The sequence below is a fragment of the Aeromonas australiensis genome (genome assembly GCF_000819725.1).
In the GTDB taxonomy this organism is placed as follows: domain Bacteria; phylum Pseudomonadota; class Gammaproteobacteria; order Enterobacterales; family Aeromonadaceae; genus Aeromonas; species Aeromonas australiensis.
In genome coordinates this window covers 1-57,671 of sequence record NZ_CDDH01000027.1, presented here as the reverse complement: position 1 = coordinate 57,671, position 57,671 = coordinate 1, and the positions used below count along the sequence as shown (strand labels likewise).

Annotated in this window: 50 protein-coding genes and 1 pseudogene (1 of these 51 running past the window's edge); 16 read left to right on the top strand and 35 right to left on the bottom strand. The window is 60.0% G+C overall.

The genetic code is table 11. The features are described 5' to 3' along the window. The 6 genes from BN1117_RS04325 to aptA form a co-directional block, all read right to left on the bottom strand. Window positions 1–419, bottom strand: the 5' portion of a protein-coding gene (locus BN1117_RS04325; RefSeq protein ID WP_040095107.1) for an Rrf2 family transcriptional regulator. 34 nt of this gene lie to the left of the window's left edge; 419 of the gene's 453 nt are visible here — the first part of the coding sequence; its start codon is at window positions 417–419; the stop codon falls past the left edge of the window. Between the two features lie 345 nt (window positions 420–764). After that, a complete protein-coding gene (locus BN1117_RS04320) occupies window positions 765–1,604 on the bottom strand; it encodes a PfkB family carbohydrate kinase (RefSeq protein WP_040095105.1) in 840 nt (279 codons plus the stop codon). A 106-nt stretch (window positions 1,605–1,710) separates the two neighbouring features. Then, window positions 1,711–2,682, bottom strand: a complete 972-nt coding sequence (locus BN1117_RS04315; RefSeq protein WP_005356189.1) for a LysR substrate-binding domain-containing protein — start codon at window positions 2,680–2,682, stop codon at window positions 1,711–1,713. Between the two features lie 183 nt (window positions 2,683–2,865). Beyond that, complete coding sequence (locus tag BN1117_RS04310; RefSeq protein WP_040095103.1) at window positions 2,866–3,594, bottom strand: glutamine amidotransferase-related protein; 729 nt, start codon at window positions 3,592–3,594, stop codon at window positions 2,866–2,868. An 86-nt stretch (window positions 3,595–3,680) separates the two neighbouring features. Beyond that, window positions 3,681–5,177, bottom strand: a complete 1,497-nt coding sequence (locus BN1117_RS04305) for a CoA-acylating methylmalonate-semialdehyde dehydrogenase (RefSeq protein WP_040095101.1) — start codon at window positions 5,175–5,177, stop codon at window positions 3,681–3,683. Window positions 5,178–5,258: 81 nt separating this feature from the next. Beyond that, on the bottom strand, window positions 5,259–6,590 hold the full coding sequence (gene aptA / locus BN1117_RS04300) for an omega-aminotransferase AptA (protein ID WP_040095100.1): 1,332 nt from the start codon (window positions 6,588–6,590) through the stop codon (window positions 5,259–5,261). Between the two features lie 185 nt (window positions 6,591–6,775). Here aptA and BN1117_RS04295 point away from each other — a divergent pair, with 185 nt between their 5' ends. From BN1117_RS04295 to BN1117_RS04280, 5 genes are all read left to right on the top strand, one after another. Continuing rightward, window positions 6,776–7,318: a cupin domain-containing protein gene (locus BN1117_RS04295; RefSeq protein WP_040095098.1), complete on the top strand. Its 543-nt coding sequence runs from the start codon at window positions 6,776–6,778 to the stop codon at window positions 7,316–7,318. Between the two features lie 125 nt (window positions 7,319–7,443). Continuing rightward, the gene (locus BN1117_RS04290; protein ID WP_040095097.1) at window positions 7,444–8,940 is read left to right on the top strand and encodes an aldehyde dehydrogenase; all 1,497 of its coding nucleotides are present in this window, start codon (window positions 7,444–7,446) and stop codon (window positions 8,938–8,940) included. A 126-nt stretch (window positions 8,941–9,066) separates the two neighbouring features. Next, window positions 9,067–9,237: a hypothetical protein gene (locus BN1117_RS19340; protein WP_167334811.1), complete on the top strand. Its 171-nt coding sequence runs from the start codon at window positions 9,067–9,069 to the stop codon at window positions 9,235–9,237. Between the two features lie 125 nt (window positions 9,238–9,362). Next, window positions 9,363–10,286, top strand: coding sequence for an EamA family transporter RarD (gene rarD, locus BN1117_RS04285; protein ID WP_040095095.1), 924 nt, complete (start codon window positions 9,363–9,365; stop codon window positions 10,284–10,286). A gap of 129 nt (window positions 10,287–10,415) precedes the next feature. After that, window positions 10,416–11,525 carry a YeeE/YedE family protein gene (locus BN1117_RS04280; protein ID WP_209435224.1) on the top strand — a complete coding sequence of 370 codons (1,110 nt, stop codon included), beginning with the start codon at window positions 10,416–10,418 and terminating at the stop codon, window positions 11,523–11,525. Between the two features lie 79 nt (window positions 11,526–11,604). Here the strand turns inward: BN1117_RS04280 and ompA are convergent, their stop codons facing one another. Further along, window positions 11,605–12,711, bottom strand: a complete 1,107-nt coding sequence (ompA, locus tag BN1117_RS04275) for a porin OmpA (protein WP_040095093.1) — start codon at window positions 12,709–12,711, stop codon at window positions 11,605–11,607. Between the two features lie 126 nt (window positions 12,712–12,837). Then, window positions 12,838–13,404, bottom strand: coding sequence for a TetR/AcrR family transcriptional regulator (locus BN1117_RS04270; protein ID WP_040095091.1), 567 nt, complete (start codon window positions 13,402–13,404; stop codon window positions 12,838–12,840). A gap of 76 nt (window positions 13,405–13,480) precedes the next feature. Between BN1117_RS04270 and BN1117_RS04265 the strand changes: the two genes are divergently transcribed. Further along, entirely contained in the window at window positions 13,481–13,933 is a 453-nt protein-coding gene (locus tag BN1117_RS04265; RefSeq protein WP_040095184.1) for an HPP family protein, read from the top strand. 44 nt (window positions 13,934–13,977) lie between these two features. Here the strand turns inward: BN1117_RS04265 and ilvA are convergent, their stop codons facing one another. The 5 genes from ilvA to ilvG all read right to left on the bottom strand — a co-directional run bounded on the left by ilvA (window position 13,978) and on the right by ilvG (window position 20,481). Beyond that, complete coding sequence (gene ilvA, locus BN1117_RS04260) at window positions 13,978–15,498, bottom strand: threonine ammonia-lyase, biosynthetic (protein WP_040095090.1); 1,521 nt, start codon at window positions 15,496–15,498, stop codon at window positions 13,978–13,980. A 104-nt stretch (window positions 15,499–15,602) separates the two neighbouring features. Then, the gene (ilvD, locus tag BN1117_RS04255) at window positions 15,603–17,444 is read right to left on the bottom strand and encodes a dihydroxy-acid dehydratase (protein WP_040095088.1); all 1,842 of its coding nucleotides are present in this window, start codon (window positions 17,442–17,444) and stop codon (window positions 15,603–15,605) included. Between the two features lie 146 nt (window positions 17,445–17,590). Further along, a complete protein-coding gene (locus BN1117_RS04250) occupies window positions 17,591–18,535 on the bottom strand; it encodes a branched-chain amino acid transaminase (protein ID WP_040095086.1) in 945 nt (314 codons plus the stop codon). Between the two features lie 12 nt (window positions 18,536–18,547). Next, window positions 18,548–18,838 (bottom strand): acetolactate synthase 2 small subunit, encoded by a 291-nt coding sequence (gene ilvM, locus BN1117_RS04245; RefSeq protein WP_040095084.1) that lies wholly within the window; start codon window positions 18,836–18,838, stop codon window positions 18,548–18,550. After that, complete coding sequence (gene ilvG / locus BN1117_RS04240; protein ID WP_040095083.1) at window positions 18,835–20,481, bottom strand: acetolactate synthase 2 catalytic subunit; 1,647 nt, start codon at window positions 20,479–20,481, stop codon at window positions 18,835–18,837. Before ilvG ends, ilvM begins: the two co-directional genes overlap by 4 nt. Window positions 20,482–20,865: 384 nt before the next feature. Between ilvG and BN1117_RS04235 the strand changes: the two genes are divergently transcribed. From BN1117_RS04235 to BN1117_RS04225, 3 genes are all read left to right on the top strand, one after another. Beyond that, entirely contained in the window at window positions 20,866–22,380 is a 1,515-nt protein-coding gene (locus BN1117_RS04235) for a YifB family Mg chelatase-like AAA ATPase (protein WP_040095081.1), read from the top strand. Between the two features lie 111 nt (window positions 22,381–22,491). After that, complete coding sequence (locus BN1117_RS04230) at window positions 22,492–23,391, top strand: acyltransferase (RefSeq protein WP_040095080.1); 900 nt, start codon at window positions 22,492–22,494, stop codon at window positions 23,389–23,391. 6 nt (window positions 23,392–23,397) lie between these two features. Then, entirely contained in the window at window positions 23,398–24,351 is a 954-nt protein-coding gene (locus BN1117_RS04225; RefSeq protein ID WP_040095079.1) for an acyltransferase, read from the top strand. On the opposite strand, the gene BN1117_RS04220 is transcribed toward BN1117_RS04225, so the two are convergent. Together BN1117_RS04220 and BN1117_RS04215 are read right to left on the bottom strand one after the other, a co-directional pair. Beyond that, a complete protein-coding gene (locus BN1117_RS04220; RefSeq protein ID WP_040095077.1) occupies window positions 24,288–24,782 on the bottom strand; it encodes a 2-thiouracil desulfurase family protein in 495 nt (164 codons plus the stop codon). The genes BN1117_RS04225 and BN1117_RS04220 overlap by 64 nt on opposite strands. A gap of 97 nt (window positions 24,783–24,879) precedes the next feature. Beyond that, on the bottom strand, window positions 24,880–25,530 hold the full coding sequence (locus BN1117_RS04215) for an NUDIX hydrolase (protein WP_040095075.1): 651 nt from the start codon (window positions 25,528–25,530) through the stop codon (window positions 24,880–24,882). Window positions 25,531–25,604: 74 nt separating this feature from the next. Here BN1117_RS04215 and BN1117_RS04210 point away from each other — a divergent pair, with 74 nt between their 5' ends. Next, on the top strand, window positions 25,605–26,240 hold the full coding sequence (locus tag BN1117_RS04210) for a nicotinamidase (RefSeq protein ID WP_040095073.1): 636 nt from the start codon (window positions 25,605–25,607) through the stop codon (window positions 26,238–26,240). Between the two features lies 1 nt (window position 26,241). After that, window positions 26,242–27,420, top strand: a complete 1,179-nt coding sequence (gene pncB, locus BN1117_RS04205) for a nicotinate phosphoribosyltransferase (RefSeq protein WP_040095071.1) — start codon at window positions 26,242–26,244, stop codon at window positions 27,418–27,420. Between the two features lie 73 nt (window positions 27,421–27,493). Here the strand turns inward: pncB and BN1117_RS04200 are convergent, their stop codons facing one another. The 9 genes from BN1117_RS04200 to rph all read right to left on the bottom strand — a co-directional run bounded on the left by BN1117_RS04200 (window position 27,494) and on the right by rph (window position 37,030). Then, a complete protein-coding gene (locus BN1117_RS04200; protein ID WP_040095070.1) occupies window positions 27,494–28,099 on the bottom strand; it encodes a thiol:disulfide interchange protein DsbA/DsbL in 606 nt (201 codons plus the stop codon). Window positions 28,100–28,236: 137 nt separating this feature from the next. Then, window positions 28,237–29,226: a serine/threonine protein kinase gene (locus BN1117_RS04195; protein ID WP_040095068.1), complete on the bottom strand. Its 990-nt coding sequence runs from the start codon at window positions 29,224–29,226 to the stop codon at window positions 28,237–28,239. Window positions 29,227–29,329: 103 nt separating this feature from the next. After that, entirely contained in the window at window positions 29,330–30,781 is a 1,452-nt protein-coding gene (gene ccoG / locus BN1117_RS04190) for a cytochrome c oxidase accessory protein CcoG (RefSeq protein ID WP_040095066.1), read from the bottom strand. A 190-nt stretch (window positions 30,782–30,971) separates the two neighbouring features. Next, window positions 30,972–31,235 carry a YihD family protein gene (locus BN1117_RS04185; RefSeq protein WP_005339598.1) on the bottom strand — a complete coding sequence of 88 codons (264 nt, stop codon included), beginning with the start codon at window positions 31,233–31,235 and terminating at the stop codon, window positions 30,972–30,974. 30 nt (window positions 31,236–31,265) lie between these two features. Beyond that, window positions 31,266–32,420 carry a GGDEF domain-containing protein gene (locus BN1117_RS04180; protein ID WP_040095065.1) on the bottom strand — a complete coding sequence of 385 codons (1,155 nt, stop codon included), beginning with the start codon at window positions 32,418–32,420 and terminating at the stop codon, window positions 31,266–31,268. 127 nt (window positions 32,421–32,547) lie between these two features. Continuing rightward, entirely contained in the window at window positions 32,548–32,937 is a 390-nt protein-coding gene (gene cueR / locus BN1117_RS04175) for a Cu(I)-responsive transcriptional regulator (RefSeq protein ID WP_040095063.1), read from the bottom strand. Continuing rightward, complete coding sequence (locus tag BN1117_RS04170; protein ID WP_040095061.1) at window positions 32,938–35,367, bottom strand: heavy metal translocating P-type ATPase; 2,430 nt, start codon at window positions 35,365–35,367, stop codon at window positions 32,938–32,940. It lies immediately after the preceding gene. 210 nt (window positions 35,368–35,577) lie between these two features. Beyond that, complete coding sequence (pyrE, locus tag BN1117_RS04165; protein WP_005356114.1) at window positions 35,578–36,231, bottom strand: orotate phosphoribosyltransferase; 654 nt, start codon at window positions 36,229–36,231, stop codon at window positions 35,578–35,580. A gap of 82 nt (window positions 36,232–36,313) precedes the next feature. Further along, on the bottom strand, window positions 36,314–37,030 hold the full coding sequence (gene rph / locus BN1117_RS04160; protein WP_040095060.1) for a ribonuclease PH: 717 nt from the start codon (window positions 37,028–37,030) through the stop codon (window positions 36,314–36,316). 147 nt (window positions 37,031–37,177) lie between these two features. On the opposite strand from rph, the gene BN1117_RS04155 reads away from it, so the two are divergent. Continuing rightward, window positions 37,178–38,041 carry a YicC/YloC family endoribonuclease gene (locus BN1117_RS04155; RefSeq protein WP_040095058.1) on the top strand — a complete coding sequence of 288 codons (864 nt, stop codon included), beginning with the start codon at window positions 37,178–37,180 and terminating at the stop codon, window positions 38,039–38,041. A gap of 254 nt (window positions 38,042–38,295) precedes the next feature. Here the strand turns inward: BN1117_RS04155 and BN1117_RS04150 are convergent, their stop codons facing one another. The 6 genes from BN1117_RS04150 to hsdR form a co-directional block, all read right to left on the bottom strand. Then, a complete protein-coding gene (locus BN1117_RS04150; protein WP_040095056.1) occupies window positions 38,296–39,414 on the bottom strand; it encodes a hypothetical protein in 1,119 nt (372 codons plus the stop codon). Window positions 39,415–39,424: 10 nt separating this feature from the next. After that, window positions 39,425–40,432 (bottom strand): YecA family protein, encoded by a 1,008-nt coding sequence (locus BN1117_RS04145; RefSeq protein WP_209435223.1) that lies wholly within the window; start codon window positions 40,430–40,432, stop codon window positions 39,425–39,427. Between the two features lie 41 nt (window positions 40,433–40,473). Further along, on the bottom strand, window positions 40,474–42,255 hold the full coding sequence (locus tag BN1117_RS04140) for a restriction endonuclease subunit S (protein ID WP_040095054.1): 1,782 nt from the start codon (window positions 42,253–42,255) through the stop codon (window positions 40,474–40,476). Beyond that, the gene (locus BN1117_RS04135; RefSeq protein WP_040095052.1) at window positions 42,252–43,262 is read right to left on the bottom strand and encodes a virulence RhuM family protein/type II toxin-antitoxin system death-on-curing family toxin; all 1,011 of its coding nucleotides are present in this window, start codon (window positions 43,260–43,262) and stop codon (window positions 42,252–42,254) included. The genes BN1117_RS04140 and BN1117_RS04135 overlap by 4 nt, the downstream gene beginning before the upstream one ends. Beyond that, complete coding sequence (locus BN1117_RS04130) at window positions 43,255–44,754, bottom strand: N-6 DNA methylase (protein ID WP_040095050.1); 1,500 nt, start codon at window positions 44,752–44,754, stop codon at window positions 43,255–43,257. The genes BN1117_RS04135 and BN1117_RS04130 overlap by 8 nt, the downstream gene beginning before the upstream one ends. A gap of 120 nt (window positions 44,755–44,874) precedes the next feature. Further along, window positions 44,875–47,367, bottom strand: coding sequence for an EcoAI/FtnUII family type I restriction enzme subunit R (gene hsdR / locus BN1117_RS04125; protein ID WP_052441409.1), 2,493 nt, complete (start codon window positions 47,365–47,367; stop codon window positions 44,875–44,877). 293 nt (window positions 47,368–47,660) lie between these two features. Here hsdR and BN1117_RS19810 point away from each other — a divergent pair. Further along, window positions 47,661–47,948: pseudogene (locus BN1117_RS19810) on the top strand (HipA N-terminal domain-containing protein); the annotation flags it as partial. A gap of 179 nt (window positions 47,949–48,127) precedes the next feature. On the opposite strand, the gene BN1117_RS04120 reads toward BN1117_RS19810, so the two are convergent. From BN1117_RS04120 to BN1117_RS04105, 4 genes are all read right to left on the bottom strand, one after another. Next, window positions 48,128–49,159: a DUF2955 domain-containing protein gene (locus BN1117_RS04120; protein ID WP_040095047.1), complete on the bottom strand. Its 1,032-nt coding sequence runs from the start codon at window positions 49,157–49,159 to the stop codon at window positions 48,128–48,130. Beyond that, a complete protein-coding gene (locus BN1117_RS04115) occupies window positions 49,149–50,273 on the bottom strand; it encodes an HlyD family secretion protein (RefSeq protein WP_052441405.1) in 1,125 nt (374 codons plus the stop codon). Before BN1117_RS04115 ends, BN1117_RS04120 begins: the two co-directional genes overlap by 11 nt. 39 nt (window positions 50,274–50,312) lie before the next feature. Further along, window positions 50,313–50,807 (bottom strand): hypothetical protein, encoded by a 495-nt coding sequence (locus BN1117_RS04110; protein WP_040095045.1) that lies wholly within the window; start codon window positions 50,805–50,807, stop codon window positions 50,313–50,315. 163 nt (window positions 50,808–50,970) lie between these two features. Next, window positions 50,971–51,876 (bottom strand): LysR substrate-binding domain-containing protein, encoded by a 906-nt coding sequence (locus tag BN1117_RS04105; protein WP_040095043.1) that lies wholly within the window; start codon window positions 51,874–51,876, stop codon window positions 50,971–50,973. 120 nt (window positions 51,877–51,996) lie between these two features. On the opposite strand from BN1117_RS04105, the gene BN1117_RS04100 reads away from it, so the two are divergent. The 3 genes from BN1117_RS04100 to ovoA all read left to right on the top strand — a co-directional run bounded on the left by BN1117_RS04100 (window position 51,997) and on the right by ovoA (window position 56,377). Next, entirely contained in the window at window positions 51,997–53,124 is a 1,128-nt protein-coding gene (locus BN1117_RS04100) for an S-(hydroxymethyl)glutathione dehydrogenase/class III alcohol dehydrogenase (protein ID WP_040095041.1), read from the top strand. A 48-nt stretch (window positions 53,125–53,172) separates the two neighbouring features. Then, window positions 53,173–54,009 carry an S-formylglutathione hydrolase gene (fghA, locus tag BN1117_RS04095; protein ID WP_040095039.1) on the top strand — a complete coding sequence of 279 codons (837 nt, stop codon included), beginning with the start codon at window positions 53,173–53,175 and terminating at the stop codon, window positions 54,007–54,009. 217 nt (window positions 54,010–54,226) lie between these two features. Then, complete coding sequence (gene ovoA / locus BN1117_RS04090; protein ID WP_040095038.1) at window positions 54,227–56,377, top strand: 5-histidylcysteine sulfoxide synthase; 2,151 nt, start codon at window positions 54,227–54,229, stop codon at window positions 56,375–56,377. Window positions 56,378–56,455: 78 nt separating this feature from the next. Here ovoA and BN1117_RS04085 read toward each other — a convergent pair whose 3' ends face one another. After that, window positions 56,456–57,406: a bile acid:sodium symporter family protein gene (locus BN1117_RS04085; RefSeq protein ID WP_040095036.1), complete on the bottom strand. Its 951-nt coding sequence runs from the start codon at window positions 57,404–57,406 to the stop codon at window positions 56,456–56,458. Between the last annotated feature and the right edge of the window lie 265 nt (window positions 57,407–57,671).

The following is a 57,671-nucleotide window of genomic DNA, read 5'->3' as shown; positions in this document are numbered from 1 at the left end:
CCCAGCAGGTGGCAGAGACGGTTGGGATCACGCACCGCATCTGCCAAGGTGTACTCGCCCAGCACTTCGAGGAAAGCATTCATGGCGCGACGCAGAATGCCCTGAATGCGGCAGCCACCGGAGAGGCGGCAATTTTCGCGTTTGCAGTCGACCGGACAGAGCACATGCTCCATGTCCATCACCACATCCCGCAAATTGATGGAGACCGCCGAGCGACCGAGGCGGATGCCACCGTGCTTGCCGCGTACCGTCTCGATATACCCCTTGATACCAAGCTGATGCACAATTTTGACCACGTGGTTGCGAGAGATAGCGAAGGTATCAGCCACTTCGGTAATGGTCGACAGACGATCCCCCGGCTGAACCGCCAGGAAGGTCAGGGTACGCAGGGCGTAGTCGGTAAATCGTGTCAGTTGCATGGTCGCACTTGCCTCTTACTACAAGCCAGGAATCAGGACGACAACATTGAGCTAAGAGGCAGGAGACAACCGGTTTGCCTCTGTTTGCCATTGGTTCGCCAGAGGGGGGGCCTGTCTCTTAATCTGAGTTGCGGAGTGACAGGTTAAGAGCAGCACAACCGGGTGTCGATGAAGATGCACATAAATCGACACTTTCTTTGATTGATCGCAAACTTGCCGGGTTAGCCCGGCGTTTACCCGCTTTATGGCGGGTAAATCTCCCGAAATGCGCCCGTCACCCAGCCCTTTCGACAAGCAGCCCCATGGCCCGCAATCCCATCGTCAATCGACCATCAGAGAGACGGCTTAGTGGGGCTGTTTCAGCCAGTTTTTTAGCGCGACCGAGGGGATGGAGCTCTCGGAGGCGACGGCAAACGCGCCCCAGTCCACCGCACACTGCAGCGCATCCTTGATGGCCATGCCCCGCGCCAATCCGTGTATCAATCCGCCGGCGAAGGCATCCCCTGCCCCCGTGGTATCGACCACAGATACAGGGCGGGCGGCAACCCGGATCTGCTCCTCACCGTGGATGGCCACGGCACCTGCCTTGCCTTCGGTCAGCACCAACCATTCGAGCTGATCCCCCGCCAGCTGGCGGGCATGCTGCCAGGGGTCGCTCACCTCGCCGAGATCGGAGCGTGAGGCCACCAGCACATGGCAGGGGCGGCGCGCTTGGCCGCCCTTGGGATACTGGGCCACCACAAAGCTCTTGCCGAGCATCTGGCGCATGTAGCTGATGATGGCGGTGCCGGGATAGTTGACATAGAGGCAATCCACCCCCTCCAGCGGCAGATCGCCGGGCAGATCGGGACGCCGCGGGCGGCGCAGTATGGTGCGCTCGCCGGTGGCGTCCACCAGGATCAGCAGCTCGCCGGTCTCGCCGCCAAAGCGCTCCACATGGCTGCAATCCAGCCCGTAACCGGCCGCCTGCTCCAGCAGCCAGTCGCCGGTCTCGTCCAGCCCGATGCGGGAGGCAATGGTCACCTCGTGACCCGCCCACACCAGTCCGATGCCGGTGTTGGCGGCACCACCTCCCAGCCTGCGCCCCTGATCCACGTATTGCAGCCGAGCCCCCGCCACCAGCGGCTCGGAGAGGGAGAGCACATGATCACAATTGAGATTGGCAAGCAGCAGAATGCGGGACATAGAGACCTCGGACGATGGCGATAGCCCAAAAGAGACAGGCTGAACTCCGAGTAGAGCTCAGCCTGATAGCAGAGACAACTGGCAACAGTCGGGAATCCGATCGGGATCAATAGATGGGCAGCTCTACCCCTGCCAGCAGCTCATCGATGCGGGCCTGACTCGGCTGCTGCATCACGCTCTGGATCACCTCCTTGGTGAGGTGGGGCGAGAAAGAGCTGATAAAGTCGTACATGTAGTTCTGCAGCAAGATGCTCTTGCTGAAACAGATCTGCGCCGGACAGGGCTTGAACAGGTGCTCCAGATTGATGGAGACCAGCCCGGGGCTGTCGGTGTCGTTGGCTACCAGCGAGGAGATGATGCCGATGCCAAAGCCCAGCTCTACGTAGCGCTTGATCACCCCGGCGTCCATCACCGTCATGTAGTAGCTCGGGGTGAGACCGGCGGCATGAAATACCTCGTCCTGCACCTGACGACCGGTGGCGCCACTCTCGTAGCTGAGGATCGGGTAGTGGCAGAGCTGCTCCAGGGTCGGCTTCTTCACCTTGGCCAGCGGGTGATCCTGCGGCACCACCAGCGAGAGGGTCCAGAGGTAGGCTGGCAGCGCAATCAGCTCCTTGTCGAAGCCAATTTCGTGGGCAACGATGGAGAAATCGGAGTAACCCTTGCTGATCTGCTCCTTGCTCGCCGACATCACCGGATGGAGGTGGAACGAAATTTTGGGATACTTCTTGGTGAAGTAGGTGACCGACTTGGGCAGCAGGTAGCGGGCGATGGTGTGGGTGGTGTGGATGTTGAGAGTACCCACGGTCGGATCCAGATACTCGCGGGAGATCGCCTTGATCTTGCTCTCGATGTTGAGCATTGCCTCGGCACACTTGATGATCTCTTCCCCTACCGGGGTGATGCGGTGCAGGTGTTTGCCACGGCGCTCGAAGATCCGCACCCCCAGCTCGCTCTCCAGCAGGCCAATCTGTTTGCTGACCCCCGGCTGACTGGTGAAGAGCGCATCGGAAGCCACGGACACATTGAGGTTGTGGTCCCGGATCGCGATCAAATACTTCAATTGCTGTAGTTTCAAGGCGTCACACTCTCACACTGGTTTGGCTCAGACAGGTTTGGCTCAGGCCGGGACGGCAATCAAGCCAGAAAAACAGGCCGCCACATAGGCGGCCAGTGTACCATCCGATCCCGACATCTCAGCGCTTGATCCTTCATTTTGCTACAAAATCTAGCATCCGAAGGGGTGGCTGACAAACCGGGTTCAGGCCGCGCCAGCCCGCAGCGGCAGGATCCCCAGAAACTGCAGCAGCCACTGCATCATGGTCGCCGAATCCACCTCCCCCTCCAGCGAGGAGAGGCTGCTCTGGTAGCGCTCGTCGGGCAACAGGCCACGACGCCGTTCGATCAGCGCCCGGTTGTACTCCACCGAGAACTCCGGATGCCCCTGAATGGCGACGATGTGATCACCCTGCAAAAACATGAAGTTGGGACAAAAATCGTTGCCCGCCAGCCGGGTTGCTCCCGGTGGCAGCAGGGCCACCTGATCCTGATGACTGGCCAGAATGCGGATCTGATCCCGCGCCGGCGCCATCCAGGGCTCATCTGCCAACATGGGGTGCACCGCCACCCCCAGCCCCCACCCCTTGGTGGACTTCACCACTTCGCCCCCCAGCGCCTGGGCGATCACCTGATGACCGAAGCAGATCCCGGCCAGCTTGACGTCGGCATCGTGGGCCTGACGGATCCACGCCCTCAGGGCCTGGATCCAGGGGATATCGCTGTAAGCATCGTGGCGCGAGCCGGTGATAAGCCAGGCATCACACTCGTGCAGATCTTCCGGCAATTCGCCATCGATGGCTGACCAGACCCGAAATTCCAGCTCGGGTGCCAGCGGCTGAAACCCCCTGATAAACATCTCGGAGTAGACGGGGCCAAAACGATCCGCCAGATCAGGATCGAGCCGGTCACAATCGAGAATTCCCAATCGCATCTGTTGCTCCTTTACAGAAGTGCCCCCGCAGATCAGCAATCTGCGGGGGCAGGATAATCAAGTCATAGTGGTGAGCCTCGGGCTCATCACTTCATGGTTGGCATGGAGAACTCGGCACCGCTGCGCAGGCTCTGGGGCCAGCGCGCTGTCACCGTCTTCATCCGGGTATAGAAGCGAACTCCGTCCGGCCCGTGCATATTGAGCGGCCCGAAGATGGAGCGCTTCCAGCCGCCAAAGCTGTGAAACGCCATCGGCACCGGAATGGGGACGTTCACCCCCACCATACCGACCTGCACCCGCGCCGTGAAGTCCCGCGCGGTGTCGCCGTCACAGGTAAAGATGGCGGTGCCGTTGCCGTACTCGTGCTCGTTGATGAGGCGCAGCGCCGTCTCGTAGTCCGGCACCCGCACAATGGAGAGCACAGGGCCGAAGATCTCCTCACGGTAGATGCGCATCTCTGGCGTCACCTCGTCAAACAGGCAACCCCCGATAAAGTAACCCTCGTCGTGGTTCAGGGTGCGGCCATCGACCCGCAGCGCGGCCCCTTCGGCCACCCCCTGATCCACGTAGCCGCGCACCTTGGCCAGATGCTCTTGGCTGATGAGCGGCCCCATCTCGCTTTCCGGGCTCTGGCCCAGCCCAGGGCCCACCCGCAGTTTTTCCACCAGCGGCGTCAGCTTGGCCACCAGCGCATCGGCGGTCTCGTCACCCACCACCACCGCCACCGAGATGGCCATGCAGCGCTCGCCCGCCGCCCCATAAGCGGCCCCCATCAGGGCAGAGACAGCCTGATCGAGATCCGCATCCGGCATCACCACCATGTGGTTCTTGGCGCCGCCCAGCGCCTGAACTCGCTTGCCGTGGGCGGAGGCAGTTGAATAGATGTACTGGGCGATGGGGGTGGAGCCGACAAACGACACGGCACCGACCCGTGGATCGGTCAGCAGCACATCCACCACCTCCTTGTCACCGTTCACCACGTTGAGCACGCCGTCCGGCAGACCGGCCTCCTTGAGCAGCTCGGCCATCCGCAGCGAGAGGGAGGGATCCTTCTCGGAGGGTTTGAGGATAAAGGTGTTGCCGCAGGCGATGGCGACCGGGAACATCCAGAGCGGCACCATGGCCGGGAAGTTGAACGGGGTGATACCGGCGCAGACCCCCACCGGTTGCATCATGGAGTAGCTGTCTACCCCGCGACCGACGTTGAGGGAGTGCTCCCCCTTGAGCAGATGGGGAATGCCGCAGGCAAACTCCACCACCTCCAGCCCGCGGGTCAACTCACCCTGGGCATCGGAGAAGACCTTGCCATGCTCGCGGCTGATGAGCTGGGCCAGCTCGTCCCTGTGTTGCTCCATCAACTCCTTGAAGCGGAAAAAGACCCGGGCCCGCACCAGCGGCGGGGTTTGTGACCAGTCTGCAAAGGCGCGCTCGGCGATGGCGATCGCCTCCTGACACTCGGCGGCGCTGGAAAGCCCGACGCTCCCCTGCTGCTTGCCGCAGGCGGGATTGAAGATGGCACCCTGGCGCTCGCTGCGACTCTCCTGCGGCTGGCCGTTAATGAAGTTGCTGACCCTGTATGTCATGTATCCTCCGTGATAACTGATGTGGTAAATGCGCTAAGCAAACCAACGCAAGGCCCCGCCAGTGCGGGGCCATCAAATGGGTTAGGGTTGTGCCTGCAGGGCATCCTGCAGCAGGGTAAAGAGATCGTCGATCTGGCTGCGCTCTATGATGAGGGGTGGCGACAGGGCGATGATGTCGCCAGTCACCCGGATAAGCGCCCCCTGCTCGAAGCAGCGAACAAACACCTCATAGGCGCGCTTGCCCGGTGCATCCGGCATGGATTCCAGCTCGATACCCGCCACCAGCCCGTAGTTGCGAATGTCTTTGACATGCTTGCACCCCTTGAGAGAGTGAACCGCCTCCTCCCAGTAGCCCGCCAGATCGGCGGCGCGGCTGAGCAGGTTCTCGTTGCGATAGATCTCGAGGGTCGCCAGACCCGCAGCAGCAGCCACCGGATGGCCGGAGTAGGTGTAGCCGTGGAACAGCTCGATAGCCCCCTTTCCTGCCGCCATCATGTCGTCATAAATGTGCTTCTGCACCAGCACAGCCCCCATCGGGATAGCGCCGTTGGTGAGCCCCTTGGCGCAAGTGATCATGTCGGGGATGACATCGAACTCCTGTGCGGCGAAGGGGGAGCCGAGGCGACCGAAACCGGTGATCACCTCGTCAAAAATCAGCAGGATGCCGTGTTTGGTACAGATCTCCCGCAGCCGCTTGAGGTAGCCTTTGGGGGGCATCAGCACGCCGGTACTGCCAGCGATGGGCTCGACAATCACCGCCGCGATATTGCTGGCATCGTGCAGGAAGACGATCTTCTCCAACTCGTCGGCCAGCGCCACATCCTCCTCGGGCAGTCCTTTGGTGAAGGCATTCTTGGCGATGTTGAGGGTATGGGGCAGATGATCCACCCCGGTCAGCAGGGAGCCGAACCACTTGCGGTTGCCAGGGATCCCCCCCACCGAGATGCCGCCAAAGCCGACCCCGTGATAGCCACGCTCGCGGCCAATCAGCCGGGTACGGGTGCCCTGACCGCGAGCCCGCTGCCAGGCCAGCGCGATTTTGAGCGCGGTATCGACTGACTCTGAGCCGGAGTTGGTGTAGAAGACGTGGCCAAAGCCCTTGGGAGCGATCTCCACCAGCTTGTTGGCCAGCTCGAACGGCAGCGGGTGGCCCATCTGGAAAGTGGGGGCAAAATCGAGGTGGGAAATCTGCTGGGAGACCGCCTCGGCAATCTCGCGCCGACCATGGCCCGCGTTGCAACACCAGAGTCCGGCTGTGCCATCCAGTATCTTGCGGCCATCCTCTGAGTGATAATACATCCCCTCTGCCGACTTCAGGATACGCGGCGCCGCCTTGAACTGCTGGTTGGCGGTGAACGGCATCCAGAAGGCGGACATGTCGGAGGGCGTATTGATGTCGCTGATCGGTTTCATGGTCACCTCATCCTTAAGGTGTTTAGCAACTTCCGGCTAATGCCTATTAAATTAAACACCCGAATCCATAAAAAGGGGCTCATTATAGCCCTGCCTGATGCCACCCAGGCTAGACACATCAGCAGGGTGGTATAAGATATTTAACACAATTTTAATAATAGTAAACAGTCAAGGAGTGTCTATAGATGGATATCGGTCACCGCCTCAAGGCGGTTCGCACCCAGGCAGCCCTCTCCCAGCGCGAGCTGGCCAAACGCTCCGGTGTGACCAACGGATTTATCTCCCAGATCGAGAAAAATCAGGTGAGCCCCTCTGTTGCCTCCCTGCGCAAGGTGCTGGAAGGTATCCCCATGTCGCTGGCCAGTTTTTTTACCGACGAGACCGAAATGGACTCAGAAGTGATCTTCCGCGCCGCCGACATGCCGGACCTCGGCACCCACCCCATCAGCTACCGACTGGTGGGTCACAGCCGCGCCAACCGTGCCATCGGCATGTTACAGGAGGTATTGCCACCGGGCGCCGACACCGGCGACGACATGCTGAGCCACGAGGGTGAAGAGTGCGGCATCGTCATCAAGGGCGAAGTAGAAGTGACCGTGGGCGAGCAGGTCTACCTGCTGGGCGCCGGAGATGGCTACTACTTCGACAGTCGCACCCCCCACCGCTTTCGCAATGTGGGCGAACAGGAGTGCGTACTGATCTCGGCCAACACCCCCGCCAGTTTCTAACAGGGTGATAAGGGGTCAACCAGCGGCCAATGTTTAATGAATTGTTACAATGTGGATTTACAAGCGGCAGGATGTTTAGCATATTGATACGCGGAAACTGACTTTTGCCGGTTCAAGGAGTGAACATGAGTGACCTGACCCTGGCCCAGTGGCAACACAAGGCCGCCCATCTGACCCTGCCCTCGCAAGCCTTTATCAATGGCAGCTATCGGGATGCCGTCAATGGCGCCACCTTCGATTGCATCAACCCGGCCAACGGCAAGCTGCTGACCAAGGTGGCGGCCTGCGATGCCGCCGATGCCGAACTGGCGGTGCAGGCCGCGCGTGCCGCTTTTGAGGACAAACGCTGGAGCGGCCTGCCGCCGAAACAGCGCAAGCAGATCATGCAGCGTTTCGCCGAGCTGATGCGCCTCAACAAGGTGGAGCTGGCGCTGCTGGAGTCGCTGGATATGGGCAAACCCATCGGCGATGCCATGGGCTATGACGCCCCCGCCGCCGCCAACTGTATCGCCTGGAACGCCGAAGCGATCGACAAGATCTACGATCAGGTCGCCCCGGTGGAGGAATCCGCCCTGGCGCTGGTGACCCGCGAAGCGCTCGGGGTAGTTGCCGCCATAGTGCCCTGGAACTTCCCGCTGGTGATGGCCTGCTGGAAGCTGGGCCCGGCGCTCGCCACCGGCAACTCGGTCATTCTCAAGCCTTCCGAGAAATCTCCGCTGACGGCCCTGCGTATCGCCGGTCTGGCCAAGGAGGCGGGTATTCCGGACGGCGTGTTCAACGTGCTGCCGGGCTTTGGCCATACAGTGGGTGAGGTGCTGGCCATGCATATGGATGTGGACTGCATCACCTTCACCGGCTCCACCAAGATCGGCAAACATCTGGTGGAGTGCTCCGGCAAGTCCAACCTCAAGCGCGCCTTTATGGAGTGCGGCGGCAAGAGCCCCAACATCATACTGGCGGATGCGCCGGATCTGGACGCCGCGGCCAAGAGCGCCGCTGGCGCCATCTTCTACAACCAGGGCGAGGTGTGTACCGCCGCCTCTCGGCTGCTGGTGCAAAACAGCATCAAACCGCAATTTATGGAGCGACTGCTGGCTCATGCCCGCGAGTGGATCTCGGCCAACCCGCTCGATCCCGCTACCCGGATCGGCGCCATGGTGGATCACATCCAGATGGAGCAGGTGCTGCGCTATATCGAGATTGGCAAGCAGGAGGGGGCCAAGCTACTGCTGGGCGGCAACCGCACCAATATGGAGAGTGGCGGCTTCTATATCGAACCCACCATCTTCGACGACGTGACCCCCGAGATGCGCATCTTCCGCGAGGAGATCTTCGGCCCGGTGCTGGCAGTGACCGGCTTCGATACGCTGGAAGAGGCCATTGCGCTGGGCAACGACTCCGACTATGGGCTGGCGGCAGCGATCTGGACGGCGGATCTCAACAAGGCGGTGAAAGGCTCCCGCGCCCTGCGCGCCGGTACCGTGTTCGTCAACAACTGGGATGGTGGCGACATGACCATGCCGTTTGGCGGCTTCAAGCAGTCCGGCAACGGTCGCGACAAGTCACTTCATGCGCTGGAGAAGTACACCGAGCTGAAAAGCACCTGGATTCAGCTGGAATAACACGACAAAGCAGCGCTATCGGATCAAAAAGGGGGAGAAATCCCCCTTTTGCATTTTTGGCCTTCCATCACCGGGCTCAATCCTTATAATGATAAAAAAGCCAACGTGTTAAATATAAAGACAAAAATGCTATTTTTTCTGGGAAGCGTACTTTTTCTGGTGATCGGTTTGCCCCTGCTGTTCTTCGTGCTGGGGCACGGCGAGGCCTACGTGACCTGGGGCCCCTGGATCTCCGCCATCGCCCTGATGCTCTGGCTGTTGATGGAGGTCGACAAGATCCGCCGCGGTAAAGGCTGACCGGCCAGCCACACTCCTCCTTTCCCTCAAACTTCGTTTATTCGCTTCTTTCCCCGCAAAAGGATCGCTACACTGATTTTTTGCGATGTTTTCCCGCATCCAACGCTTCAGTAAAGGTCATCCGCATGCCGCAACAGATCCAGCGTCAGGGCGTCATCTACGCCCTGTGCGCCTATACCCTTTGGGGGCTGGCCCCCATCTATTTCAAAACCCTCTCTGCTGTACCCGCCCCGGAAATCCTTACCCACCGGATGATCTGGTCCTGCGTGCTGCTGATGGTGCTGACCCTGCTAGGTCGCCAGTGGCACAAGGTACAAGCTGTGCTGCGCCAGCCAAAAGTGCTGCTCATCCTGGCCTTTACCTCGGTCACCGTCGGCGGCAACTGGCTGCTGTTTATCTGGGCCATCAACAATGGCCATATGCTGGATGCCAGCCTCGGCTACTACATCAACCCGCTGTTCAACGTGCTGCTGGGCATGGTGTTTCTGAGCGAGAAGCTGCGCCGCCTGCAGTGGTGGGCGGTAGCCCTGGCCTTTGCCGGGGTCGCAATCCAGCTTATCGCCTTTGGCTCCTTGCCCTGGATTGCGCTGGTGCTGGCATCGAGCTTTGCCATCTATGGGCTGGTGCGCAAAAAACTGGCTCTCGATGCCCTCACCGGTCTGCTGATCGAAACCATGATCATGCTGCCGCCAGCCGCCATCTATCTGTGGGGCTTTGCCGACAGTCCCACCAGCCATCTCACCCAGAACGACTGGCACCTCAACCTGCTGCTGATCGCCGCTGGCGCCGTCACCACAGTCCCCCTGCTCTGTTTCACCGCCGCAGCTACCCGGCTCAAGCTCTCGACCCTGGGCTTCTTCCAGTACATTGGCCCCAGCATGATGTTCATCCTTGCGGTCACTCTCTATGGGGAAGCGCTGGCGATGGACAAACTGCTCACCTTCGCCTGCATCTGGAGTGCGCTGGTGCTGTTCAGTCTGGATGGGCTACGCAACGGTAGAAGATCAACCAGAGCGGACAGCATCACGCTATCAAAATCAAATCCGTAAATAACAAAACAGCTATAAGCGAGATGCCATTTTCTCGCTTCTTACTCTGCTAAACCGATAGCCTTGGACTCAATGAGGGAATAGGATCCGCACTCCCAACTCTTCATCCAGCTATAAGGATTAACGGTTATGACTCGAAAATGGTCGCTCCCCATCGTGGTACTCGCGGGGGGAGCGTTACTCTGGCTCGGCAACACCTTTGGTATGAAATGGGCCCTGATGGCCCTGTTAGGAGGAGGCTTCGGCTTCACCCTCTCCTTCAGTCGCTTCGGCATCGTGTTCGGTTGGCGCGAAATGCTGACCAAGCGCAACAGCTACTTTGTGCGGGTTCACCTGCTCACCATCGCCATCGAAATTCTGCTGTTCACCACCTTCCTCTCCTTTAGTCACGCCCTGTTTGGCGATGCCATGGTGGGTAACGTGATGGCTATCGGCATTCCCTTCATCGTCGGCGCCTTCCTGTTCGGCATCGGCATGCAGCTGGCAGGCGTCTGTGCCACCGGCACTCTTTATTGCTGCGGCGAGGGGCAACCCCGCTTCTGGCTGGTGCTGATCTGCTACGGCATCGGCACCCTCATCAGCAACCAGTTCCGCCCCGAACTGGAGGCCACCTTCTCCAGCCATGTTGTGCTGGCCCGGGATCTGACCGGCAATATCTGGAGCGGCATGCTGCTCAATCTGACGCTGGTTGCCGTGCTGTTCCTGCTGTTTCGCAACAGCGAGCTCAAACGCACCGGCGAACTCAAGCCCCTCTTCAGCGGCGGCAACCTGTTCTGGCGCGATGGCCGCTTCACCGTGCTGACCGGCGGCATCATCATCGCCCTGCTCAACTCCTCCGTGGTCGCCCTGCACGGCTCGGCCTGGACCATCACCGGTGCCATCTATGACATGGCGCTGCGCGGCGCCTCCCTGTTCGGTCTGTTCGAGGGGCACCCCAAACTGGCTCAGCCGCTCTTTCTCAACCCCATGGTCGGCATGTTCTGGCTCGGCATTCTGGGGGCCATGCTGGCACGCAGCATCAGCGGTGGCAGCAACTTTGCCCCGATGCGGCTCGGCAACAGCCTGGCATCCATCATCGGCGGTCTGCTGATGGGGATGGGGGCCATGTACGCCGCCTGCAACCTCGGCGGTTTCTTTGATGGCACAGCATCTGGCAGTCTGCACGGTTGGGTCTGGATGCTGATGGCCCTCGCAGGCAGCCTGATCGGCATTCGCCTGCGTCCGCTGTTCGGGCTCTGATGCTCGACATAGTAAACACCCCATAAGAAACGGGAGGCCAAGCCTCCCGTTTTTACATTGATCGCCCCCATCGCTCTACTTATTGGGCAGGCTGGGAAACCCCTTCCAGATGAATTTCCACCCGGCGATCCGGTGCCAGACAGGCGATCAGCTCCTGTTTGGAGCGGCTGGCACAGCTGTTGCCAGTGACCGGATTAGCCTTGCCACGTCCCTCGACCCGCACCTTGTCGGCATACAAGCCTTTGGATACCAGATAGCTGGCCACGCTCTGGGCCCGCTGCTCGGAGAGGGACTGGTTGTAGTTGTCGGAGCCGATGCGGTCGGTATAACCGATAACAGTTGCGACGCCATCTTTCGGATTGGCTGCCACAATCTGGCTAAACAGGTTATCAAGCGCCTGATTAGCCGCAGGTTTCAGAGTTGCCTTGTTGAACTCGAACAGCACATCGGAGCTCAGGCTGAAGGTCTTGGGTTCCACCACCACTACCGGGGCCGGTTCGACAGCCGGCGCAGGTGCCGGTGCAGCAACCTCGCCACCTTGCTGGCCGAAGCGATAGAGCATACCGAACGAGATCAGGCCGTTGTCCATTTCGATGCCGGAGCGATCGAGAGACGCATCCCCCAGCGGGGTGGTGTACTGGTACTCCAGACGGGCAGCCCAATCACGATCGATGGCGTATTCGGCACCCAACGCCCCGACGAAGGCGGCACCATGCTTGTTACCACTTTCCTTGATGAAATCGGTAGCGGTGCGGGCTGATAGCTCACTATTGGTCCAGGCATAGCCACCACCAATCCGGCCATACAGATCGAACACATCGTTAACCGGGAAGCTGATCTTCATGGTGGCCTGAATCATCTGACTCTTGGCTTCACCTTCGATCTTGATCCCACTCATCTCGCCGGATGAGGTGTACTTGCCAAACCAGTCATAACCCAGCTCAAACGCCAGATTAGGGTTAACCTGGTACCCGGCAAACGCACCCAATCCAAGAGCATCTTGGCTAGTACCTGTATTGCCGAGCGCTCCCAAGGTGCTGGAAACCACCTGCTTCTGATCGACGTCAAAATACTTTGACCAACCGGCCTTGCCACCGGCGTACCAGGTATTATCCTGCGCGGCGGCGTGAACAGCACCGGCCGCCAGCAAACCGCTGACCAATACGGCAAGCATGGATTTATTCATATTTTTTGCCTCTGCAATAAGTCGTTATCGGCGCCTGAGTGCGCACTCTCCCTGTGTGAAGCCGTCAGGCGGCCTCTCCATCGATCAGGGTATCCCATCCGAACGCAGCCTCAAATGACCAGCAGCTCAGGAGTGTGAAGCGGCCTGCATTATCGCGGTATCGTCGGTCAAAATGGTCTTTGCCAGCATTCTGGCCTGCTCCAGCGCCAGTGGCTGTTGATAGCTGTGGGCCATCACGATCGCTCCCTCCAGCAGCAGGCAAAGCCCGGTGGCCTGTGCCAGAGAGCAATCGAGCTGGTTTATCACCCAGCCCAGTAACGCCTGCTTATGGGCCATCACCAGCTTGCGCACCGGATGGCGCGGGTCGGCAAACTCGGCGCTGGCGTTGATAAAGTTGCAGCCATAGAAATCAGAGCGGCCAAACCACTCTGCAAAGCCGTCAAACAGCGCCTGCAGGCGAGCTTCGCGTCCGGTCACGTCGGCCAGCCGTTGGTCAAGCAGGGCGAAGAACTCCCGGTCACGAGCGAGCAGCACCTCCTCAATCAAGGCATCCTTGGTCGGGAAGTGGCGATAGAGGGTGCGCTTGGTACTCCCCGCCTCGGCCCAGATGCGATCTATGCCGGTGGCATGAAAGCCATGACGGTTGAACAGACGGTAAGCCGTCGCCACCAGTTGTTGACGCTTCTCGCTCATGATTTGCCTCTTGAAGTACACCGATCTGTCTACCTAATGTGCCTAAGCAGTTCTGACAAACCAAGAGGAAAACATGATGACGAAATGGTATGGCCCGCTATGGGCAGGTGTAGGCACCGCACTCACCATCGGCATATTGGGAGGGCTCAATCTGAGCTGGCACGTGGCGCTGGTCATGGCACCTTTCGGGGCCAGCTGTGTGTTGCTGTTTTCCCTGCCCGATAGTCCGCTGGCGCGCCCCAAAAACGTGCTGGGTGGACACCTGCTGACGGCCTGCGTCGGACTGGTGATCGGCATGCTTCCCCTCCCTGCTGAAGTACAGATGGCGCTGGCAACAGGGCTGGCCATCGCCCTGATGCAGGGATTGAATCTGATCCACCCCCCTGCTGGCGCCAACCCCTTGCTGATCCTGATGACGGGACAGGAACCAGCCTTCCTGTGGCAGACCGTATTGCCGGGCACCCTGCTGCTAATGACGCTGGCTTATGGTTTTCAAATGCTGCGACGCAAGCGACCGGCCACAGCCTGAAACAGAGAGGGAGGCAACCGCCTCCCTCTCTCCTCATCGCAGCATCAACTAGCCAGAAACAGCCGGTAGGCGGGGTCGTCGCTCACCTCTTTCCAGCCGTAGCCAATCTCGCGCAGGTAGTCGTGGAAGGCGGCCACGTCCTCGTCCGGCAGCTCGAACGCGCACAGCACCCGCCCGTAGTCGGCACCGTGGTTGCGGTAGTGGAACAGGCTGATGTTCCAGCGACAGCCCAGGGTCTCGAGGAAGCGCATCAGGGCACCCGGCTGCTCCGGGAACTTGAAGCTGTAAAGACGCTCACCGAGGGGCCGGGCCGGGCGGCCGCCAATCATGTAGCGCACGTGGTTCTTGGCCAGCTCACTCTCGGTCATGTTGACCACCGGATAGCCGTTGCCACCGAGCTGCTCGATGATCTGACCGAGCTCCTCATCACCGCCGGTGAGACGTACCGAGACAAACAGCGACGCCTGCTCGGCATCGGCGTAGCGGTAGTTGAACTCGGTCACCATGCGGGGTCCCAGCTGACGGCAGAAGTCGAGGAAGGCCCCCTTGCGCTCGGGGATGGTCACCGCCAGCATGCCCTCGCGCTTCTCGCCGATCTCGCAGCGCTCCGACACGTAGCGCAGGCTGTGGAAGTTGACGTTGGCGCCGGACAAAATGGCCGCCATCCGGCCCCCCTTGACCTGCTCACGCTCGCTATAGGCCTTGAGGCCGGCCAGCGACAGGGCCCCCGACGGCTCGGCAATGGCGCGGCAGTCGTCGAAGATGTCTTTCAGCGCGGCGCAAATCTGGTCGTTGGAGACGGTCACCACCTCGTCCAGATACTGGTTGCACAGGCGGAAGGTCTCTTCGCCGATGCGCTTGACCGCCACCCCGTCCGCAAACAGGGAGACCCGCTCCAGATTGACCGGCTCGCCGGCCGCCAGCGCAGCCTTGAGGCAGGCGGAGCCTTCCGCCTCCACCCCGATCACCTTCACATCCGGCAGCAGCTGCTTGATATAGACCGCCACCCCGGCGGCCAGGCCGCCGCCCCCCACCGGCACGAAGACGTGAGTGAGGTGGGTATCCTGCTCCAGCAGCTCCTTGCCGATGGTGCCCTGCCCGGCAATCACCTCGACGTCGTCGAACGGCGGGATCAGGGTGTAGCCCTCCAACTCGGCGAGGCGGCGGCTCTCGCCGTAGGCCTCATCGAAACTGTTGCCAAACAGCATGACGTTGCCGCCCTGACGGCGCACCGCGTCGATCTTGATGTCCGGCGTGGTCTTGGGCATCACTATGATCGCCTTGATGCCGAGTTTGGCGGCCGACAGAGCGACCCCTTGGGCATGGTTGCCGGCAGAGGCGGCGATAACGCCGCGCGCCTTCTGCTCCTGGGTCAGGGTGGCGATCTTGTGGTAGGCACCGCGCAGCTTGAAGGAGTGGACCGGTTGCAGATCCTCCCGCTTCAGGCTGACGTGATTGCCGAGTCGCTCGGAGAGTTTCTTCAGGGTTTGCAAAGGGGTCACCCGCGCCGCCTCGTAGACGGGGGAGAGCAGCACCTTGCGTAGATAATCAGCCGCAGAGACCATGATTTATTCCCCCAGCATTGAGCGATCGCGCCACACCAACCCTTTGTCGGCGCAAAGACCGACCAATCGGGTCGATTGTTCATATTTCATATTGGCATTCATCTTTATTCCCCCAACATTGCGCGGTCTCGTACCGCACCCTTGTCGGCGCTGGTGGCGAACATGGCGTAGGCGCGCAGGGCAAAGGAGACCTGACGCTGACGATCGAGCGGCTTCCAGCCCCGAGCCTCGACGGCGACACGGCGGGCGGCCAGCACGCTGTCGGCCACCTCCAGCACCATGCTGCGGGCCGGGATGTTGATGCTGATGATGTCGCCATCCTCCACCAGACCTATGGTGCCGCCGGAAGCGGCCTCCGGCGATACGTGACCGATGGAGAGGCCCGAGGTGCCGCCGGAGAAGCGGCCGTCGGTGATCAGGGCACACGCCTTGCCGAGGCCCATGGATTTCAGATAGGTAGTGGGGTAGAGCATCTCCTGCATGCCCGGGCCCCCTTTCGGCCCTTCGTAGCGGATCACCACCACCTCACCCGCTTTCACTGTGCCGTCGAGGATGCCGCTCACCGCGCTCTCCTGACTCTCGAACACCCGGGCCGGGCCACGGAAGGTGAGGTTCTCCTCATCCACCCCGGCGGTCTTGACGATGGCACCGTTGACCGCGAGGTTACCGGAGAGCACCGCAAGGCCGCCCTCCTGGCTGTAGGCGTTGTCGAGCGAGCGGATGCACCCTTCGGCGCGGTCCAGATCCAGCTCCGGCCAGCGGCAATCCTGACTGAACGCCTTGGTGGTGCGGATGCCGGCCGGGCCAGCGCGGTAGAAGTCCACCACCTCCTGACTCGGCTGGCGGCTGACGTCATATTCATTGAGCTGTTCGACAAGGGAGCAACCCAGCACGGTACGGGTATCGCCATGTACCAGACCCGCTTTTTCCAGCTGGCCCAGAATGGCGACCACGCCGCCGGCGCGGTGTACATCTTCCATATGGTACTTCTGGGTGGAGGGTGCCACCTTGCACAGTTGCGGTACCTTGCGCGACATGCGGTCGATATCGGCCATGGTGAAGTCGACCCCCGCCTCCTGCGCCGCCGCCAGCAGGTGCAGCACGGTATTGGTAGAGCCGCCCATGGCGATATCGAGCGCCATGGCATTCTCGAACGCCGCCTTGGTGGCGATATTGCGCGGCAGAGCCGAGGCATCGTCCTGCTCATACCAGCGCTTGGCCAGAGTCACGATGCGCTGGCCCGCCAGCTTGAACAGCTGCTCGCGATCGGCGTGGGTCGCCAGCATGGAGCCGTTGCCCGGCTGGGAGAGGCCGAGCGCCTCGGTCAGGCAGTTCATGGAGTTCGCGGTAAACATACCAGAGCAGGAGCCGCAGGTGGGGCAGGCGCTGCGCTCCACCTGTTCGCTCTGGGCGTCCGATACCTTGGGGTCGGCGCCCTGGATCATGGCATCCACCAGATCCAGCTTGATGATCTGGTCGGAGAGCTTGGTCTTGCCTGCTTCCATCGGGCCGCCGGAGACAAAAATGACCGGGATATTGATGCGCAGAGCGGCCATCAGCATCCCCGGGGTGATCTTGTCGCAGTTGGAGATGCAGACCATGGCGTCGGCGCAGTGGGCGTTGACCATGTACTCCACCGAGTCGGCAATCAGTTCGCGGGACGGCAGGGAGTAGAGCATGCCGCCGTGGCCCATGGCGATGCCGTCATCCACGGCAATGGTGTTGAACTCCTTGGCAACGCCGCCAGCGGCTTCGATCTCGCGCGCCACCAGCTGACCCAGATCCTTGAGGTGAACGTGGCCCGGTACGAACTGGGTGAAGGAGTTGACCACGGCGATGATGGGTTTGCCGAAATCCTGATCGGTCATTCCGGTGGCACGCCACAGGGCGCGGGCCCCGGCCATGTTACGTCCGTGGGTGGTGGTGGCGGATCTCAACTTCGGCATTGTCTCTACTCCCTGAATGCCCAGCGGGCTCATTATCTTTGAAAATGAAAAAGTGACTCTCGGATCGGGAATCGATCCTGGTGAGGACACAGCGCAGTGCCCTGACCGGAAGCGACTCGGGGAGGCATGACGCCTCCCCTCTCTTATCAGTCGTTGACGGGGGTCAGCCAACCCCACTTGTCCTCGGTCTGGCCATTGAACAGGCCGAAGAAGGCGTTTTGCAGCTGCTCGGTCACCGGGCCACGACTGCCAGCCCCCACCTTCATCCGATCCACCGAGCGTACCGGGGTCACCTCGGCGGCGGTGCCGGTCATAAAGATCTCGTCCGCCACATAGAGCGCCTCACGAGGCAGCGCCTGCTCGCGCACCTCGTAACCCAGATCACGGGCCAGCGTCATGATGGTGTCGCGGGTGATGCCGGGCAGGATGGCGGCGGTGGCTGGCGGGGTAAACAGCACGCCGTTCTTCACCAGGAACAGGTTCTCCCCCGCCCCTTCGCTCAGGTAGCCGTTCACATCCAGCGCCAGCCCCTCGGCGAAGCCGTTGCGCTTGGCCTCGCGGCTGATGAGCTGGGAGGAGAGGTAGTTGCCGCCCGCCTTGGCGCCGGTGGGAATGGTGTTGGGGGCGAGCCGGTTCCAGGAGGTGACGCACACATCCACCCCGTTTTTCAGCCCCTCTTCTCCCAGATAGGCGCCCCACGGCAGGGCGGCGACCATCAGGTCAGCCTTGGCATCCAGCGGCGGATGCAGCCCCAGCCCCACATTGCCGACAAAGGCCAGCGGGCGCAGATAGCCGCTCTTCAGGCCGTTCTCGCGCACCACGGTGCGGCAGGCCTCATTGATCTCGGCCTCGTTGTAGGGGATCTCCATCCAGTAGATCTTGGCGGAATCGAACAGGCGGCGGCTGTGCTCCTGCAGGCGGAAGATGCAGGTGCCTTTGGGGGTGTCGTAGGCACGCACCCCTTCAAACACCGAGGAGCCGTAGTGCAGGGCGTGGCTCATCACGTGCACCTGGGCATCCTGCCAAGGCACCAGCTTGCCGTTGAACCAGATGTATTGGGGATGAGTGGCGGATTGGGAAGGCTGTGACATTGGCTTGGCTCCTTAAGCTCTGATCCGGGGTTGCTGTTCCAGTGCATCGACCCGGGAGACGTCCACCAGCTTCACCAACTGGCTCCACAACTGCTGGATGGGACGCACCGACTCGACAGTAACCGTGATCCGCAGCTGTTGGCAATCCTGCTCCGCTCTCGTTTCCATAGTGAGGGCGCAGAGATTGAAGCCGCGGTGACGCACCACCCGCAACACCCGCTCCATCACTTCCGGTCTGGGCTGGGCATGGATATGCAGGGTGTGCTGTGCACATGCTGGCTGGGCAAGGGTGTGCGGGTTCATGGGCGTTGCTCCATCATCTGGTGGTTGGCGACTCCCGGCGGAACCAGGGGCCAGACGTTTTCTTCCTCTGAAATGGCCACATGCAGCAGGTAGGCACTCTCGCTTGCCAGCAGGCGATCGAGGGCACCAGCTATCTGCTCCTTGCATGTGATGGTCTCGCCGGGGATGCCGAAAGCGGCAGCCAGGGCGACGAAATCGGGATTATCGGAGAGGATGGTCTCGCTGTAGCGGCCATCGAAGAACAGCTCCTGCCACTGGCGCACCATGCCGAGGCGCTGGTTATCCAGCAGCACCATCTTCACCTTGAGCCGGGCACGGCGGATGGTGCCGAGCTCTTGCACGTTCATCATGAAAGAGCCGTCACCGCTCACCAGCACCACTTCATCCTCCGGGCGCGACATCTTGGCGCCGATGGCGGCGGGCAGACCAAAGCCCATGGTGCCGAGACCGGCGCTGGAGAGGTGGTTGCGCGGGCTGGTGAAACGCATGTGCTGGGCCACCCACATCTGGTGCTGACCCACGTCGCAAGCGACCACGCTGCTCTCCGGCAACCTGGTAGAGAGCTGCTTGAGCAGGGCCGGAGCATAGATGGGCTGGCCGGGATGGTCGTAGCGAAAGGCATATTCGCGGGCCATGGCGGCGCAGTGTTCACGCCAGGGGGCGATGTCGAGAGTCATGGCGAGGCGCGGCAACACCTGTTTGAGATCCGTGGTGATCCCCACCTCAGCGGCACGGCGCTTGCCGAACTCGGCGGCATCCACATCGAGATGGATCACCTTCGCCTCGGGGGCGAACTCCTCCAGCTTGCCGGTCACCCTGTCATCGAAACGGGCGCCCACCACCAGCAGCAGATCGCACTGCTGCACCGCATAGTTGGCCGCCTTGGTGCCGTGCATGCCGAGCATGCCGAGGTAAACGGAGCTGTCAGGATCCAGCGCGCCAATCCCCTTGAGGGTAGTGACCGCCGGCATACCGGTAGCGGCAGCAAAGTCGCGCAGCTGCTGCTCGGCATTGGCCATGCCCACTCCGCCACCAACGTAAAGCACCGGGCGCTCGGCGGCGGCCAGCAGGGTGCGGGCTGCGGTCAGCTCCGAGGGATTGAGCGCCTCCGGCTCTTCCACCGCAAACAGCGGGCTCTGGGCAGGCACAGCGGCCAGCTGCACATCCTTGGGCAGGTCGATCAGCACAGGGCCGGGGCGCCCTTCGGTGGCGATGGCGAAAGCCTCTGTCAACACGCGCCCCAGATCAGCGGCATCGGTCACCATAAAGGAGTGCTTGGTGCAAGAGAGGGACATGCCGAGCACATCGACCTCCTGAAATGCATCGGTACCAATGGCGGAACAGGGCACCTGACCGCTGATGGCCACCAGCGGCACCGAGTCGAGCAGCGCCTCCGCCAGACCGGTCACCAGGTTGGTGGCGCCGGGGCCGGAGGTCGCGATACAGACCCCCACCTGACCGGAGGCGCGGGCATAACCCACCGCAGCCATGGCGGCCCCCTGCTCGTGGCGGCAGAGCTGATGGGCCAGACCACCGTCATACAGGGCATCATAAACCGGCATGATGGCCCCGCCCGGGTAACCAAACACCTGGGTCACACCCTGTTTCTTGAGAGCCTGTACCAAAAACTGCGCGCCGTTCATGTGGAAAATCCTGTCCTTTGGTCGAAAAAAAACCCCCGGGCCGTGAGGCTCGGGGGTCGCTTGTTTCGTTCTGTCCGGTGGTGGGTCTATCCCTTGTTCCGTGCAGCTAAACGAGCCCCGAGCGGTGAGATAATAATCACCACTAGGACCACAATAATGCTGACGAAACGGGAGGCCATGTTCATAGTTACAACCGGAAATCCTGTGAAATTGGGGCGGTTTCTACCGCGAATGGCTATTAGAACTAGCACGGTGTTTTTTATTGGGCAAGACTTTTTTCTATGACAACCCACTGATTTTGGCTATTCCCCAGCCAGAACTCTGGAATAAAAAACCAACAAAAAGCAGTTAGTCAGAACATATATCAACTCAAGGACGGGATTTATGTCATTAGCTGTGGTTTATAGCCGTGCCAGCCTCGGGATCGCGGCCCCGCAAGTTACAGTGGAAGTTCACCTCTCCAACGGCCTGCCCGCCTTCAACATGGTCGGCCTGCCGGAAACCTCGGTGAAAGAGTCGCGGGATCGGGTGCGCAGCGCCTTGCTCAACGGCAACTTCGAGTTCCCGAGCAAACACATCACGGTCAATCTCGCCCCCGCCGACCTGCCCAAGGAGGGGGGCCGCTTCGATCTGGCCATCGCTATCGGCATTCTCGCCGCTTCCAAGCAGATACCGGCAAAATACCTGCTCAATCATGAATTTTTGGGGGAGTTGGCTCTGACCGGCGAGATTCGTCCCGTGCTCGGGGTGCTGCCTGCCGTGCTCGCCTGCCGGGATGCGGGGCGCACTCTGCTGGTACCGCGAGAAAACGGCCCAGAAGCCTCTCTCATTCAGGATGCAGAGGTGCGCACCGCCCACCAGTTGCTAGCCGTCACAGCCTGGCTGGCAGGCCAGTACGAGCTGCCGCTGCCGGATCCCCAGACCACGGATGCCCTGCCCGATGTGCCGGACCTGCAGGATGTGATCGGCCAGTCACAGGCCAAGCGGGCGCTGGAGATCGCCGCCGCCGGCAGCCACAACCTGCTGTTCATCGGCCCACCCGGTACCGGCAAGAGCATGCTGGCGAGCCGATTGCCCGGCATCTTGCCGCCCCTTAGCGAACAGGAGGCGCAGCAGACCGCAGCCATCCACTCCATCGGCGGCCTCACTCCGCGCGCCGGTCACTGGCACCACAGACCCTATCGCACGCCACACCACAGCGCCTCGGCGGTGGCGTTGGTGGGCGGTGGCAGCCACCCGCGGCCCGGCGAAATATCGCTGGCCCACAACGGGGTGCTTTTTCTCGACGAGCTACCCGAATTCGAGCGCAAGGTGCTCGACTCACTGCGCGAACCGCTGGAGACGGGGCACATCACCATCAGCCGGGCCGCCCGTCAGGTCGATTTTCCCGCCCGCTTCCAGCTGGTCGGCGCCATGAATCCCAGCCCCTGCGGCCACTATGGCGACGGCCAGACCCGCTCCAGCCCGGACCAGATCCTGCGCTACCTCGGCAAACTCTCCGGCCCCTTTCTCGACCGCTTCGACCTGACGGTGGAGGTACCCCTGCTGCCCAAGGGGAGCCTGACCGGAAAAGCGGAGCGGGGGGAGCCGAGTCAGCAGATCCGCGATCGGGTACTGGCGGCACGAGAGCGTATGCTCGGTCGCAACGGCAAACTTAACAACCTGCTGGATAGCCGCGAGATAGAGGATATTTGCCGACTATCACCGCAAGATGCCGAATTTTTGGAGAATGCCATCCAGAAGCTGGGGCTCAGTATCCGGGCCTGGCACCGTATTTTGCGGGTGTCGCGCACCATCGCCGATCTGGCAGGCTGCCCGGCCATCGGCAAGGAGCATCTGATCGAGGCACTCGGTTATCGCGCTATGGATAGACTGCTGTCACGGCTGCGTAGCGGGTGAGAAAGGGATTCATAGTGACCCCGGCATGGTTTCACACGCCATCGGCTGATACTATGACCAGAGATCTGACCACTTGATGGCCCTTTATCGACAGCAAGACGGACCCGACCCATGCCCAACAAGCTGACAGAGCGACTGCGCGGCAGCCTCTCCACCCTGCTCTATTTTCTCAATACCCTGTTCTGGTTTGCTCCCATTCTTTCGCTTGGTCTGCTCAAGCTGCTGCTGCCCCTCAAGGGTTGGCGCACCCTCTGCAACGCGCTGCTGGATGGCTGCGCCAGCTGCTGGATCGGTTTTAACAATCTGGTCCAGAAAACCATCATCAAAACCCCTTTCGAGGTGGTCGGAGTGGACAAAGGACGCCGGAATGAGTGGTATATGGTGATTGCCAACCATCAATCCTGGGTCGACATACTGGTACTGCAGCGGGTTTTTAACCAAAAAATCCCCTTCTTGAAGTTTTTCCTCAAGAAAGAGCTGATTTGGGTACCTTTTCTCGGTCTGGCATGGTGGGCGCTCGATTTTCCCTTCATGCGACGCTATTCCAGAAAATTTCTGGAAAAGCATCCCCATCTGAAGGGAAAAGACATAGAAACAACCCGTAAAGCCTGTGCCAGGTTCCGCCACATTCCGGTGAGTGTGATGAACTTCGTCGAAGGCACCCGCTTTACCAAGGGCAAACATCAGAAACAGGGAGCCCCCTATCGTCACCTGCTCCACCCGAAAGCAGGGGGCATCGCCTTTACCCTGGCGGCCATGGGCGACCAGTTGCAGCAACTGGTGGATGTCACCATCGCCTATCCAGAGGGCATTCCCAGTTACTGGGACTTCATGTGCGGCCGGGTCGGGCAAATCAAGGTTCAGGTCCGCTATTTGCCGATCGACCGCAAGCTGGTGGGGGATTACTTCAATGACCCCGAATTCCAACAAGAGTTTCAACAGTGGTTGAACGGGATCTGGCACGAAAAGGACCAGACCCTGAGCCAGCTGCTGGCAACCAAGGCGCAGTAAACATTCATGCTATCCCTGCTTCCCGGCCCGCTGGTGCTGATCATCAGCGCGGGCCTGACCATCCTTTTCACCGCCTTGTGCGCCAGCTTGATCCTGCTGGTGTCGCTGGCCAAACTGTTGCTGCCGATCCCGGCCTTTAGCCGCGCCTGCAGCCGCCTCAACAACCGCTTCATGCGACTGTGGCTGGCCTGCAATGCGCTGGTAATCCGCCTCACCACCCGCATTGACTGGCAGGTGGAGGACAATACCAAGCTGCGCAAGGATGGCTGGTATCTCATCATCAGCAACCATATGAGCTGGACCGATATCGTGGTGCTCGGCCACCTGTTCCGGGATCGGCTGCCGGTGCCCAAGTTCTTTATGAAGCATGAGCTTATCTACATCCCGCTGCTGGGGCTGGCCTGCTGGGGGCTGGATATGCCCTTTATGCGCCGTTATTCGCGAGAATTTCTGTTAAGAAATCCGCACCTGCGCGGCAAAGATATAGAAACCACCCGCAATGCCTGCGAGAAGTTTCGCCACATCCCCACCACTGTCATCAACTTCGTGGAAGGGACCCGCTTCACCGAGCAGAAACGGGATGCGGCCCGCTCTCGCTACCGCCATCTGATGCCGCCCAAGGCGGCGGGGCTGGCCTTTACGCTGGCAGCCATGGGGGAGCAGTTTGACAGCCTGATCAACGTCACCATCCGCTATCCGGACAACACCGAGACTCCGTTCAGGGACTTCCTGATGGGACGGGTAAAACGCATTCAGGTGCGGATTGAGGAGTTGCCGATCGATGAGCAGCTTATCGGGGATTACTTCAACGACAAGCAGTTCAAGCGCGGTTTTCAGGCGTGGCTAAACCAGCGCTGGCAGGAGAAGGACGAGGTGCTGGAGGGGTGGCGGAGCATTCAGGGATCGCGGTCAGTTGCCATCGAACCCGAAGAGAGTGCCGAGGCCAACTCGGCCAACTGATCTTCGGAAAAGACTGCAATCCCGTGGCGGCGCAGCAGAGCAGTGGTCTTGCCCTCGCCCGCCACAGAAACACCTTCGAAGCGGCCGTTATAGATACGGCCGCTGCCACATGAGGGGCTCCCCTCTTTCAGCAAGGCGAAGCGAATGCCCTGCGCCTGACAGAGCGCGAGGGTCAGCTTGGCGCCGCGATCAAACTCGGCGGTCACATCCATCCCGCTCGCCGTCACTACGCGCTCGCCCTGTCGCTCGGCAGGGGGGCGTGGGGTCGGCAAACCGCCCGCCACTTCGGGGCAGAAGGCCAGCGCCCGTCCTTCGGCTCCCAGCGCACTCAGCCAGTCGCTGACGATCCCCTTGCTCTTACCGTCGTAACGCACCGGCTGACCCAGCAGGCAGGCACTCACCAGCACCTTGTGCACGCTGCTCTCACTCATGCTTTGCTCCCCCACTGGCTAAAACCTGGGCCATCGTAATGCAACGAACATAGACCCAGCAGACAGGCGCTGACCAGCACACGAACGGGATTCGCACTCACGCTTCCGCTCCATGCATCACCTGATCGAACATCACGCAGCAGGGGCTCTCCAGCCGGTAGAGAATGGCCGGGCGCTGTTTGCCGGTACGTTTACGGCCGGTATCCACCAGAATATCGGCGCGATGGATCCGCTTGCGAAATGCCGCCGTATTCATGGGTGTTTGCAGGATGATTTCGAAGGCGCGCTGCACCTCGGATAGGGTGAACTCGGGCCCCAGCAGTTGCAGCGGCAAGGTGCTGTAGCGGCTCTTGATCCGCAGCCGCTCCAACCCCTTGGCGATGAGCTGAACATGGTCGAAGGCGAGGCTCAGCCCCGGCAGGTTGGCGAGCGGATGCCAGCAGCCGTGGATCACCTCCACTTCCGGATCCACCAGACAGAGATAGACCAGGGTCGTGGACCAGCCGCGGGGGTCCCGCTCCAGATTGCCGAGGGTGCAGACCTGCTCGCTATAGCAGTGACCGAGCCCCCACTCCGCCAGCAGGCGGCGCTGGGCGGCATCCAGATCCCGATCCCGGGTCTCGTCGATACGCAGCGCTGGCAGTTGCCAACAGTGGGCAAAAGGGGGGCGATCACGGGTCTCGAGCAGCAGTTCGAGCCGCTCGTCACGCAACCGCAGCACCACCATATCAAGACTCATTCTCAGCATGCCGATCGCCCTGCTCGCCTTCCATTAATGTTTGGTAGATAATATCACACGAATAGTATGTGCAGGAGCCAATCATGGGAACCGTCGCCAGCCTGGATATTGATGCGCAGAAGGGCTTTACCCCCCTCTGCCCGAACGAACTGCCCGTTGCGGGCGGTGATGATATTGTGGCTGCGCTAAACGCTCAGGCCACCCTCGCCACGCTGCGGATCGGCAGCAAAGACGCTCACCCTGCCAACGCGGACTGGGCCGTCTCTGACCCCGCAGGCATGCTGCTGCCGCTGGATCTGCCCAACGCCGACCTCACCTGGCCGGTGCACTGCGTGCCGGGCAGCAAAGGCTTCGAGCTGCTCGACGGCCTGCCCGCCCCCATCGACTATGACTTCTTCGTCTGGAAAGGGGTCGAGCCGGATCTCCATCCCTACGGCACCTGCTTCCACGATCTCGCCGAACGGCGCAGTACCGGACTCATCGAATTCCTGCAAGCCCGCAAGGTCGATACCGTACTGGTCGGCGGCCTCGCCACCGACTACTGTGTCAAAACCAGCGTGCTGCAACTGCGTCGCGCCGGTTTCCGGGTGATCGTCCATCTCGATGCCTGCCGTGGCATCGCCCCCGCGACGGTTGCCAGCGCCCACACCCAGATGATCGAGGCAGGGGCCGAACTGGCCCAGACCCTGAACGATGTACAACGCCTGCTGGACGCCTGATATGCCACCGATTCTTACCAGCCTGCTCGACACCGATGCCTACAAACTGCATATGCAGCAGGCGGTGTTCCATCGCTATCCGGATGCCGAGGTGGTAGCCGAGTTTCACAGCCGCAACGAAGAGGACCTGCTGCCCATGATGGGGCAGATCGAGGAGCAACTGCGCCTCGCCGGCTCCCTGCGGCTGACCAAGCCAGAGCTCGATTTTCTGGCCGAGCGTCCCTTCTTCACCCCTGACTACCTCGACCACCTGCGCCGCAAACCGCTCGATACCTCGCTGCTTAAAGTGTTCGAGCAGGATGGCCGCATCAATGTGCGAGTCGAGGGGCCCTGGCAGGATGTGATCCTGTGGGAGATCCCGGTGCTCGCCATTATCAGCGAGATGCGCAACCGCTTCCGCTACCCCCAGTTCGGCGTCAGCCACGCGCTGGAGCGGCTCGATCAGAAGATCGACAAGCTGGAGCGGGAGCTGAGCTGCGACGAGATGAGCGAGTTCAACCTCATCGACTTCGGCACCCGCCGCCGCTTCTCTCACGCGGTACAGGATGCGGTGGTGGGTCGCCTCAAGGAGCGGCTGCCGGCGTTTCGCGGCACCAGCAACTACATGCTGGCCCAGAAGTACAAGCTGCCCGCGGTCGGCACCCAGGCCCATGAGTGGTTCCAGGCCCACCAGCAGCTCGGCTTCCCGCTGGAGCACAGCCAGCGCGCCGCCCTCACTAGCTGGCTGGACGAGTTTACCGACCATCTCGGTATCGCCCTGACCGACTGCATCACCATGGATGCCTTCCTGCGGGACTTCGACTTCGAGCTGGCCAGCAGCTATCAGGGCTTGCGCCACGACTCCGGCGATCCCGTGGTGTGGGGCGAGAAGGCCATCAGCCACTATCAGCGGCTCGGCATCGACCCCACCGACAAGACCCTGGTCTTCTCCGATGGGCTCAACCTCGACAAGGCGGTGCAGCTGTTCCGTCACTTCCGTGGCCGCATCAACACCAGCTTCGGCATTGGCACCAAGCTCACCTGCGATCTGCCCGGTGTCAGCCCGATGAACATCGTCTTCAAACTGATCGAGTGCAACGGCGGCCCGGTCGCCAAGATCTCCGACAGCCCGGGCAAGACCCTTTGTCGGGATGCAGAGTTTATCCGCAACCTCAAACAGGCATTCCACGTCGGGGTCTGATCTTCCCGAGCGCCAGAAAACAAAAAGCCCGCCGGTTCGCACCGGCGGGCTTTTTTTATCGACTCAAACGATATCAGTCTTTCTTGGCCAGCAGGAACTGCACCAGCTTGTTGAACTGCTCTTGAGAGGTGATGGATTCAATCTTCACCATGTACTTGCCGTTCACCAGGAAGGCCGGCACACCACGAATGTTGTAGCTCTGCATGTTGCGATCGAACTGGGAGACCATGCCGGAGACGGCGAAGCTGTCGACGGCACCGTCGAACTCTTCGGCCGACACGCCGTTGGCCACAAAAATGGCCCTGACATCGTCACGGCTGGTCGGGTACTGGCGCTGTTGCATCTTGCTGAAAATAGCCGGATTCAGCTTGGCTTCGGCATTCAGCAGGTGAGCAACGGCATAGGCGCGCTGCATCTCCGGGCCCATTTCGCCGCCCATGAAGTTTACCGGGTTCTTCTTGAATGGGACCCCTTCCGGCAGCGCAATCTTGAGCTGGTCAACGATGGGTTCGAAGGTGGCGCAGTGCGGGCAGTAGTAGGAGAAGAACTCCATCACTTCCGGCTGGGCGGTACCAGTCTGCTTGACCACATCGTAGTTGACGCCTTCCTTGAACTCGGGGGCGGCGTGAACCATGGGGATCATCAGCATGGCAGCAAGGAAAAATAGGATTTTTTTCATGATGTTTCCTGTTAAGGGATCACTGTGAGGCACGCCCGGCGAACCGAAGCAGTGCCAAGCCTATTGTTTCGCCATGCTGACGTCAATGGTCAGGGCCGGAGATCGAGTCCCCCTTGCCGCGCAAGATCCCTTCTATTTCACCAGTTTGGCATCAGGCTCAACGGCGGCGCCTTGAGTGCCTCCAGCTGGTCATGGAGCGTGGCGATCTGCTGGCGCCAGTAGTGATCGGTATTGAACCAGGGGAAGTGACGGGGGAAGGCGGGATCTTCCCAGCGCCGCGCCAGCCACGCCATGTAGTGAACGATGCGCATCGCCCGCAGCGGCTCGATCAGCGCCAGCTCCCGCGAGTCGAATTCCATAAACTCTTCGTAGCCCGCCAGCAGAGTGTCGAGCTGGATCTGCTGTTCGTGGCGCTCGCCGCTCAGCATCATCCAGAGATCCTGAATCGCGGGGCCGGTGCGGCAATCATCGAGATCAACAAACATGGGGCCGTCACGCCACAGGATGTTGCCCGGATGGCAGTCCCCATGTAGCGAGATCTGCGCCACGTCCAGGGTCATGGCGTCGCTGACATGTTTGATCAGCTCATCCAGCACCCCGAAGAATTGCTTCGCCAGCCCGCTTGGCAGCCATTCGCCGGACGCCAGCAACTGACGCGGTTCGTGCAGCATGCTCTCCACATCGAGCCGCACCCGATGGTGGAACGGCTTGCTGGCACCGATCTGATGAATGCGACCGAGGAAACGCCCCACCCACTCCAGCTGGTCGAGGTTGTCCACCTCGAACTGACGGCCACCAACGCTCTGCCAGATGGCAAAGGGGTAACCCTCATGCTCCAGCAGGGTCTCGCCCGCGAAGGCGAGCGGTGCGGCAACCGGGATCTCAGCCTCTGCGAGACGGGTGGCAAACTCGTGCTCCTCGAGGATCTGGGCCCGGCTCCAGCGGCCGGGACGGTAGAACTTCACCACATAGCGGCGACGATCCTCATCCTGAAACTGATAGACCCGGTTTTCGTAGCTGTTGAGCTCGATAAGGCCGGAGTCGAGCCGCAGGCCACTGAGATCGAGCGCATCCATGATGAGATCGGGATTGAGGTCGGAATAGTTGAAACGCATGTCATCCACCATAAGAAAGGGGCGCCGTTGCGCCCCATTCTATCACTACTGACCGGCATTGCCGTGCTCGCTGGTGACCGGACTATTGCCACGCCCGGCCCGCAACCACACGCAGTTACAACCGGCTGATAAACTTGCTGCCCTGACGCAGGTTGCCCTTGCTATCATCGGGCGCCGCCCCCTCCCGTTTCAGCACGAACTGGATATCCAGCGCCGGCCGTTTCAGGTTGTAGGGGTCGACCGCCAGACTGACCGGCAGGGTGTAAATCTCGCCCGCCTTCAGGGTCACTTCACGAGGACCGAACCACTGATACTCGGGCAAGCCCTCCACATCCAGCTGATAGGTCTGGGAGTGCAGGGTCTTGTTGAGGATCTTGAGGGTGTAGGTGTTCTCGATAAGCCCCTCGCTGTTTTCGCGGAACAGCTGGTTGCGATCCCGCAGGATATCGAGCCCCATCGGCATGATGGACATGGCGTTGTAGACAAATACCCCCAGCATCACCGCCATCACCAGCCCGTAACCAATCAGCTTGGGCCGCGCCACATGGGTGGAGTCGTTGGCCAGCTTGTGCTCAGTGGTGTAGCTGATAAGCCCTTTCGGGTAGCCCATCCGCTCCATGGTCTGGTCGCAGGCATCGACGCAGGCGCCGCAGTTGATGCACTCGTACTGCAGGCCATCGCGGATGTCGATACCGGTCGGGCAAACCTGCACGCAGAGATCGCAGTCGATACAGTCACCCAATCCCATCGCCTTGGGATCTGCCTTGCGGGAGCGGGCGCCACGGGTCTCGCCACGCTTGGTGTCATAGCCGACGATAAAGGTGTCCTTGTCGAACATGGCGGACTGGAAGCGGGCATAGGGGCACATGTGGATACACATGATGGCGCGCATCCAGCCGGCATTGCCGTAAGTGATGATGGTGAAGAAGATCACCCAGAACAGCACCCATCCGCTGGCCTGCAGGGTGAAGAGGTCCGGCACCAGTTCCGTTACATCCTGGAAGTAGGCGACGAAGGTCAGGCCGGTTACCAGCGAGATCGCCAGCCAGGCCAGATGCTTGGCTCCCTTGCGGGCCAGCTTCTCGCCGCTCCAGGGCGCCTCGTCCAGCTTGCGCCGCTTGTTGGCGGGCCCTTCCAGCTTCTCTTCAAACCAGATAAACATGAAGGTCCAGACCGTCTGCGGGCAGAGATAGCCACACCAGACCCGACCGAGGAAGGTGGTAATAAAGAAGAGTCCGAAGGCGGCGATCATGAAAAGCCAGGCGAGCAGGGTCAGATCCTGCGGCCAGATGGTGGCGCCAAAGATATGGAACTGCTGGTGACCGAGGTCGAACAGCACCGCCTGTCGCCCATCGTAACGCAGCCAGGGCAGCAGCACGAACAGCGCCACAAAGAACCAGCCCATGGCCTTGCGCATCCGCTGCCAATACCCTTTCTGGACCCGCACATAGATGCGGTTGCCCGGGTTGAATCTGTCGTCGCTGGCTTTGAACGTATTGGGGTTGAAGGTCCCGGTTACGCCCTTGTCGGTGACGTCCTTGATATCGATTTTATCGTGGTCGGCCATTGCAAGACATCGCTCCCTTATTTGTTATGGCGCGGATTATATCTTAAACAGCCTGCTAACCGTGTGGATTAGATGTATCTAATGCTGGTGTTGGATCGCAAAAATCATTAACAAAAAAGGCGGTTCGTCTGTTGACGAAACGCCTTTTCAAGATTCCATTGAGGCTTTTCTATTCAGCCAGCCAAACAGCTTACTTGATACCGCGCGCCTTGAGCAGGGCCTCTTTAAAATCGGGCACATGATCCTTGGCCAGACCGGGGATCATCGCCTGCTTGTCGGATTCCCGCATCTTGAGGTGGTAGATCAGCATGTCGTCGGTCAGCTCGGACAGAGGCCCTTCAAAACCCGCTTCTTGGGCCAGTTTGGCAACAAACTGCACCAGGCTGAGATCCTGTTCCTTGATCCAGGCAGGCTGCAACAACTCCAGCAGCTCTTCGATACGATGACATTGCATAGACAACCTCTTTAATCTGTCTCTGTTTACTCAGGCAACCTTACCCATCAAGGCTACTTCGATTCGATCCCGCCCATTATGCTTGGCCTGATAGAGGGCCGCATCCGCTTTTTGGATCAAATCGGCGATTTTCATGCTGTTATCCGGTATCAGGGTCGCAACACCAAAACTACATGTAACCCAACCGGAGACCAGTGACTTCTGATGGGGGATGGCCAGCTCCTTGAGCGCCTGCCGCACATTGTCCGCCACCTGCAACGCCCCCTGCATGCCGGTACAGGGCAACAACAGGGCGAACTCCTCACCCCCGTAACGGGCCGCCAGATCGTCCTCGCGTCGCTCCACCTCGGCCAGCAGCCCTGCCACCTGTTGCAGGCAGTCATCCCCCAGCTGATGGCCGTAGAGATCGTTGAACTGCTTGAAGTAATCCACATCCACCAACACCAGCGACAGCGGCGCCCGGGCGCGATGGCAGCGCCGCCAGGCCCGTTCCAGAGAGTCGTCGAGATGGGCGCGGTTGGCGATACCGGTCAGGCCGTCGAGGCGGGAGGTGAGGCGCAAATGCTCGGAGACCACCTTCAGCTCGGCCACCAATTCGGCGTTGGAGAAACGGTGGTGGAGCGAGGCGATCTGATCCCGCCGCATCCGGCGCAACAAGGTGGGCAGAAAGACAAACAGATAGCCCGCCAGCATGCAGGAGACGATCCGCTCCTGCTCGTTGCCATTGCCCAGCTCGAACAGCATCGCCATGCCCAGCGGCAGGGCGGAACCATAGAGGGTGCGGCGGCTGCCAAACAGCATGATGGCGCTGCCGGTAAGAATGAGGCTGGAGAGCATCATCATGGCGGCCCGGTAGGTATCGGGCAGCTTGTCCATATAGAGCAGCACCCCGAGGGCCCAGATGATGGAAGTGATGGTGGCTCCGATAAAGAGCTCCCGCTCCAGCACCGGCAACGGAGTCTGGTGCAGGCGGGCTCGGCGCCAGCGCAGATGCCAGCCCCGCCCCAGCAGCCACAGGAAAGTGCCTGCCAGCCAACCGAGCGCTTCGATAGCGGGCAGATAGTCGTGAAACAGCAGGCTCCAGCCCAATGCCAACACACCCAAACAGGGGAGACTGAACGATGCATGGGTATAGAGCTGGGCCATGATGGCCTGCTTAACCTGGCGTGTCACACTCTGGGTCAACTGAGTACTCCTGTACAAGAGCCGAGCAGTCTACCATTACCCCCTGACCCGCAACAATAAAGCGCCTTTTATTAAGAAGTTAATCAATCAGCGGCGTTATATCCTGCGCTCAATGGTGAGTCTTTACTCACCCCTTCTCCAGCTTGTCGAGGATCGGGCACTCGGGATTGTCATCCCCGTGGCAGCAGCAGACCAGCCCTTCCAGCGAGCTGAGCATGGCTTGCAAGCCGGCGATCCGGGCCCGCAAATCGACGATCTTCTCCTGCGCCAGCTTCTTCACCTGGGCGCTGGTTCTGTGTTCATCCCGATAGAGCGCCAGCAACTCCTGACACTCCTCCAGATTGAAGCCGGTCTCCCGCGCCCGCTTGACGAAATGCAGCTCGCGCAGCGCTGCATCGGTATAACTGCGGTAGCCGTTATCGCTGCGTACCGGGGCTGTGATGAGGCCGATGCTCTCGTAATAACGGATGGTCTTGGCGGTCAGCCCCGTGGCCTTGGCAACCTTGCTGATGTTCATTTATGCCTCCTTACTGATCGGGTTGGACGCTGGCCCGTGCGCCGCCCTGGGCTGCCAACGTTTCAATAACAGGGAATTGCTCAAAACGGTAATGCTGCTCAGGGCCATGGCCGCCCCCGCCAACTCGGGGCTGAGGTAGCCCAGTGCCGCCAGCGGAATGCCGATGATGTTGAACACGAACGCCCAGAACAGATTCTGCTGGATGGTGCGCCAGGTGGCCGCCGAGATATCGATGGCATCGGCCACCAGCCGCGGATCAGAGCGCATCAGGGTGATGGAAGCGGTCTCCATCGCCACATCGGAACCGGAGCCCATGGCGATGCCGACGTCCGCCGCCGCCAGTGCCGGGGCATCGTTCACCCCGTCCCCTACCATGGCCACCAGCCCGCGAGTTTGCGCCCGCAGCGCCTCCACTTTCTCCACCTTGCCCGCTGGCAGCACGGAGTCAAAGGCCCCGTCCAGCCCCAGCTTGGCGGCAATATGGGCCACGGGGGCCGGCGCGTCACCGCTCACCAGCCAACTGGCGATACCGCGCTGGCGCAGGGTGGCAATGGCCTCCGGGCTCTCGGGGCGCAGGGTATCGGCCAGTGCGGCGATACCAGCCACAGCACCGTCGATGGCAACCCAGACCCGGGTCGCGCCATCGGCGGCTTGTTCATCCTGTTGCGGCGGCTCAATACCGAGCTGGGCCAGCAGGGAGCCATTGCCGATGGCGACCGTGTGACCGGCGACCTGGCCGACAATACCGGCACCGACCCGCACCTCGACCGCCTCCGGCTGGGGCAGTATCGCCTCCTTGCCGACCGCCTCGCGCATGGCCAGCGCCAGCGGGTGTTCGCTCGCCTGCTGCAGGGCGGCGGCGAGACGAAGCTGCTCGGCTGTGCCGCTCCAGCTGGCCAGCACAGGCTTTCCCTGAGTGAGGGTGCCGGTCTTGTCGAAGATAAGCGCCTTGATGGCGTGGGCCTTTTGCAGGGTATCCACATCCTTGATCAGAATGCCGTGGCGCGCCGCCACTCCGGTACCGGTGACGATGGCAGCAGGCGTTGCCAGCCCCAGCGCACAGGGACAGGCGATCACCAGCACCGCTACCGCCGCCAGCAGCGCCTGACCGAAGTCGTTGCTGATGGCATACCACACCAACAGAGTGAGCAGGGCGATGGCCATCACCACCGGCACGAACACGGCAGAGACCTTGTCCACCAGCTGTTGTAGCGGGGCCTTGCCCATCTGGGCGCTCTCCACCAGGGCGATGATCTTGCTGAGGCTGGAATCCTCCCCCACGGTAGTGGCTTCGATCTCCAGTACGCCGGAACGGTTGATGGCCCCCCCCAGCACCTTGTCGCCCTCGTCGCGCGGTACCGGCAGGCTCTCGCCGGTGAGGATCGACTCGTCCAGCTCGCTGGCGCCGCTCACGATCTTGCCATCCACTGGCACCCGTTCCCCCACCAGCACCCGCAGCCGATCACCGCGCAGCACCTCGTCGATGGCGACACTCTGCCAGCTCTCGCCACGCCAGACGGTGGCAGTTTCCGGCCGCAGCGCCATCAGTTCGCGAATGGCGGACTGGGTGCTGCGGCGGGCGCGCGCTTCCAGCAACTTGCCGAGGGAGATCAGGGTAATGATGATGGCGCTCGCCTCGAAGTAGAGCTTGCCGCTGGCGGCCATCCCCAACGTCAGCAGCAGATAGAGGCTATAGAAGTAGGCCGCACTGGTACCGGTAGCCACCAGCACATCCATATTGGCGGCGCGGTTCTTGATGGCGAGCCAGGCACCGCGATAGAAACGGGCACCAATCCAGAACTGCACCGGGGTGGCGAGCAGCAGCTCCAGCCAGACGGGCAGATGCCAGGGGAACAACCCGGCCATGGCCAGCATCCCCACCAGCAGCGGCAAGGTGAGCAAAGCCGAGACGATGACCCGGGTTTGCGCCTGACGGGCTGTGGCGGCCTCCTGCGCTTCCCGCTCCAGCAACTGCTGGCGGCGGCCGCTGGCGGAACCTTGTGCCAGCTGGGCGCCGAAGCCGAGCGCTTCGATCTGCTCGCGCAAAGCGGCCGGGGTCTGCATCCCGGGTACCAGCACGATCCGGGCCTGTTCGATGGAGAAGTTGACCTCGGCGGAGATAACGCCAGGCAGCGCCGCCAGCATCTTGTTCAGGCGGGCCGAGCAACCGGCGCAACTCATGCCGGTGATCTGAAACTGAATGGTCTCGCTGCCGTAGTCGTAACCCTGACTCTTGATACTGTCGAGCACCACAGGCAGGCGATCGGGACTGGTCAGCTCGATGGCGGCCTGCTCCAGCGCGAAGTTGACGGTGGCCGATACCCCGTCGAGTTTGTTGAGACTGGCCGCGATGCGGCTGGCACAGTTGGCGCAGCTCATGCCGCTGAGCGGCAACTGCAGATAAATGGGTGATTGAAGATGAGCGGTCATGTTGTTCCTCCCCGGAACCCGTCGGCACCACAAAACGCCGACGGGCAAACCCTAACCTTTACTGTAAGGGTAAGCTCAAGCCACTTGATCCACTTTTTGCAGATAAAAAAACGGCACCTTTGGGCGCTGTTGACGCGATCGACAGCATGCCGATCTGCCCCCTTCTCCCCTCGCGGGAGAAGGGCCGGGGATGAGGGGGCAACCGGGTCGTCAGATACCGTACTGGGCGCGGTAAGCCTTCATGGCCGCCAGTTGCGCCGCCAGCTCCGGCTGTTCGGCCTGCTTCTCTTCCAGATAGGCGATGAGATCGCTCATCTGGATGATGGCGATGATGTGGGCGCCGTAGTCACGCTCCACCTCCTGAATGGCGGAGAGCTCGCCCTTGCCCTTCTCCTGACGGTCCAGGGCGATCAGCACACCTGCCAGCGAGGCGCCGTTGGCCTGGATCAGATCCATGGATTCGCGGATGGCAGTGCCGGCGGTGATGACGTCGTCCACCAGCATGATCCGCCCCTTGAGCGGGCTGCCCACCAGATTGCCACCCTCGCCGTGATCCTTGGCCTCCTTGCGGTTGAAGCACCAGGGCACGTCCACATCGTGCTGCTCCACCAGCTGCACCGCGGTGGCGGAGGCGATGGGGATCCCCTTGTAGGCCGGGCCAAACAGCACATCGAACTCGATACCGGCATCCATCAGGGCGGCGGCATAGAAGCGGCCGAGACGGGCCAGATCGCGGCCGCTGTTGAACAGACCGGCGTTGAAGAAGTAGGGGCTTTTACGACCGGATTTCAGGGTAAATTCACCGAATTTGAGGACCTGCTTCTCCAGGGCGAACTCGATAAATTGACGCTGGTAGGCTTTCATTCTGGCTCCTTGCTTGGCTTGTCGTTTACTGGTGTGGGGGTATAAAAAAACGCGGTCAATGCCGCGTTTTTCAAAACAGAAATCAGGAGAGCGACTGCTTCTGCAGCCCAATGATCTCGGCGATGCCGCCCTTGGCGAGCGCCAGCATCTCCAGCAGCTCTTCATGGGTGAAGGGTTCGGCCTCCGCAGTGCCCTGCACCTCGATGATGCGACCATCTTCGGTCATCACCACGTTCATGTCGGTCTCGGCGGCGGAGTCTTCGATGTACTCCAGATCGCAGATGGCTTCGCCCTGATACATGCCAACGGAGACGGCGGCGATCATCTGCTTGAGCGGGCTCTGCTTGATCATGCCCTTCTCGACCATCCAATTCAGGGCATCCACCAGCGCCACGCAGGCACCGGTAATGGCGGCGGTGCGGGTGCCGCCATCGGCCTGCAGCACGTCACAGTCAACTGTGATGGAGTGCTCACCCAGCGCAGTGAGGTCTACCGCCGCGCGCAGGGAGCGGGCGATCAGACGGGAGATCTCCAGAGTACGGCCACTCTGCTTGCCGGAGGCCGCTTCACGGTTCATCCGGGAGTGAGTGGAGCGCGGCAGCATGCCGTATTCGGCAGTCACCCAGCCCTGATTCTTCCCTTTCAGGAAACGCGGCACGCTGGTGTCAACGCTGGCAGTGCAGAGCACGCGAGTGTTACCGAACTCCACCAGCACTGAGCCTTCTGCATGTTTGGTGAAATTGCGGGTAATGGTAACCGGGCGAAGTTGCTCGGCACTGCGATCGCTGGGACGTGACATGGAACGGACCTCTGGGCTGGCTCAAATTGGCGGGGGATTATAAGTGATCCCGCCCCAAATATCAGCCGCTAAAACCACGGCATCGGCTGACGAGCAGGGCCGGGCTGAGTATACTGGCCGCACACTTCATCAAGCCCGGAACAATCAATGATTCACAGCATGACCGCCTACGCCCGCAAGGAATTCAAGGGCGACTGGGGCACAGCCGTTTGGGAAATTCGTTCGGTCAACCAGCGCTATCTGGAAACCTACATTCGCCTGCCGGAGCAACTGCGCAGCCTGGAACCGGTTCTGCGTGAGCGCTTTCGCGCCAAGCTGCAACGCGGCAAGGTGGAGTGCAACCTGCGCTTCGAGGCCGCGCAAGCCGCAGCCAGCCAGCTGCACATCAATGAAGAGCTGGCTAGGCTCATCATCGACAGCGCCAACTGGGTAATGAAAGAGGCGGGCCAGGGCCAGCTCAATCCGGTCGATGTACTGCGCTGGCCGGGTGTCATGGCTGCCGCCGAACAGGACATGGACGCGGTCGCCACCGAGCTGCTCGGCGGGTTTGACCAGACCATGGAAGATTTCCTCGCCTCCCGCGCCAGCGAAGGGGCCAACCTCAAAGCGCTGATCGAACAGCGTCTGGCCGGTATTCAGGTGGAAGTGAAGAAGGTGCGCGTCCATCTGCCGCAGATCATCGAGTGGCAGCGCCAGAAGCTCACCGACCGGCTGGCCGAAGCCAAGGTGGAGCTGGATCCGGCCCGCATCGAGCAGGAGATCGTCATGCTGGCCCAGAAGATCGACGTGGCCGAAGAGCTGGATCGTCTGGAGATGCACATCAGCGAGACCAACAAGATCATGAAGAAGGGTGGCGCCTGTGGCCGTCGTCTCGACTTTATGATGCAGGAGTTCAACCGTGAGTCGAACACCCTCGGTTCCAAGTCCATCAACGCCGAAGTGACCCAGTCCGCCGTCGAGCTGAAGGTCCTTATCGAGCAGATGCGCGAGCAAATTCAGAACATCGAATAGTTTTTTTGCTTGCCCCGGCAGCTCTTGAAGGCCCGGTATTACCTTGTGAATCGCAGGGGTGATACCGGGCTTTTTTCATCTTCCCGGTCACATAGAGGGGCGAATGTCGGTGACAACCGACATGCTGCGCCGGCTTGTTTGGTTCGAGGATGATGGCCCCCCGTTCGCAGCAAAGGGGCGTGTTGAGGCGCACACCATGGCGGCGGGGAACATAACTCAACAACGCAGGTTCATGTTGGGTAACCGGAGACCCCCTACAGGAGATCTTTCAGCCGGGTTAACAGTGCTTTACGGCTATTGTTCACCACCACAAATCGCTCAAAGCGCTGGGCAAACGCGGGGCTATCGCCTTTGAGCTGATAGGCTTCCCACAACTGATGCACATAGCGTGATGCCGCATCGTAGCCACTGGCGCACGCGCGATCCGCCTGTTCTTGTGCCTGTTGCCAGGCGTGTTCACGCTGATGGTAGATAGCCGTCAATGCTTTCTCTTTTTCCGCTTTTTCAAGCGCCATTTTCTTTGCGCGCGCCTCGGCTTGCGCGTGCTGCAACTGGCGTTGCGCTTGTTCAATGTAAGGCGTGATCAGGTCGGGAGTTAACCAATAGTGATAGGCCGGGTCATGGTTGGTCGCGTCTTTATGCGTCATCGCCAAGGCTTGATGACGGGTTAACTGGCCTTGCTCAAACAGCGTGCGTAATAGCGCCTTTTTCTCCGCGTCAGTGAGCTGATGGAACCAGCCATCAAACTGCAACTCGGCCTGTCTGGCAGGGTGACTGGGGTGTGCCTTCAGCACCAGCGCCAGTGCGTTAACCCAGGCCAGGGGAATATCATAAAGGGTGGCAAAAGCCTGCACCTCTTCACTGAGGCGCTCAAAATCGAAATGAATTAAAGGTACCCGGTCAATATCTTCATTAAACTCGCACTCTTTCAGCCACATCAAATAGACAAGACGCCAATCACCCTGAATCAAGGCAGTGCGCAAAGCGGCTAAATGTTGGAAAAAGTCGTCCGCCTGTTCATCGTCAAAATATTCGCCGTACTCTTCGATGGAAAAAGTCAGCAATTGCCATTCATCGCTTTCCTCTACCTGCAGGCCATAGCGCGAAACACCAAGTAACGCATCGGGGATCGTCCCGGCAGGCAGCTTGAGATAAGCATCAATGGAGCCCCAATCGGCATAGTAAAAACCGATATCGAAATAGTTCAACATCAGCTCGGCAGGGTCAGCCTTCAAGTCACCGTAGGTGTAATAGACCTGAAAAGTGGTCGCGCTAATCTCGGCGCGACTCGAGATGGCGCGGAGTGCCTGGCGGGCGTGAGGGGCCAGCGGCCCGTCCACACGCTCAAATTTGTAGTATTGATATTCGCTCACGATGACCTTGTTATCGGTTAAGAGTGAATTGAAAGGTGTGGTCAAATAAAGGTTGGATCGCAACCTTTCGGGCGACCGGCCCCGCGTTGCTATAACGCCTCGGGTCAACCGTCACAAATCCCCAGTATTGTAAGAACCGCTCAATAAACCGTGACTCGATGATCATGGATAAGGTTTGTTCCGGCGAAAAGTAATGGTTGGTCGGGATGGCCGATAGCACATCGGGGAACGCCGTCAACACCTCTTGCACCAACTCGGCGACACTGTGGTGTTGTTGCAGGCGCCACAGCATAAACACCCAAAACGTACGCACATCGACCTCGGGGGAATAGCCGTCAAGATAGGCCCAGTTATATTGGCTGACAGCAGCCGCCAGCATAGGTTTAAAGAAGGCCTGTATCCCGGCCGCCTGATACTGTTTTTGCGCGGTTTTTTTCACATGATAGCGACCGCTGCGGCGATAAATAATGCCGCTGAGTTCGGCTAACACTCTGGTGTAGTGCAGGGCATTAAAGTTGTCTTCGTTGCGCCCCTCAAACTCACAAATACCGAAGTCACACCCGCATTGCGCCACGGCAAATTCCGGCAATAGCGCACCGGCCTGTTTGACCAATTTCATCGGCAAGTTGCCTTTGCTGGTGGCGTTGAATGACCCCTCTTGCGCCATGGCCTCATCAAGCATCAGGCCCAGATAGCGCATCACCGGGCTGGCAGCAAGATTGTCTGGGGTGCTGATGGTGAGCCACTGTAATTGATCGAACGGGGCATACAGCCAATTGGCCATTTGGGTGGGCGTCACCCCACAAAAATCGGGATGCGGTTGATTATTACGCTCCGCCATTTTGTGCTGTAACGCCACATTGAGTTCATCCAGGCTCAGATTGGGGTTCATGGCCAATATGGTTGCGACCTCATCCTGCACGTCGGCATGCAGCTTGCCCTCGCGGCTCATACAACAACGTTTAAATTTATTACCGCTGCCACAGGGACAAGGATCGTTACGACCGGGTTTCATCATCAATACCTCTTATCATCGGACGAAGATCAGCAGGGGGCTTATCAGACCAGGGCATCTTCCACCAGCGACTCGGCCAGGGCAAGCTGGGTCTGCTGGCTGGTTTGCAGGCGGGATTTAAGTTGGTCACAAAGGGCCATGAGTTCATCCACTTTGGCAACAATACAACTTTTTTCATTTTTGGGTGGGATGGCAATTAGGCAACCACGTAATTGTGTTTTATTGATCGATGCTAAATTAGTCGTTTGTTTGCTTGAACCAGCAAAATAATCTCTAGCTGAAGGCCCATTCAGGAACATCTCTAACCAAGACTCATCCTGTTCTTGAAGAAACTTTCTAGCCTTAAATACATGGTTCTGGTGTGCGACATATGGCATTTCATCTGCCCAAATGGCTGTACGACCAACCTTATCCCAGTCACCTCCTTCAGTAATCAGAAGATCACCTGTCAAAACCTGATATTTTTCGACCTCATCAATAGGAAGCTCAACTGACTTAATACCTGTCACATCAACATACCCACGTTGAACGTTGGCAACACTTAAATAAGGCACTGTAGTTAATACCCTATTTGTTAATTTCCGGCCTTTTGTTATCCCGCTTTGGATATCAACAATATCTTCAAAGCGACACCACGCCCATCCCTGCGGTAGCTCAAAAGGCTTTTCGTCTTCGCTTATCGCAGGTAGCGGTTTCTCTTTTTTAATTTTCTTCTCTTTGACCAGCTGCGCTTTTTCGGCGGCAATACGTTCCAGCAGCACGGAGGCCGGTTCATCGCTCGGATCTTGCGGTACCAGCTTGCCCATCACCGCCAGTTGCAGGATGGTCTGTTTCAGGGCGTCAATGCTGGCCTCGGTGGTAAAGAGGGTATCGAAGTGAGTGCTTAGCCGAGCCCAGTTTTGCGCCAGCTCCTCTGCATCGCCGGAGTCGCTCAGGGTCGCCAGCAGGGCTGCCACCAGAGTATGGTGCGCCGCCAGTTGCGCCTCGCTTTGCTGCTCCAACTGGTCGCAGAGGGCCATTAACTGATCAACTTTGGCTTCGATACGTTGTTGGGCCTTAAACGGTGGTATTGGTGTAACCGAATTTTTAATAAGACCTACATTTAATGTAGGTTGTGCCAGAGTCCGCGTATCACCCTTGAAGTTATTTTGCATAAACTCACTTTTTAGAAGATGCAAAATATAATTTTTAGACACTTCTCTGACAGGAACGATTCTGCAAAGTGCGCGTGCAATATTTGCGCCTCTCCAGCTATCAGGCACCACCCCAAGCTTTCCAATTGAACCAACTACGGCCATAAGAATTTCTCCCCCGTTGAGGCGGGTTCTTGCGTAATTAGCATCAACTGATTTACTAATATTTTTTTCTGGCAACGATGGAGGATTATCTATAGCGATATCACTTATTCTTACAAATGGCACGCCACCTTCTTCTGATTCACCAGGGACCAACACTCCATAGCTTATTGGATATTCTTGGTTGATGATTTCATCAAAACGAGCCCACTCCCATCCTTCCGGCAGTTCGAATGGCTTATCTTCCTCAGCAATTTCCGGCAGTGCCTTGGGCTTTTTAATCTTGCCCTCTTTCACCAACCGCGTTTTTTCGGCGGCAATTCGTTCCAGCAGCACGGAGGCGGGTTCATCGCTGGGGTCTTGCGGCACCAGTTTGCCGCGCACGGCCAGCTCCAAAATCAGCTCGCGCAGCTTTTTGATACCGGTGAGCTCCAGCTTGCTGTTGCTGCCGCGTCCGGCACTGCTTTTCGGGCGCACCGCCGCACTCCAGAGATCCAGATGGTCGGTGATCAGGGTATCGAGATGGTTCATGGGGTTGTTCCAAAGTCAGTCGCAGCGATTGCCGGGGTCAGCATATTGATGATCAGGCGGATCAGGGTCTCTTTTTGTGCCGGGGCCGACTCGGCCACCAACAGGGTCAGTGCCGCCAGCCCGCTGTCGTTGATGATAGGCTCGCCACTTGCCAGCCAGAGCGCCTGATTGCGATAGAGAAAATCGACAAACAAGAAGGCGGCGCTGCGCTTGTTGCCATCGGTAAAGGGGTGGTTTTTCACCACAAAATAGAGCAGGTGGGCGGCCTTGCTCTGCACTGTGGGGTAGGCGCTCTGGCCAAATACGCTTTGCGCAAGATTACCCAGTAAGGCGGCCAGTCCGTCGCCGCGTGGACGGGCGAACAGCTCGGTCGCTTCACCGCGCGCCATCAGTTGGGCTTTTAGCTCACCGAGCGCCTGCATGGCTTGCTCGGGGGCCAGCAAGATGCCGCCCTCGGTGCCTGTCGGCTCGGTCAGCAGCCCTTCGTCATAACGCTGTAGCCAGAGAAAGGTTTGGGTATAGCGGCTGATGATCTCCACCAGACCACGGCCACAGGCGAGGCTGAGCCCATCGCCACGGGCCGCCTTGCGCACCAGTGCCAGTGCAGCTTCCAGTTCGCGGGCATTTTGCTCAAAGCGCTGCTGGTTGAGGGTGTAGCCGTTGAACAGGTGCTCTTTTAACAGCCGGGTGGCCCACTGACGAAAGCGCACCCCTTGCGGTGATTTGACCCGATAGCCGACCGAGATGATGACGTCGAGGTTGTAGTGTTGGGTATCGTAGCTTTTACCATCGCTGGCAGTTGTCCGGAAATTCCGGACAACTGCACTCTCTTCCAGCTCGCCCTCTTTAAACAGGTTGCGAATATGCTCGGAGATGGTGCGTTTGTTTTTGGCAAACAGCTGGGCCAGTTGGGCCTGATTGAGCCAGACGGTCTCCTGTTGCAGGGTGACGGTGATCTCGCCGCTCTCCCCCTCGAAGATGGCGATCTGTTGAGTGGTCTCATTCATGGCGTTGATCTGCCCCGTTCTTGCCCAAGGCATCACCCAGAATGGCTTTTAGCTGGTCACGCAGGGTCTGGATTTCTGCCTGCTCTTTGGCATAGCGTTCCAACAGCTCATCAGGATCGTGGCTTATCTGCTCGCCGACATGGGGGTTTTTGATATCGAGGTTAAAGTTACGCTCGATAATGGTCTCAATGCTGACCTTCCAGGCTTGTTTGTTCTCAACCCGGGCAGCAAAGCCGTCCGCCTCATCGCCCCACCAGGCAATCTCGGCCTCAAACTCCTCGAACTTCATCGGTTTGGTCTTGCTGTAGCTCTTCACCCCAGCCGGATAGGGGTGCTCGTAGAACCAGACATCCTTGGTGGGCTGGCCCTTGGTGAAGAAGAGGATATTGGTCTTGATGCCGGTATAGGGGGCAAACACGCCGTTGGGCAGCCGCACTATGGTGTGCAGGTTGCACTCAGCAGTGAGCAGTTGCTTGATCTTGGTTTTGACCCCTTCGCCAAACAGGGTGCCATCGGGCAGCACCACGGCGGCGCGACCGCCCTTGCCATTTGTTGCCGGGGCAAGGACTTCGATAATCAGCTGCAGGAACAGGTCGGCAGTTTCGCGGGTACGGAGATCGGCCGGGAAGTTCTGCTCGATGCCATCCTCTTCGGTGCCGCCAAAGGGCGGGTTGGTGAGGATCACATCGATATCGCTGTCCCAGCTCGACAGCGGTTTGTCGAGGGTGTTGCCGTGGCGGATCTGCACCGGCACCTCGATGCCGTGCAGCAGCATATTGGTGGTGCAAAGGAGGTGCGGCAGCTGCTTCTTCTCAACCCCCAGGATCTGCTGCTGCAGGGTCTGATGGTCGGCAGCGGTCTCGACATAGTGCTCTTTGACATGGTCGAAGGCGCAGGCGAGAAAGCCGCCGGTACCGCAGGCCGGGTCCATGATCCGCTCGCCGAGTTTGGGGTCTATGCGGTTGACCATAAAGCGGGTGACGGCGCGGGGGGTGTAGAACTCGCCCGCGTTACCGGCGCTTTGCAGGTCGCGCAGGATCTGCTCGTAGATGTCGCCAAACAGGTGGCGCTCGCTGCTGTCGGTAAAGTCGATCTCGTTTAGCTTGTTGATCACCTGCTTAAGCAGGGTGCCGTTCTTCATGTAGTTGAAGGCATCAGAGAACGCCTCTTTCACCACATAGCCACGGGGGTTGAGACTGATATTGGCAGGCTGATTTTTCAGGCTGTCGAACAGATCGTTGTTGACGAAATCGAGCAGGGCATCGCCAGTCAGCCCTTCGCTATCGGCCGCCCAGTTGCGCCACAGGAAGCGCTCGGGGATGGGGCAGCGGTAGTTATCCTGCTCAAACTCCAGCTCCTCTTCCTGGGCGTCGAACACTTTCAAAAACAGCAGCCAGGAGAGCTGGCCGAGGCGCTGGGCATCGCCGTCGATACCGGCGTCCTTGCGCATGATGTCCTGAATGGATTTGATAACTGAGCTGATGGATGACATGGGATTCTCTGCTTTTTACAAAAATGGTGACGAATACAGGGGCGAATGCGTCAGGAGTATCGATAAAACAAGCGGCCATGATTGCCATGGCCGCACTGTGGTGCTGTTGCAGCCCTGGCGTCAGGCGCTCTGCTGCTCACGATCGGTGTGGCGATAGATCTCTTGCTCCAGTTCGGTGATGGCCTGCTCGAACTGTTTGGGGCCACCAAACCCCTTCTTGGCCAACTCCAGCGGCCGCCCCAACTCGGTAAAGGGGGCCACTTTTAGCGCATCCTTGGTCTCAATCTCGGTCACCCCCTGATCGGCATACTTGTCGAGCAGGCGGGTTAATACCTGCTGGGCGGTGTCGTTGTACTTGGTGAAGTAGTTGCGCTTTTTGACGTTGTTGGCCCGCTCGCGGCGGGTCAGTGGCGGCTGATCGTATACCACATGGCAGATAAGGTCGAACGGGTCGAGCTCCTTACCCACTTCCTGCTCCAACACCTCCCACAGCACGCCCGCCTGCGCCAATTCATCCATGATGGCTTGCTTGCGCTCGGCTGCTTGCCAGCGTTTGGTGAAGGCATCGAGGGTGGCAAACTCCTTGAGCAAAGTCTTTTTGGTGTAGTCCTTGAAGGATTCGGTCACCAACTTGCCATCGGCATCGTAATACTGCACCCGCTCGGCGATGACGCTGACCGCCACACCGTTGACATAATACTTGCTGACCCCGGGCTCGGGGCCACCCAGCGGGCCTGTGCCCTGCCCCCCTGCGCCCTGACTCCCTGCGCCACTGTGGCCACCGTCACTGCCGGTTGTGTAGCTGCCGGATTGTTCATCGACCCTGGGGGCAAACGGATCGTCATGGTCGCCGGGTTCATCGGTTGGCAGCGGATCGGCATCGCCGATGATATCGCCCAAGCCATCATCGGGGTTGTTGATGTCTGCCGGTTTGATCACCATGACGCGCTCCGGTTCGCCGTCGAAACGGGGATCGGCAAACAGCTCGGTGGCCTTCTTGAAATCGAGAATGGTAAACCAGAGCTTGCCGTACTTGTCGTCAATGCGGGTGCCACGGCCGATGATCTGCTTGAACTTGGTCATGGACTGGATGTTTTGGTCCAGCACCACCAGCTTGCAGGTTTTGGCATCAACGCCGGTGGTCATCAGCTCGGAAGTGGTGGCTATAACCGGATAGGGCTTTTTCGGGTTGATGAAGTTGTCGAGCTGGGCCTTGCCAAGGTCATCATCGCCGGTGATTTTCATCACATAGCGCTCATCCTTGGCCATCTGTTCCGGGTTGAGGTTGACCAAGGCCCGGCGCATCCGGTCGGCATGATCGATGTCGTTGCAGAACACAATGGTCTTGGCCATCGGGTCGGTTTTCTTGAGATAGTTGGTGATGGTCTCGGCCACCAGCTGGGTGCGTTCGTCGATCACCAGGGTGCGGTCGAAATCCTTCTGGTTATAGATGCGGTCTTCAATCAGGTTGCCCTGTTTGTCCATCTGCCCTTTGGTTGGGCGCCACCCCTGCAGATCGACATCGATATCGACCCGCACCACCTTGTAGGGGGCAAGAAAACCATCTTCGATCCCCTCTTTGAGGGAGTAGGTATAAACAGGGTCACCGAAGTAATCGGTGCTGGAGACGGTTTCGGTCTCTTTGGGCGTGGCAGTGAGACCAATCTGGGTGGCCGATGAGAAGTATTCGAGTATCTCGCGCCAGGCGCTGTCTTCGGCGGCACTGCCCCGATGGCACTCATCCACCACGATCAGGTCGAAGAAGTCAGGAGAGACCTGCTTAAAGGCTTTCTGCGACTCTTCCGGCCCGGTGAGCGCCTGATAGAGGGCAAGGTGGATCTCATAGGCGGGATCGACAGTGCGCCCGGTGACCTTGGTCATGGCCGGGCCAAAAGGCTGGAAGTCATTGACCTTGGTCTGATCCACCAGAATGTTGCGATCGGCCAGAAACAGGATGCGCTGCTTGGCGCCCGCCTTCCACAAACGCCAGATGATCTGGAATGCGGTGTAGGTCTTGCCGGTGCCGGTGGCCATCACCAGCAATACCCGATCCTCACCTTTCAAGATGGCTTCTACGGTCTTGTTGATGGCCTGCAGCTGGTAATAGCGGGGAGTTTTGTCACTGCCATCGGAGTAGTAGTCCTGACTGATGACAGGCAACTGGGCCTGAGAGTAACCCTTCCAGGTGCAGAGTTTGTCCCAAAGCTGGCCGGGGCTGGGGAAGTCCTCCAGCGCGATCTCGGATTCCAGCTTGGCCGGATTGGTCTTGTCATGAAATACGAAGCCATCGCCATTGCTGGCAAATACGAAGGGCACATCCAGCAGACGGGCATAATCGAGCCCCTGTTGCATCCCCTTGCCAATCTCATGCTTGTTGGCTTTGGCCTCGATCACTGCCAGTGGCAAGCCCATCTTGTGATAGAGCACGATATCGGCCGATTTGACCTTCTTGCGTGCCGCCATCTGGCCGCGCACCACCACCTTGCCATCCCGCAGCTTCACCTCTTGGCGAACCTGGGTCAGGTCATCCCACCCCGCAGCCTTGATAGCAGGCAGCAGGTATTTCGAGATGATGTCGGCTTCGGTGAGGGTTGCTTTGTTGATCTCGGCCATGAGCACTCTTCCGGTCGGGGGACAATATTGCTCAAGATTCTCTCATAAATTCAGCCGGGTTTTATTGATTTCAGACTCATAAAGCAACATGGGGTGCCGCTCTTGATGGCATGCCTTCGGGTCAAGGAAACGTCTGGCAATGGCATCAGCATGTTGCGCTATCAGGTCGAGCTGTCAGAGATCCGGGCTATTCTGGCGCTGCGTGCGCTTTCCAATCTGGAGTACCGCGCAGCAGCCCCATCTCACTTTCCATGCCATTGCGCCATCAGCCCTAACGGGGCGATGAAGCCTATAACGTCTTCGATAACTTGCTGCCAGATAATCCGGAGGTGAGGTACAGGGCTGTAGCACGCCATCAAGCGGCATCAACCCAGCCCTTCGATCTGCTCAGTTGCATTGGCCAGGGTAGCGTAGGGGCATTACAGCTGGTTCCCGAAGGGCACGACGTTCCAGATGTCAGGCGAATCGACTACAAGGCACTCTCCGATGACGAGCTCGAGCAGATCCTGACCAGCTACAAATCAGGAATCCCTTTGGGGATGGTTAACCATAAACCGGGGCTATCATCATGGCCTGGATAGTGTTTCTTAAAAAATAAGAAAAATTACATCATGCCTATGATTTTTATAGCCATTTACAGTCATACAATCAGATCCATCACATCGAGTGATCGATTAACCCTCGCTTGCCAATAAAAAGAGTCCCTGATTTCTCAAGGGCTCTTTTGTATGACGACGGCAGAAGTGATAGAGGCAGCTTCTTAGTCGGGGTGGTGGTCGGCTCGCTGCACTGCAGCCTCGGCAGGCGACCTGGGCTGCATGATGATCAGTGCCATTACCCCCAGGATCACCGCCAGCATCACCGAGCCAAAGCGGATCATGCCATCGCTCAGCGCATCGATGCTGGTAGAGGTGATCGCGTAGAACACCAGCACGACATAGCTTGAATAGAGCAGCTGGATCGAGTTGTAGCTGGCCTTTTTCTCGACCGCATGGATCCCCATCAGCAGGGCGCACACCAGAGTGACCCCCAGCTGGCCAATCAGGTTGGTTTGAAACACGCACATGATCAGGGGCGGCACCGAGTAGAGCACGCTGGCATAGGTGGTCAGCAACCGCCGGATACCGTAGTCGTGCCCCAGCGCCGGATTGGGATCCTTGATAATCAGCGCGACCACGATGGCAATGATGGTGCTCTGCTCCAGATCGAGAGTGATGCCGACACAGAGAGTAGTCAGCACCAGCACCGCCTTGAACAGAGTGTGCCAATCCTGATGAGGCGTCTTGCCTGCACTCGCCGCTGCACTGCTGGCATCGGTCAACGGCTCGCCACCGGGGAAGATGAAATAGGCCAGATACGCGGTAAAACCTGCCACGAAGATGTTCTTAAGCAACGCCGGCGGTATCTGGTCGACCGAAATCCCCTTCTGTTTGACGAACACCGCAATCATGGCCGTCGCCACGATAAGCAGGATTGCTATCAGGTCCTGCGCGTTTTTCCGGGTGCGATCCATGCACCAGTAGAAGACGCCCAACAACGCGAGGTAATAGACATGGGGGTAATCGAGCAACAAGGTTGCCAACCATGCCTGTACCCAGGAGGTCAGATACAAGACCCCAGCCATCAGAAACACCATGATGAGCGGCGGCGGATTGTGAGTGGTGGTGAGAAATACCGCGCACATGGCTGGCGCCAGCAGCGGCAAATCCGTACCAAACACAAATTGCCAAAACAGCAGTAGCACCGGAAACAGCGCTACCCGCAGCAGGGCGTTGGCAGAACTATGAAACATAACTTATGTAGCTCCATGCCCATATCCAGATGTCGGCCAGCCGCTCACCCAGATAGGACTCTCCCGGGTAGAAGGCGACGACAGCACGACCACCAAAGCGCGGGTTCACGCCGGGCGGAAGATCATCAAACTGGATATTGACCGGGAAACGCTGGGCACTCGGCTGGGAGGTAGGGGAGTCCAGCAACCCGGTGCCGGCATTGGCCTGCAAGCTGCCATTGCCACTGCTGCCAAAGCCGATGGAAGTGATCTTGCCGGTGAAGACCTGACCCGGATAAGCATCAAATACCACCTTGACGGCGTCATCCCGCTTCAAATAGGCCAGCGAGTTCTCCCGCACCATGGCGGTCAGCCAGAGCTTATCGGTATTGATGAAGGTCAACAGCGGCTGGCCGGCGCTGGCATAGTTGCCTTTGGCCAGCGCCAGATTGGTGATGACGCCATTGGCGGGTGCCTTCAGCTCGGTGTGTTCGAGATTGAGGCGGGCCTGGGCACGCTTGTTGAGCACTGCCTGAATCTCGGGGTTCTCTTCACCACGCGGGCCCACCTCAAAACGGGCCTTTTCCAGCGCAGAAACGGTTTGCGCCAGATTGGCCTCGGCTGTTTGCAGCTGGGTCAGGCTGTCATCCATGGCCGCGCGGCTGATGGTGCCCTTTTTCAGCAGGGCCCGGTAACGCTCCACCTGCACTCTGGCATTGTTGGCCGCCGCACGCGCTGACACCTCATTGGCCTTCGCAACCTTGATGGAGGCCGAATCAGCCTGGTAAGACTGAGCTGCCTGCTGCAACGCGAGCTCGGTTGCCTTCTCCTCCAGTATGAAGGGGGCCTTCTCGATAGAGACCAGCAGCTGCCCCTTCGTGACCTCATCGTTGTTGGCGATATGAATGTCGGCAAGCGGACCGGATACCTGGGGCGCAAGGCGGATCACCTCGCCATTTACCCGGCCCATATCGGTCATGGGGGTGACGCGATCGGCCCACAGGCTGTAAATCCAGAGAATAAATACCGCCAGGAAAATACCATACGTCAGCGAACGCGCCTGCTTGCTCTTGTCCTGTGCGGCAGGCACGGTAGCGGCCGTTGGCTCGGTTGCCGCGCTCTTCGGATCACTCATCAGGGTTATTCCTTTTCTGAAATAAATGGGGAGACAGAATCAATCCAGCAGGCTGACTTTCTTGAAGATCAGATTCTGTTTGGTGCGATATTCAATAAACAGGGTGATGACAAAGGCAAATCCGCCCACCAGGATGGCGGCCCAGAAGCTGGAGACGGTCATCTCCCCCATGTATTTGGTCCAGATCACCGCCAGCGCCACAAACCAGCCGAACAGGGCGGCACACTGGGTAAGCGCGATAGGCAGCATGGTGCGCCAGAACGAAGGATTGAAGCTGCTTTGCAGCGCAGGACGAGCCTTGTGCAGATGGCTGACGAACAGCTTGGCGGTGATCAGCGACAGTATGATCCCCAGACCGAAGGTCAGGGATACCGCCTCGCCCCACACCGAGGTCTGCTCGTGGGCAATGGCATTGACCGACAAGAGGACAGCATCGACCCCCTTGAAATGCCAGTGTGCAATCAAGCCGTTGATCACACCGTTAATCAAGCCTGCGACGAGCGAATCCTGCAGTCGGATATCGGGTCTGGACATAAATACACTTCCTCATTACTGAATACAAAAAAGGCTAAAAACGCTAAGAGCAGGCGTTGGCATATTCACCCCTCGACCTGCTTCCAGCTATCTGACCTGGGATGATACTCGATTATTGGCAAGCCTGTTATTTATACGAGCCTCCAGTGACCCCCCGCATACCCTAGCCAATCGGCATCACCAGTGCCGGTTGGTGCGGGTCGCTCAGCCGCTCGGCCAGATAGTCCACCAGCAATCGCACCTTGGGGGAGAGGTGGCGGTTGTGGGGATAGAGGGCCCAGATCCCCTCCGCCGGCGCCCGCAGCTCCGGCAGCAGCTCGATAAGCTCGCCCCGGGCTAGGTGGTCGCTCACGTAGTAGTCCGGCAGCTGGATAATGCCGATCCCCTTGAGCGCCGCATCCAGCAGGGCGTGGCCGCTGTTGCAGTGCAGCAGACCGTGCACCCGCACGCTGTGGGGACGGCCATCCAGGGTGAAGTGCCACTCGTCGCTGTTGCCCACCAGACAGGTGTGGCGGGTGAGCTCGGAGAGGCTGTTGGGCATGCCGTGGCGGGCGGTGTAATCCGGTGAGGCGCAGACATAGGGCACCCGCTGCGCCAGCTTGCGTGCCACCAGCGTTGAATCCTTGAGATGACCGAGGCGCAGCGCCAGATCGTAGCCTTCATGCACCAGATCCAGCAGCTGGTTGGTGAGGTTGAGGGTCACCTCCAGCTGGGGAAAGCGCACCATAAAGTCATTCACCAGCGGGGCGATGCGGCTCTCGCCGTAAGAGACGGGGGCCGTGATGCGCAGCGTTCCTTGCGGCACCGCCTGATGGCGCCCCACCGCCAGCTCCGCCTCATAGAGGTTGTCCAGCAACTGACGGCAGTGGCGATAGTAGATCTCGCCAAGCTCGGTGAGCCGCACCTGGCGGGTGGTGCGCAGCAGCAGCTTGGCCTTCAGCCTGTCCTCCAGCTGTGCCACCTGACGGCTCACTTGCGCCACCGACACCCCCAGCTTGCGCGCTGCCGGGGTAAAGCCCCCCTGCTCCGCCACGCTGACAAATTCACAGATCCCTTCCCAACCGAACATTATTACCTGTGTGTAAAAGTGATTTGAGATTTGCCCTCATTATCACCAAATCGGCGGGAAACTACACTGACTGTCCGAACTCATCTCTGTTCACCCTGCTCAACAAGAAGGATGTCATTCATGGCACAGGTTCAAAGCATCAAGTGTAAGGCCGCCATCGCCTGGGGTCCGGGTCAGCCCCTCTCCATCGAAGAGGTGGAAGTCATGCCGCCACAAGCGGGCGAGGTGCGGGTGCGCATCGTCGCCACCGGCGTTTGCCACACCGATGCCTTCACCCTCTCCGGTGAAGATCCGGAAGGGGTCTTCCCCTGCATTCTCGGCCACGAGGGGGGCGGCATCGTCGAATCGGTCGGCGAAGGGGTCACCAGCGTCAAGGTGGGGGATCATGTCATCCCGCTCTACACCCCCGAGTGCGGCGAGTGCAAATTCTGCAAATCCGGCAAGACCAACCTCTGCCAGAAGATCCGCGCCACCCAGGGCAAGGGGCTGATGCCGGACGGCACCACCCGCTTCTCGAAAGATGGCCAGCCCATCTATCACTACATGGGCACCTCCACCTTCAGCGAATACACGGTGCTGCCCGAAATCTCCATCGCCAAGGTAGACCCGGCCGCCCCGCTGGAAGAGGTCTGCCTGCTCGGCTGCGGCGTCACCACCGGCATCGGCGCCGTGATGAACACCGCCAAGGTGAAGGAGGGTGAGAGCGTCGCCATTTTCGGGCTGGGTGGCATCGGCCTCTCGGCGGTGATCGGTGCCCGTCTGGCCAAGGCCGGTCGCATCATCGCCATCGACATCAACGAGAGCAAGTTTCCGCTTGCCCGCAAGCTGGGTGCCACCGACTGCATCAACCCGAACGATTACGACAAACCGATTCAGGAGGTGATCGTCGAGCTGACCGATGGCGGCGTCGACTTCTCCTTCGAATGCATCGGCAACGTCAAGGTGATGCGTGCGGCGCTGGAGTGCTGCCACAAGGGTTGGGGCGAGTCGGTCATTATCGGCGTCGCCGGAGCGGGTCAGGAGATCAGCACCCGTCCGTTCCAGCTGGTGACCGGTCGGGTCTGGCGCGGCAGCGCCTTCGGCGGGGTACGCGGTCGCAGCGAACTGCCGAGCTATGTGCAGCGCTACATGCAGGGTGAGTTCCGCCTCGATGACTTCATCACCCACACCATGGCGCTGGAGCAGATCAACGAGGCGTTCGATCTGATGCACCAAGGCAAAAGCATCCGCACCGTCATCCACTACTGAGCATGATCGCCCCGCCCGCCATCGTGGGCGGGGTGCAGGAGTCCTTCGATGAATCTGGAGATTATCAGCAGCAACAAGAGCTTCGGCGGCTGGCACAAGCGCTATCGCCACCACGCCAGCGTGCTCGGCTGCGAGATGAATTTTGCCATCTATCTGCCGCCTCAGGCCCTCACCGGCCAGAAAGTCCCAGTACTCTACTGGCTCAGCGGCCTCACCTGCACCGATGAGAACTTTATGCAGAAGGCGGGGGCCCAGCGTATCGCCGCCGAGCTTGGCATCGCCCTGGTGGCGCCGGACACCAGCCCCCGCGGCGACGGCGTAGCGGACGACCCCAGTTATGACCTCGGCATGGGGGCAGGCTTTTACGTCAATGCCAGCCAGAGCCCCTGGCAGGCGCACTACCAGATGTATGACTACGTCACCCGCGAACTGCCTGACTTGATAGAGACCCACTTCCCGGTCTCGACCCGCCGCGCCATCAGCGGCCACTCCATGGGCGGTCACGGTGCGCTGATCGCCGCGTTGCGGGAGCCCGGTCGCTACCGCTCGGTGTCGGCGTTCAGCCCCATCTGCCACCCGAGCCGCTGCCCCTGGGGCCAGAAGGCGCTCGGCGCCTACCTCGGCAGCAATCCGCTATTGTGGCAGGAGTGGGATGCCTGCCAGCTGCTGCGCCACCAGCCGGTCACGCCGCTGCCCACCCTGGTGGATGTGGGGCTGGATGATCCCTTCCTCGCCGAGCAGTTGCATATCGATGCGCTGGCCGAGGTGGCAGCCAGCAAGGGATGGCCGCTGGAGCTCAACCGCCACGAGGGCTATGACCACAGCTACTACTTCGTGGCGAGCTTTATCGAGGCGCACCTGCGCTTTCACGCCAGCCACCTTTGATCAAACAGGCCCGTTGCGGGCCTGTTTGCTGGCAAGAGATGATGCTCGGATTGGCGGGTCGTCCTGCCGGTCACTATGCTGACAGCCCGTGGAAGTTTTGGATTGCCCTGCCGGTCTGTTGAGCCAATAGTGGTACTTCGTGCGTACCAAGCTCTCCATTGCGGTAATGTCATTACCACTGTCTTGTCAGTCTTCACTGCCAACAAGGAGTCAGAGCGTGACCCAAGCAAGCCCTCTCTATGCCACCGCCACCGGTCTGCCGGAACCGACTCGCACCCCGTTGCTGACAGGCAGCGATCCCGAGCAGAAACGGCGCGAGCTGCTCGCCTACTTCTGCCAGACCTTCGATCTCTACGACTCACTGTTCGACTGTCTGGCCGATGAGCGGGCCTGGTTCAACAAGGCGATCCCGCTACGCCACCCGCTCATCTTCTACTACGGCCACACCGCCGCCTTCTTTATCAACAAGCTGCTGGCGGCGCGCCTGATCGACCAGCGGCTGGATGCCCGCATCGAGGCCATGGTCGCCATCGGGGTGGACGAGATGAGCTGGGACGATCTGGACGAGACCCACTACGACTGGCCCAAAGTTAGCGAGCTGCGCAGCTATCGGGCCAGAGTCCGTTCGCTGGTGTGCGATTTCATCCGCCAGATGCCGCTCCCCCTGCCCATCGACTGGCAGAGCCCGGCCTGGGTGATCCTGATGGGGATAGAGCACGAGCGCATCCACCTCGAGACCTCCAGCGTGCTGATCCGCCAGTTGCCGCTCGCCTGGGTGCGGCCGCAGCCTTATTGGCCCACCTGTACCGAAGCCCGCCACCGCATTGATCAGGTGCCCGCCAACAGCCTGCTGCCGGTGGCTGGCGGCAAGGTGCGCCTTGGCAAGCAGGACGCCACCTACGGCTGGGACAACGAATATGGCGAGCGCCATATCGAGCTGGCCCCGTTTCAGGCCAGCCGCATGCTGGTGAGCAATGCCGAGTACCTCGCCTTCGTCCAGGCGGGGGGCTACGGCCAGCAACAGTGGTGGGATGAGGAGGGGTGGGGCTGGTGCCAGTACGCCAAGGCGCAGATGCCCACCTTCTGGGTGGGTGATTCCACCAAGCCCGAACAATTGCAGCTGCGGCTGATGACCGAGCAGGTCCCTATGCCCTGGGACTGGCCGGTGGAGGTGAATCAGCTGGAGGCGGCTGCCTTCTGTCGCTGGAAGGCGGCCCGGACCGGACTCCCCATCCAGCTGCCGAGCGAGGCAGAGTGGATGCTGCTGCGCGAGCAAGTTCCCGGCGATCAGCCGGACTGGACACAGGCCCCCGGCAATATCAATCTGGCCCGTTTTGCCTCCTCCTGCCCGGTGGATGCCTGCCCGCAAGGGGAGTTCTTCGATCTGGTGGGCAATGTCTGGCAGTGGACCAGCACCGCCATCGATGGCTTCGACGGCTTTAAAATCCACCCCCTCTACGACGACTTCTCCACCCCCACCTTTGATGGCAAGCATACCCTGATCAAGGGCGGCAGCTGGATCAGCACGGGTAACGAAGCGCTCAAATCATCCCGTTACGCCTTCCGGCGTCACTTCTTCCAGCATGCGGGTTTCCGCTATCTGGTCTCCCGTTATCAGGAACCCGTTATCGTGAATCCCTATGAAACCGACACCCTGGTCGCTCAGTACCTCGACTTCCAGTACGGCCCAAGCCACTTCGGGGTAGCCAACTACGCCAAGACGCTTGCTGATCTTGCTGGCGAGCTCTGCAGCAACCACCAGCGGGCGCTGGATATCGGCTGTGCCACCGGCCGCGCCAGCTTCGAACTGGCCCGCCACTTCCAGCATGTGGACGGGGTGGACTACTCGGCACGCTTCATCGATGTGGCGCTGGCCCTCGCCAGCCAGGACAGCTTCCGCTACGCCATTCCGCTGGAGGGTGAACTGGTGGAGTATTGCGAGGCGCGCCTGTCGAGCCACGGGCTGGGGGCAAGTCAGGCTGAGCGCATCCACTTCAGTCAGGGGGATGCCTGCAACCTCAAGCCCAAATATGACCACTATGATCTGGTGCTCGCCTCCAACCTCATCGACCGGCTGCGGGAGCCCGCCCGCTTCCTGCGGGATATCGCTCCCCGGCTGCGCAGCGGTGGCCTGCTGGTGCTCACCAGCCCCTATACCTGGCTGGCGGAATATACCCCGCCCGCCAACTGGCTCGGCGGCATTCGCGAAAACGGCGAGGCGCTCACCACCTATCAAGCGCTGCAACGGCTGCTGGCGGCAGAGTTCGAGGAGCACTGCCCGCCCCGGGATGTGCCCTTCGTGATCCGCGAAACCGCCCGCAAATATCAGCACACGGTGGCGCAGCTGACCGTCTGGCGCAAACACTAATCCGCCGGTCGGCATACAGATGAGAAGAGGGAGGCCAACGGCCTCCCTCTTGTTATGACAGCAAAAACGGCGCGAGTATCACTCTCCCTGCTCGTGATAGCGGCGCGCCAGCACGGCGCAGACCATCAGCTGGATCTGGTGGAAGATCATCAGCGGCAGCACCATGACGCCGACGCTGGCGGCCGGGAACATGACGTTGGCCATCGGCACCCCGTTGGCCAGACTCTTTTTCGAGCCGCAGAAAACGATGGTGATCTCGTCCGCCTTGTCGAAGCCGAGGCGACGGCTGATCCAGACGTTCCAGCAGAGCACCAGCGCCAGCAAGATGCAGCTCAGCAGCACGATACTGGCCAGATCGTACCAGCCTACTTGATGCCAAATCCCCTGCACCACCGCCTCGCTGAAGGCGACGTAGACCACCAGCAGGATGGAACTCTGATCCAGCTTGCCAATGAGCGGGCGGTGGCTATCGACCCAGCGACCGATGAGCGGACGCGACAGGTGGCCCACCACAAAAGGCAGCATCAGCTGCATCATGATGGACTGGATGGAGTGCCAGGTGTCGATCCCCTCCCCCTGCACGTGGATCATCATCCCCACCAGCACCGGCGAGAGGAAGATGCCGAGGATGCTGGAGGCCGAGGCGCTGCACACCGCCGCCGACACATTGCCCCCCGCCATCGAGGTGAAGGCGATGGCCGACTGCACGGTGGCAGGCAGGGCGCAGAGATAGAGGAAGCCGAGGTAGATGGCCGGGCTCAGCCAGCTCGGCACCAGAGGGGTGAGCAGCAGCCCCAGCAGCGGAAACAGCACGAAGGTGCTGAGCATCACCACCAGATGGAGCCGCCAGTGGCCGAGGCCCGCCAGCAGGTTCTGGCGCGACAGCTTGGCGCCATGCATGAAGAACAGGAGCGCCACCGCCAGCTTGGTCAGCAGACCGAACCAGACGGCCACCTGCCCCTCGCAGGGAAAGAGAGAGGCCAGGGTGACCACCGCAATCAGCACAACAGTAAAGGGATCCAGACGCACGAAAGGTCTCCATCAGAAGGGCATCCTGCAGCCGTGGCGACAGTCAGGATTGGGGAGGACAAGAAACAGAGCGGGAGATGTCTGGCACCTCCCGCTAAAACGAACCTCCAGCTTACCCCGATAACGGAGAGGCGCAAAGTTGAGCGGCGAATAATTGTTCATCAATGCTTAACGCCTTCGCCATATCGAGTAGCAAAAGTTGACGATAAACCGGCCCTGACAGCTCCCAAACGGCTAAAAATGGATAAAAAAAGGTTCTTCGCAT

What these genes read in the sequence shown, in the direction of transcription:
- BN1117_RS04320 (WP_040095105.1), bottom strand. Translation starts at nt 1,604, where the DNA reads ATGTCCCGCATTCTGCTGCTTGCCAATCTCAATTGTGATCATGTGCTC.
- BN1117_RS04310 (WP_040095103.1), bottom strand. Translation starts at nt 3,594, where the DNA reads ATGCGATTGGGAATTCTCGATTGTGACCGGCTCGATCCTGATCTGGCG.
- BN1117_RS04305 (WP_040095101.1), bottom strand. Translation starts at nt 5,177, where the DNA reads ATGACATACAGGGTCAGCAACTTCATTAACGGCCAGCCGCAGGAGAGT.
- aptA (WP_040095100.1), bottom strand. Translation starts at nt 6,590, where the DNA reads ATGAAACCGATCAGCGACATCAATACGCCCTCCGACATGTCCGCCTTC.
- BN1117_RS04295 (WP_040095098.1), top strand. Translation starts at nt 6,776, where the DNA reads ATGGATATCGGTCACCGCCTCAAGGCGGTTCGCACCCAGGCAGCCCTC.
- BN1117_RS04290 (WP_040095097.1), top strand. Translation starts at nt 7,444, where the DNA reads ATGAGTGACCTGACCCTGGCCCAGTGGCAACACAAGGCCGCCCATCTG.
- BN1117_RS19340 (WP_167334811.1), top strand. Translation starts at nt 9,067, where the DNA reads ATGCTATTTTTTCTGGGAAGCGTACTTTTTCTGGTGATCGGTTTGCCC.
- rarD (WP_040095095.1), top strand. Translation starts at nt 9,363, where the DNA reads ATGCCGCAACAGATCCAGCGTCAGGGCGTCATCTACGCCCTGTGCGCC.
- BN1117_RS04280 (WP_209435224.1), top strand. Translation starts at nt 10,416, where the DNA reads ATGACTCGAAAATGGTCGCTCCCCATCGTGGTACTCGCGGGGGGAGCG.
- ompA (WP_040095093.1), bottom strand. Translation starts at nt 12,711, where the DNA reads ATGAATAAATCCATGCTTGCCGTATTGGTCAGCGGTTTGCTGGCGGCC.
- BN1117_RS04270 (WP_040095091.1), bottom strand. Translation starts at nt 13,404, where the DNA reads ATGAGCGAGAAGCGTCAACAACTGGTGGCGACGGCTTACCGTCTGTTC.
- BN1117_RS04265 (WP_040095184.1), top strand. Translation starts at nt 13,481, where the DNA reads ATGACGAAATGGTATGGCCCGCTATGGGCAGGTGTAGGCACCGCACTC.
- ilvA (WP_040095090.1), bottom strand. Translation starts at nt 15,498, where the DNA reads ATGGTCTCTGCGGCTGATTATCTACGCAAGGTGCTGCTCTCCCCCGTC.
- ilvD (WP_040095088.1), bottom strand. Translation starts at nt 17,444, where the DNA reads ATGCCGAAGTTGAGATCCGCCACCACCACCCACGGACGTAACATGGCC.
- BN1117_RS04250 (WP_040095086.1), bottom strand. Translation starts at nt 18,535, where the DNA reads ATGTCACAGCCTTCCCAATCCGCCACTCATCCCCAATACATCTGGTTC.
- ilvM (WP_040095084.1), bottom strand. Translation starts at nt 18,838, where the DNA reads ATGAACCCGCACACCCTTGCCCAGCCAGCATGTGCACAGCACACCCTG.
- ilvG (WP_040095083.1), bottom strand. Translation starts at nt 20,481, where the DNA reads ATGAACGGCGCGCAGTTTTTGGTACAGGCTCTCAAGAAACAGGGTGTG.
- BN1117_RS04235 (WP_040095081.1), top strand. Translation starts at nt 20,866, where the DNA reads ATGTCATTAGCTGTGGTTTATAGCCGTGCCAGCCTCGGGATCGCGGCC.
- BN1117_RS04230 (WP_040095080.1), top strand. Translation starts at nt 22,492, where the DNA reads ATGCCCAACAAGCTGACAGAGCGACTGCGCGGCAGCCTCTCCACCCTG.
- BN1117_RS04225 (WP_040095079.1), top strand. Translation starts at nt 23,398, where the DNA reads ATGCTATCCCTGCTTCCCGGCCCGCTGGTGCTGATCATCAGCGCGGGC.
- BN1117_RS04220 (WP_040095077.1), bottom strand. Translation starts at nt 24,782, where the DNA reads ATGAGTGAGAGCAGCGTGCACAAGGTGCTGGTGAGTGCCTGCCTGCTG.
- BN1117_RS04215 (WP_040095075.1), bottom strand. Translation starts at nt 25,530, where the DNA reads ATGCTGAGAATGAGTCTTGATATGGTGGTGCTGCGGTTGCGTGACGAG.
- BN1117_RS04210 (WP_040095073.1), top strand. Translation starts at nt 25,605, where the DNA reads ATGGGAACCGTCGCCAGCCTGGATATTGATGCGCAGAAGGGCTTTACC.
- pncB (WP_040095071.1), top strand. Translation starts at nt 26,242, where the DNA reads ATGCCACCGATTCTTACCAGCCTGCTCGACACCGATGCCTACAAACTG.
- BN1117_RS04200 (WP_040095070.1), bottom strand. Translation starts at nt 28,099, where the DNA reads ATGAAAAAAATCCTATTTTTCCTTGCTGCCATGCTGATGATCCCCATG.
- BN1117_RS04195 (WP_040095068.1), bottom strand. Translation starts at nt 29,226, where the DNA reads ATGGTGGATGACATGCGTTTCAACTATTCCGACCTCAATCCCGATCTC.
- ccoG (WP_040095066.1), bottom strand. Translation starts at nt 30,781, where the DNA reads ATGGCCGACCACGATAAAATCGATATCAAGGACGTCACCGACAAGGGC.
- BN1117_RS04185 (WP_005339598.1), bottom strand. Translation starts at nt 31,235, where the DNA reads ATGCAATGTCATCGTATCGAAGAGCTGCTGGAGTTGTTGCAGCCTGCC.
- cueR (WP_040095063.1), bottom strand. Translation starts at nt 32,937, where the DNA reads ATGAACATCAGCAAGGTTGCCAAGGCCACGGGGCTGACCGCCAAGACC.
- BN1117_RS04170 (WP_040095061.1), bottom strand. Translation starts at nt 35,367, where the DNA reads ATGACCGCTCATCTTCAATCACCCATTTATCTGCAGTTGCCGCTCAGC.
- pyrE (WP_005356114.1), bottom strand. Translation starts at nt 36,231, where the DNA reads ATGAAAGCCTACCAGCGTCAATTTATCGAGTTCGCCCTGGAGAAGCAG.
- rph (WP_040095060.1), bottom strand. Translation starts at nt 37,030, where the DNA reads ATGTCACGTCCCAGCGATCGCAGTGCCGAGCAACTTCGCCCGGTTACC.
- BN1117_RS04155 (WP_040095058.1), top strand. Translation starts at nt 37,178, where the DNA reads ATGATTCACAGCATGACCGCCTACGCCCGCAAGGAATTCAAGGGCGAC.
- BN1117_RS04145 (WP_209435223.1), bottom strand. Translation starts at nt 40,432, where the DNA reads ATGATGAAACCCGGTCGTAACGATCCTTGTCCCTGTGGCAGCGGTAAT.
- BN1117_RS04140 (WP_040095054.1), bottom strand. Translation starts at nt 42,255, where the DNA reads ATGAACCATCTCGATACCCTGATCACCGACCATCTGGATCTCTGGAGT.
- BN1117_RS04135 (WP_040095052.1), bottom strand. Translation starts at nt 43,262, where the DNA reads ATGAATGAGACCACTCAACAGATCGCCATCTTCGAGGGGGAGAGCGGC.
- BN1117_RS04130 (WP_040095050.1), bottom strand. Translation starts at nt 44,754, where the DNA reads ATGTCATCCATCAGCTCAGTTATCAAATCCATTCAGGACATCATGCGC.
- hsdR (WP_052441409.1), bottom strand. Translation starts at nt 47,367, where the DNA reads ATGGCCGAGATCAACAAAGCAACCCTCACCGAAGCCGACATCATCTCG.
- BN1117_RS04120 (WP_040095047.1), bottom strand. Translation starts at nt 49,159, where the DNA reads ATGTTTCATAGTTCTGCCAACGCCCTGCTGCGGGTAGCGCTGTTTCCG.
- BN1117_RS04115 (WP_052441405.1), bottom strand. Translation starts at nt 50,273, where the DNA reads ATGAGTGATCCGAAGAGCGCGGCAACCGAGCCAACGGCCGCTACCGTG.
- BN1117_RS04110 (WP_040095045.1), bottom strand. Translation starts at nt 50,807, where the DNA reads ATGTCCAGACCCGATATCCGACTGCAGGATTCGCTCGTCGCAGGCTTG.
- BN1117_RS04105 (WP_040095043.1), bottom strand. Translation starts at nt 51,876, where the DNA reads ATGTTCGGTTGGGAAGGGATCTGTGAATTTGTCAGCGTGGCGGAGCAG.
- BN1117_RS04100 (WP_040095041.1), top strand. Translation starts at nt 51,997, where the DNA reads ATGGCACAGGTTCAAAGCATCAAGTGTAAGGCCGCCATCGCCTGGGGT.
- fghA (WP_040095039.1), top strand. Translation starts at nt 53,173, where the DNA reads ATGAATCTGGAGATTATCAGCAGCAACAAGAGCTTCGGCGGCTGGCAC.